Source organism: Streptomyces niger (assembly GCF_000718305.1).
Lineage (GTDB): Bacteria > Actinomycetota > Actinomycetes > Streptomycetales > Streptomycetaceae > Streptomyces > Streptomyces niger.
Genome location: NZ_JOFQ01000008.1, coordinates 227159 through 282996 on the forward strand (window position 1 = coordinate 227159; position 55838 = coordinate 282996).

Here is a 55838-nt window from a genome sequence, read left to right on the forward strand (position 1 = left end):
CCGAGGAAGCTGCACAGGAAGCCGACGAGGACGGCGTTCTGCGCGTACGGGAAGACGATCGGCGCGTCCAGCGAGGGCACCGCGCCGGGCACGACCTTCTTGGCGATGCCCTGGAACGCCGGGACCAGCTCGCCCAGGATCGTCCGCACACCGAAGAGGATGATCGCGACGGCGATGCCGAACTGCAGGCCCTGCATCACGGACTGCATCAGGTAGTTGCCGACGCCGGTGGCGGTGACGCCGCCGGCCGAGCCGAACGCCTTGAAGGCGGTCTCCCGGCCCGCCTCGGCCAGGAAGAGGATCGCCAGGACCACGTAGATCAGCACCATGGACAGCGCGGTGGCCACCATCGAGTCGCGCAGGAAACGCAGCCCCTCGGGCAGCTTCATGTCCTCCGTACTGCGGCTGCGCCTGCCGACCAGCTGCCCGGTCGCGCCGGCGGCGACGTACCCGGCCGTGCCGAAATGCCCGATGGCGATGGTGTTGTCACCGGTGATGCGCTTGGTCCACGGGTGCGCGAAGGCCGGCATCGAGACGAGCAGGATGCCCAGCAGCACGCCACCGGCCAGCACCACGACCGCGGAGGGCTGGCCGGCGGTGGCCAGCACCATGGTCAGCAGGGTCGCCATGAACAGCATGTGGTGACCGGTGAGGAAGACGTACCGCAGCGGCGTGAAGCGGGCCAGCAGCAGGCTGACGCCGAAGCCGACGATCATCAGCCAGGCGACCCGCGCACCGAACTGCTGCTGGGCGATGCCGACGATCGCCTCGTTGGTCGGGATGACGCCGTGCGCGCCGGTCGCGCCCTGGATCATCTGGCCCAGCGGGGCCAGGGCCGTGACGACCAGGTCGGCACCCGCCCCGATCAGCAGGAAGCCCAGCGTCGCCTTGATGGCGCCGCCGATGATCTGCCCGGCGGTCTTCTTCAGGGCGATCAGACCGGTGGCCGTGATCAGGCCGACCAGGTACGCCGGCTGACTGAGGACCTCGTTCACGAGGAACTTGGCGATCGATACGAGCCAGTCCATGGTGCTTTCCTTCGTTACTGGACGTCGTACGCGTTACCGGACGTCGTAGGTGTCGCGGAGGATGCGGTCGACCTCACCCGTACTGGTGAAGTTTTCGACGACCTTCACCGGGACGCCGACGTCGCCGAGCGTCCTGGCGATCTCGCCCGAGGTGAGGATGGCGACGGCCCCGCCGGCCTTGCCCTTCGCGGAGATGGTGTCGGTCGCCTCGACGGTGACGAACCGGGACCAGCCCCAGCGGTCGAGCACCTGCTCCAGGGTGTTCTTCAGGAAGAGGCTGGTGCCCAGGCCGTTGCCGCAGACGGTGAGGATCTTGTGCACGGCCCCGCCGCCGGCCGATTGCTGCTCCGGCGCGTCCCGGCCCGCCAGCACCGCGTGCACCGCTTCCGGCGTCCCGGCCTCGCGCAGCGCCCGCTCGCTCTCCGGGTCCGCCAGCAGTCGGGCCAGCGCGGCCATCGCGTCGGTGTGCGCACCGGAGTCCCGCGCCGCGAGCCCGACGACGAGGGTCACCGGGTCGTTGGCCTCGTGCCCGAACTCCACCGGCTCGGCCAGCCGCACCCACGACATGCCGGTCTTCAGGACCGCGGGCGAAGGGCGGGCGTGCGCGAAGGCGAAGCCGGGCGCCAGGACGATGTAGGGCCCGTTCTCCTCGACGTTCTCGATCATTTCCGTGGTGTACTCACCGGTGCTGGCACCCGTCGCGACCAGCAGGTCGCCGGCCACCCGTACGGCCTCCCGCCAGTCCCCCGCCGCCACGTCCAGCCGCACGGCTCCGGCGGGGATCAGTTCGCTCAGTGTCGGCATGCACGGGATCGTCGCACGAGAACGCTTGCCTGAATATGCGCGGCGGACCGTCGGAAGGGATCATCGATACATGAACGTGAGGATGCGGGTCGCACAGCAGGAGGAAGCCGACGAACTGCTCGGCCGCAGCCCGCTCGCCGCGCTGGTGGGCATGTTGCTGGACCAGCAGGTGCCGATGGAGTGGGCGTTCACCGGCCCGTACACCATCGCCCGGCGGATGAACGGCGACGACCTGGACGCGCACGCCATCGCCGCCCAGGACCCGGAGGCGTTCGAGGAGCTGCTGGCCCGCAAGCCGGCCGTGCACCGCTACCCCCGGTCCATGGCCAAGCGGGTGCAGCAGCTGTGCCAGTACCTCGTCGCGCACTACGACGGCGAGGCGGAAGCCGTCTGGCGGACCGCGGGCACCGGCGCCGAGCTGCTGAAACGCCTCAACGAGCTGCCCGGATTCGGCAAGCAGAAGGCCCAGATCTTCCTGGCGCTGCTCGGCAAGCAGTTCGGCGTGCGGCCCGAGGGCTGGCGCGAGGCCGCGGGCCCGTACGGCGAGGCGGACGCCCGCCGCTCGGTGGCCGACATCACCGGCCCCGACTCCCTCGCCGAGGTCCGCGCCTACAAGCAGGAGATGAAGCGGGCGGCGAAGAAGGCGGCAGCGGCCAAGTGAGCGAGGGCCGAGTAGGCGACGGCCGGGGCCGGGACACGGCCCCGGCCCCGGTACTTCCGCCCCGCGGGGCGGCTCAGCTCTCGGGGGCGGCCGCCGCCCGGGCCGTCCAGCGCTGCTCGATCCCGGAGAGCCGCCAGTAGGCGATCGCCGCCGCCCAGACGACGACGAAGAGGCCGACGATGAGGTAGCCGACGTTGTCCAGGTCCAGCCCGGAGACCCAGTCGGTGACCGCGTCCCGCAGCCCGAGCTTGTCGTGCAACACGCTCACCAGCTCGATCGTGCCGATGAAGAACGCCACCACGATCGACAGCCCGGTGATGGTGAGGTTGTAGTAGACCTTGCGCACCGGGTTGGAGAACGCCCACTGGTACGCGAAGTTCATGAACGTGCCGTCCAGCGTGTCGAACAGGCTCATGCCGGCCGCGAAGAGCAGCGGCAGGCACAGGATCGCGTACCAGGGCAGGCCGGCGGCGGCCCCGCTGCCGGCCATCACCATCAGCGTGACCTCGGTCGCGGTGTCGAAGCCGAGACCGAAGAGGAAGCCGAGCGGGTACATCTGGCCCGGGCGCGAGATCGACTTGGTGAAGCGGCCCAGGATGCGGTTCATGAAGCCGCGCGAGTCGAGCTGCTTCTCCAGCTCGTCCTCGTCGTACGTCCCGGCGCGCATGGCCCGGAAGACCCGCCAGATGCCGGCCAGCGCGACGAGGTTCAGGGCCGCGATGAGGTACAGGAACCCGCCGGAGACCGTGGTGCCGACCGTGCCGAGCACCTGGTGGGTGCGGGAACCGTCGTCCAGCAGCGCGCCCGCGATCGCCGCGCCGCCCACCACCAGCGCGGCCAGCACGACGACCACGCTGGAATGGCCCAGCGCGAACCAGAAGCCCACCGACACCGGCCGCTTCCCGTCGGCCATCAACTTGCGGGTGGTGTTGTCGATCGCGGCGATGTGGTCGGCGTCGAAGGCGTGCCGCATACCGAGGGTGTACGCGGTGACGCCGAGACCCACGCCGTAGACCTGGCTACCGATCGTGTAGTGGTGCGGGACCACCAGCAGGAAGAGCACGCCGAAGGCGACGACGTGCAGCCCGGCTATGACGGCCAGCAGGCCGGCCGTGCGGACGGTGTCCTGCCGCCGCCAGCGGAACGCCGACGGAACGGGGGACGTGGGGGTATGGGTGGGCACGGTCATCCGGCCGTCACGCTCCAGCACCTCGTGGATCAGTTCGTGAGATGCCGTGGCCGGTCTCCTGGCTTACGGGGAACCCCCGCACCCCGCTAAGGGGTCCGGGAGGGCGCGCCCGGCCCGGCCTTCCCGCCCGCACCCTGCGGACAGTGGCCCCCGCACGCACAGAGGAAGCCTGGCGCGCGGGAAGGGTCGGATACTCCCCGATCACAGTGGCGAGGGCCGCTCCGGACTCGGACCCGAAGGTCTGCACCGGTCTTCCCGAACACCACGGCCCGGCCACTCTATCCCCGCTGTCCTCTCGCTATCCCCGGCTGTCCTCTCGCTCGACGGTGTCCTTGCTCACCGGGGCGCGCTCGGCGGGGCCCTCCGCCGCCCAGCTGCCCAGGAGCCGCAGCGACTCGGCCGACGTCGAGCCGGGCTCCGCGTGGTACACGACCAGCTGCTGGTCCGGGTCGGCGGGCAGCCGCAGCGTCTCGTACGACAGGGTCAGCGGGCCGACCAGCGAGTGGTGCAGCCGCTTCACGCCGAAGCCCTTGTCCTGCACGTCGTGCGTGGCCCACAGCTGCCGGAACTCCTCGCTCTTGACCGACAGCTCCCCGATCAGCGAGGCGAGCTTGGGGTCGTCGGGATGGCAGCCCGCGTCCAGCCGCAGGTAGGACACGATGTCGGCGGCCTTGCGCTCCCAGTCGACGTAGAAGTCGCGGGACGCCGGGTCCAGGAAGACCTGCCAGGCGACGTTCCGCTGCTCCGGTGGCATCGCGGCGTAGTCACCGAGCAGCGCGCACGCCATGCGGTTCCACCCGATGACGTCCAGGCGGCGGCCCGCGACGTACGCCGGTATCCCCTCCATCGCGTCCAGCAGCTGCTGCAGCGCGGGCCGCACCTGCTGCGGGCGGCCGGCGCCGCGCGACCGCTTGGCCTTCGGCTTGACCAGGTGACTGAGGTGCGCCCGCTCCGCGGCGTTCAACCGGAGCGCGCCGGATATCGCGTCGAGGACGGCGGTGGAGACGTTCTGCCCGTGGCCCTGCTCCAGGCGGACGTAGTACGCCACGCTCACGCCGGCCAGCTGCGCCAGCTCCTCCCGCCGCAGCCCCGGCACCCTTCGCCGCCCGCCGTGCCGCGGCAGTCCGACGTCCTCGGGCTGCAGGCGGGCGCGGCGGGTGCGCAGAAATTCGCTCAACTCGGTGCGCTGGTCCATACGGCCAAGTATCCGCATCCTGACGACAACGCGCGGTGGCCTGTGGACAACTCTGCGAAGCCGCAGGTCACGGCGGTATGGCGAGGGTGTCACTGGCGTTGGTACCAACGGCGTTCGTACGTAAACGGGGGGCCTGGCTCCGCTTTCGCTCAGGACGCATCCTCGATGTCATGACACACACCTCTGTCACCGCGTATGCAGCACCCGCGCCCAAGGCACCCCTGGAGCGCACCACCATCCCGCGCCGCGAGCTCGGCGCGCACGACATCCTCATCGAGATCAAGTACGCGGGGATCTGCCACTCCGACATCCACCAGGTCGACAACGGCTGGGGCGAGGGCATCTTCCCGATGGTCCCGGGCCACGAGATTGCCGGCGTGGTCGCCGCAGTGGGCTCCGAGGTCACCCGCCACCAGGTGGGCGACCGGGTCGGCGTCGGCTGCATGGTCGACTCCTGCCGGGAGTGCGACAACTGCAAGGCCGGATTCGAGCAGCACTGCACCGGCACCGGCCCCGTGATGACGTACAACGCCACCGGCCGCGACGGCGAGCCCACCTACGGCGGCTACTCCACCCACATCGTGGTCACCGAGGACTTCGCCGTCCGCATCCCCGAGGGCATCGCGCTGGACGTGACCGCGCCGCTGCTGTGCGCCGGCATCACCGTCTACTCGCCGCTCGCCCGCTGGGGCGCGGCCCCCGGCAAGAAGGTCGCGGTCGTCGGGCTCGGCGGCCTGGGCCACATGGCGGTGCAGATCGCCCGCGCCAAGGGCGCCGAGGTCACCGTCCTCAGCCAGTCGCTGCGCAAGAAGGAGGACGGCCTGAAGCTGGGCGCCTCCGACTACCGCGCCACCTCCGACCCGGCGACCTTCGAGGAGCTGGCCAACAGCTTCGACCTGATCATCAACACCGTCTCGGCCGACCTGGACCTGGGCGCGTACCTGGGCCTGCTCCGCACGAACGGCACGCTGGTCCAGGTCGGCGCGCCCGAGCAGCCGCTCCGCACGTCGCCCTTCGCGCTGATCCAGAACAACCGGGCGATGGCCGGTTCGTCCATCGGCGGCATTCCCGAGACCCAGGAGATGCTGGACTTCTGCGCGGCGCACGGCATCGGCGCGCAGATCGAGGTGATCCCCGCCGAGGAGATCAACGACGCCTACCGGCGGGTGCAGGCGAGCGACGTCCGCTACCGCTTCGTCATCGACGTCTCCACGATGTGATCCTCAGGTGATTCCCGAGTGATTCCCGAGGACCGGCCGCGGCCCGCACGGCTCGCGGCCGGTTCCCCGTACGGAGCCGGGTGGCCGTTCGACGGCCGCCCGGATTCGTTGCATTTGGGGGTGGATAGGCGGCGTTAGCCGGACGTTAGCGGACCAATAGCGTCCCCGGACAGAGTGGTTGTCGTGCCGGAGGGACCAGCCGGCTGCACCACCCACCAGTCATCGCAGTCACCACTCACGGGGGAACCCACCATGTCGAAGAAGACAGTCAAGGTCGCCGTCGCCTCCCTCATCGCCGCCGGCGCGCTGGCCGCGACCGCCGGCCCCGCGCTGGCGCAGGCCGCGCAGCCGGCCGCCTCCAAGATCGCGCCCTGCACGGCGTCGGCGCTGAAGTTCGAGGCCGGCACCGTCAGCCGCCCGATCAACCACGTCCTGATCAAGGCCACCAACACCTCGAAGAAGACCTGCGACTTCTCCGCCGAGACCTATCCGCTCCTGCGCCTCCACAAGGACCAGCAGGCGGTCACCCCGGTCGTCGACGGCTCCGAGCCGCAGGCCGTGGTCACCGTCGCCCCCGGCGAGTCGGCCTACGCAGGCCTGACGCTCTCCGCCGCCGACTCGTCGGAGAAGGGCTTCAAGACCGGCAAGATCGAGGTGGCCGTGGACCGCGACACCGCCCTGAAGTCCGTCACCGTCAAGGGCGGCCCGGTCTTCATCCAGCCCGGCGTCGCCAAGGTGACGTACTGGCAGGACAACCCGGCCGACGCCCTCCTTTGGTAACGCTCCCGGCCGACGCGCTTGCTCGGTAACACTCCCGGCCGAAGCGCTTCTCAGGTGACGCTCCCGGCCGACGCCCTTCGCCGGTGACACTCCCGGCCGGGGACCGGCCCCCGATCCCCGGCCGGGCCCCGTACCGCCCCGTACCGCCGCGTTCCGCCGGGCCCGCCCCGGCGGAACGCTCCGGCGTACTCGGGTGTCCCCGGGGGCATTGCTCCTCTTGCACCGGTTGCTCCCGCTTCCCACCCGTGCGACATGGCTGCGCCCGAGGCCGGGTGACCGGTAGGCTTTCCGTGTGATCTTCAAGCGCATCGGAAATGGGCGGCCGTACCCCGATCACGGCCGGGAGAGCACCCGCCAGTGGGCGGACGTGGCCCCGCGCCCGGTACGGCTTGACCAGTTGGTCACCACGAAGCAGCAACTCGACCTGGAGACGCTGCTCGCGGAGGACTCGACCTTCTACGGCGACCTGTTCGCACACGTCGTGAAGTGGCAGGGCGACCTGTACCTGGAGGACGGGCTGCACCGCGCGGTACGGGCGGCGCTCCAGCAACGCCAGGTACTGCACGCCCGCGTCCTCGAACTGGACTGACGCGCGCCGGAACTCGGGGCCACGCTTGGCCCCGAGCTTCACGGAAAGTAGCCGTGGCGCCCGGTATTGGCCCTTTCGGGTCGGGTCTCGCGCCACGCACAGATCATTTAATAGGCAGAGCGCCATGACCGCACTACGCTGCGGACATGAGCATGCTGACACCCCCCGGCATGGGCGGTAAGAAGTCCGGCATGGGCGGTAAGAAGTACCGCATCACGGGCGACAGGTATCCGCGGATGCGTCGCCCCCGCCGTGACCGCAGGATCGCCGTGGCAGTCGTGGCCTCCGCCTGCGTGCTGGCCGTCGGCGCCTGGGGCGCCGTTCAGCTCATCGACGTCTTCACCGGCCGGAGCGGCACCGCGCAGGCCGCCCAGGAGAAACCGAAGTGCCCCCCGGGCCAGGACGGCGGCAAGCCGCGCGGCACGGCCGAGCCGCTGCCCGAGCCCAAGGCCATCAAGGTCAACGTGCTCAACGCGACCACCCGCAGCGGACTCGCCAAGGACACCGCCGACGCGCTCAAGAAGCGCGGCTTCACGATCGGCGAGGTGGGCAACGCGCCGGCCGCCTACGACAAGAAGACCAAGAGCGTCGGGCTGCTGCTCGGCGCGCCGGCCGCGGCGGACGGCTCCTTCAAGGTGCTGGCCACGCAGCTGGACGGCGTCCAGCGGAAGGCCGACGGCCGCAAGGGCGGCGAGGTCGACCTGATCATCGGCGACAAGTTCAAGGCCCTGACGAAGGAGAAGGACGCCAAGGCCGCGCTCGCCGCGCTGACCGCCCCGCCGAAGGAGAAGCCGGGCACGCCGAGCTGCTGAGCACCTCTGCGGCGCCGAGTCTCCGACGTACGCGTCCAGCCTCCGACACGCCCGTCCGGCCTCCGACATTCTCGTCCAGCCTGTCCGCCCCGTCGACCTGGCCGACCGTCCGCCCCGTTCGTCCTGCCCGGGTCGGGCCTACGCCCGGCCGGAACCCGGCCTCAGCCGGCCGTCCCGTACATGCGGTCGCCCGCGTCGCCCAGGCCCGGGACGATGTAGCGGTCCTCGTTCAGCCGCTCGTCGACCGCGGCCGTGACCAGCGTCACCGGCGTACCGGCCAGTTCCTGCTCCATGACCTTCACGCCCTCGGGCGCGGCGAGCAGGCAGAGCGCGGTCACGTCGTCGGCCCCGCGCTGGATCAGTTCCTTGATCGCCGCGACCAGCGTGCCGCCGGTGGCGAGCATCGGGTCCACGACGTAGATCTGCCGGCCGGAGAGGTCCTCCGGCATACGGGTGGCGTACGTCTGCGCCTCGTACGTCTCCTCGTTGCGGACCATGCCCATGAAGCCGACCTCGGCCGTGGGCAGCAGCCGCACCATGCCGTCCAGCATGCCCAGACCGGCCCGCAGGATCGGTACGACCATCGGGCGGGGGTGGGAGAGCCGGACGCCGGTGGTCGCCGTCACCGGGGTCTCGATGTCGACCTGTTCGGTGCGCACATCGCGGGTCGCCTCGTAGGCGAGCAGGGTGACCAGCTCGTCGGCGAGACGCCGGAACGTGGGGGAATCGGTGCGCTTGTCGCGCAGAGTGGTGAGTTTGTGCGCCACCAGCGGGTGGTCGACGACGTGGATCCGCATGACATCGACAGTAACCGAGGCCGGGCCCCCGAGCGCCCGCCGGTGGCCGTAGCCGGTGGCCGTACGGAGACCGGCCACCCCGCGCGGTCCCTCGGCCAACGTCAATCGATTCGCATCAACCCCGCACTTCGGGGGAAAGTGGGCACAGACGCCCGGACCGCCGGCCGGCCTCCGGGTGAGGACCTCGGCCCGAGGCGGTGTCGCTCATGCCCGACCAGAAGAACCGTCAGGACGCACGACAGAACCGTCAGGACACACGGCAGAGCCGCCAGGACACGCGGCAGAGCCGTCAGACTCGCCAGAACCACCAAGGGCGTACGACTGCTCAAGGCCTCACGAACGCTCAAGGTCGTACGAATGCTCAAGGCCGTACGGCCGCCGCGCGCGGTGCGGCACGGGGCGAGGACGGCACCACCAGACCCGATCGCCCGGCGGAGCGGGCCAGAAGCGGCCGGGAGGCCGGGCCGCCCGGTGGGACGACGGACCCGGCGGACACTTCGACGCCGCGCCCCGAGGACACGGCACAGAAGGTGGCCATGGACGCGCGGGCGGCCGGCGGGGACGCCGAGCCGGACGCGGCCCGCCGCCGGCGCCGGGCGCAGTTCCTCCGTGAGCTGAACGAGGCCAAGGAGCTGCGCGACCGCGTCCAGCCCCGGCGCGCCCGCGCCGCCCGGATGCGGCAGGCGATGCGCATGCGCACGTTCCGCTGGTAGCGCAACGGCGCGGGGCCGCGCCGCCCGGGCCGCCGCGCCGGCACCCCGTACGCGTCACGACAAGGCCCCGCGCACGACACCGCAGCGCCCCCTACGCGCCACATATGGGCCGTTTACCCGCCACCATTCGGGCGCCGTGTGCGTCACCCCGAAGACGGCCCCACTCGGCCGTCAGGGGGCGGATTCGGCCCCGGTACGGCACCCATCCGGCCCCCGTACGGACCGGATCTCGCAGAACCCGGGCACGACGCAGCGTCGAAGACCCCGCGCGAACGCGTTGTTTCTGCCACGATTCCGATGGGGCGGGGACTCCGGGCGCATGCGCGTCCGCCTCGTCCGGCCCGGATACGCCTCTGACCAGTGGGAGAGTCACGGTGTACTTCGCCGCACTGCTCGCGCGCACCGAAGACGGGTGGGAAGCGAGCGATACAGAGCTCGACAATGTGGAGACGCTTGCCGACCTGGCCGACCTGGCCCGGCAGGCGGCGGTCGACGACGACACGGTGGTGGCGTTCATCGAGCAGGAGGGCGCGTGGTTCGGCGTCGTCCGGGTGGACGGCGAGGACGACCCGCGCGTCTTCGTGTCGGACGCCACCGCCGCTTCCCGCAGCTCGTACGGCGCGATGCTGACCGACGAGCTGATCGGCCGCGAAGAGGAAGCCTCGGAGGACCTCGACGATCTGACCAATCTGGACGGTACGGAAGACGGTGAGCCCGAGGGCGCCGTGGACGAGACGGAGGCCGAGGCCGACGACCGGTTGCCGGCCGGGCCGCTCGGCGACGTCGACCTCCTCGACGACCTCGGCGTCACCGGCAAGGATCTGCTGACCTTCGACAGCAACGGAGACGCGTTGGGCGAGATCGCCGACGCGCTGGGCTGCACGGACGTACTGGAGGCGGTGCGGTGACGGACGGGGAGCGGCGCACCCGGCCGCTCCCCGTCCGCCCGCCGCAGGGCCGCCTCAGCCGGTCTCCAGGTACCGCTGCGTCGCCGACACTGTTGGCATGACCGACGCACAGCCCGCTCCGGCCCCGGCGGCCCCCGTACCCGATCCGTTGCGCGACCCGTGGGCCGCGCCCATGCGGCAGGCCCTGGCGGAGGCCGCGCTCGCCCCCGGGACTGGAGACGTCCCGGTGGGCGCCGTTGTGCTGCTCCCGAACGGGCGAGTGATCGGTACGGGTCACAACGCCCGGGAGGCCACCGGCGACCCGACTGCCCACGCCGAGGTGCTCGCCCTCAGGGCGGCGGCCCGCACGCTCCAGGAGGAGGCGCAGGCGGCCGCTGCGAGGGAGGACGGCGGGACCGGGGAGGAAGACGGGGCAAGGAAGGACGACGGCGCGGGGAAGGGCGACGGGGCCGTACGCCGGGCCACCGACTGGCGGCTGACCGGCTGCACCCTCGTGGTCACGCTCGAACCCTGCACGATGTGCGCGGGCGCGATCGTGCTGTCCCGGGTCGACCGGGTGGTCTACGGCGCCCGCGACGAGAAGGCGGGCGCGGCCGGCTCCCTCTGGGACGTCGTACGTGACCGACGCCTCAACCACCGCCCTGAAGTGATCACCGACGTCCTGGCCGAGGACTGCGCGGCGCTCCTGACGGACTTCTTCCGCGCCCGCTGAGGTCACCGGCCGTGTCCTGTCGACCGCGATATCCCGGGGCTGCGCCCTCACCTCCCGGAACCGATTTCGGTGCACGGCCCCTCATGGGCTAGGCTCTGCCTCGGTAGCGTGTCCGAGCGGCCGAAGGAGCGCGCCTCGAAAGCGCGTGAGGGGGCAACTCCTCCGTGGGTTCAAATCCCACCGCTACCGCTCGCACGAAGGGCCCGACTCAGCCGAGTCGGGCCCTTCGTCGTATCCGGGCCTCATGGCCCGCACCGCAGCCGGGAGGAGCACGGTGCGGACCCCGCAGAGGGGCCCGGCCCCGCCCGCGGACTCCTGCCAGATCCGTCGGGCGCACCATCCAGCCTGCGGCCGCGCCCCGGCCGGACGGCCCGCCGAACGGCCCCGATCACAGGGACTTTCGTCCCCGGGGCCGTCGCCCCTGAGCGGTTCCGGTGGAGCCGGGGCGGGCGGAGCACGGCTGTCTCCATGGGGCCGGTGTGAACGAAGCACGGCTGCTTCCACGGGGCCGGTGTGGTTAAACTCGCCCGACCGCACCGGGCGGGAGCCCGTCAAGGCCGTAGGGGAGACAGGGACGAATGGTGGAAACGAAGAAGATCGCGCTCTATGTGGTCGTCGTCTTCGTCCTGTACACGATCGTCACGTCCCCCACCCGGGCCGCCGATCTCGTCCAGATAGGGTTCGAGGGCATTTCGGACGCCGCCCAGGGCGTCGGCCAGTTCATGACCTCGCTGATCCAGTAGCCGCCCGGCAGAGCCCCTCGGGCCGTCCCGTCCGCCCGTAGCCCCGGGCGCCCGTCCGCCAGGCCGGCAGAAACGATCCAGCGGGCCCGCACGCCCGTACGTATGCACTCACGGAGGCCCGCCCATGATCCGCCACCTGGTCCTGTTCAAGCTCAACGAGGGCGTCGAGCGCGACGAGCCGCGCGTCGCGGCCGGCGTGAAGGCGTTCCAGGAGCTCGGTGACCTCATCCCCGACCTGGAGTTCTGGGAGTGCGGCTGGAACGTCACCGACCGCCCGATCGCGTACGACTTCGCGATCAACTCGGCCGTCGCCGACAAGGAAGCCCTGACGCGCTACCTGGAGCACCCCGCCCACCAGGCGGGCGTCCGCCAGTGGGCGGAGTTCGCCACCTGGGTGATCGCCGACTACGAGATCTGAGCCACCGGTCCGGCCCCGTCCGGACCGCGGTGCCGCCGGGCCGTGCCCCGGTCGCGCCGCCCCGGCCCGCCGCGGGCCGACAGCGCCCCTCGCCCCCACCGGCGAGGGGTTTCTTCATGTCCCGCCCCTTCCCGCGCCCCCGGAAAGCCGCTCCCCGGCGCCGCCGTACCGCCCGCCGCCGGCCCCCGCGGCCCGCTCCCCGCCGCCCCCACCTGCGCCGCGCCGCATCAACTGCCGCTCAACACGGCGTTATGCGGTGCTTGCACACACTGCACATGTCTTGTGATGCTATGACCGCTTTGGTCGAATAAGTCCGCTTCGACAGAACCCAGTCCGACACAAAGCCCAGTCCTGTGAAGGGGAGGCGTGAATCGTGACGGCCCGTACTGCGCCGAAGGCGCCATCCCGCCAGAGCAGGAGTGCGGACACCCGGGCGCTCACGCAAGTCCTCTTCGCCGAGCTCGCCGGCCTGGAGCCGGGCACACCCGAGCACGCCCGGGTGCGGGACGCGCTGATCGAGGCGAACCTCCCCCTGGTCCGTTACGCGGCCGCGCGCTTCCGCAGCCGCAACGAACCCATGGAGGACGTGGTCCAGGTCGGCACGATCGGCCTCATCAACGCGATCGACCGCTTCGACCCGGACCGCGGCGTACAGTTCCCCACCTTCGCCATGCCGACCGTCGTCGGCGAGATCAAGCGGTACTTCCGGGACAACGTCCGCACCGTCCACGTACCGCGCCGCCTGCACGAGCTGTGGGTACAGGTGAACGGCGCCACCGAGGACCTGACCGTGCTGCACGGCAGGTCCCCCACCACCGCGGAGATCGCCGAGCGCCTGAAGATCGGCGAGGAGGAGGTACTGGCGTGCCTGGAGGCCGGCCGCTCGTACCACGCCACGTCCCTCGAAGCCGCGCAGGAAGGCGACGGCCTGCCGGGCCTGCTGGACCGCCTCGGCTACGAGGACCCGGAGCTGGCCGGCGTCGAACACCGCGACCTGGTCCGCCACCTCCTCGTACAGTTGCCCGAACGCGAGCAGCGCATCCTCCTGCTGCGCTACTACAGCAACCTGACGCAGTCCCAGATCAGCGCGGAGCTGGGCGTTTCCCAGATGCACGTCTCCCGGCTGCTCTCCCGGAGTTTCGCCCGCCTGAGATCCGCAAACAGGATCGACGCCTAATCAGGTCGAGGTACGGGCACCCCGGCAGCACCACTCCTTCCTGCAGGGATATGTCGACTTGGCGCTACAGCGTGTTGCCGACATGTGACATTCTGCAGGAACCGCGTTTGCCGTGGCGCCGCCTCCGGTATTCAGGTGGAGGCTGAACTCTTCGCTCCGTATGGGGCGCAGGAGACGCACCGGCGACCCGACCGCGACCTCAAGGGGGTGGCATGTCCGTAGAACTGGGCAGCTCCAAGGTGCTCCCCGCACCAGCACCGCATGTGCACGACGACGACGTGCATGACGACGCCCTCAACACCCGTACGCTCTCCCGCTCCCTCTTCCTGCGGCTGGCCACGCTCGACAAGGACAGCGTGGAGCGTACGTACGTCCGCGACACACTCATCGAGCTGAACCTCCCGCTGGTGCGTTACGCCGCTGCCCGCTTCCGCAGCCGCAACGAACCGATGGAGGACATCGTCCAGGTCGGCACGATCGGCCTGATCAAGGCGATCGACCGGTTCGACTGCGAACGCGGCGTCGAATTCCCGACGTTCGCCATGCCCACCGTCGTCGGCGAGATCAAGCGCTTCTTCCGCGACACGTCCTGGTCGGTGCGGGTCCCGCGCCGCCTCCAGGAGCTGCGGCTGGCCCTCACGAAGGCCAGCGACGAGCTGGCCCAGAAGCTCGACCGCTCCCCCACCGTCGCCGAGTTGGCCGCCTGCCTGGGCGTCACCGAGGAGGACGTGGTCGACGGCCTCGCGGTCGGCAACGCCTACACGGCCTCGTCCCTCGACTCCCCCTCCCCCGAGGACGACGGCACCGAGGGCTCCCTCGCGGACCGCCTCGGCTACGAGGACAGCGCACTGGAGGGCGTCGAGTACCGCGAGTCCCTGAAGCCGCTGCTGGCCAAACTCCCCCCGCGGGAGCGCCAGATCATCATGCTCCGCTTCTTCGCGAACATGACCCAGTCGCAGATCGGCGAAGAGGTCGGCATCTCCCAGATGCACGTCTCCCGCCTCCTCACCCGCACCCTCGCCCAACTCCGTGACGGCCTGACCACGGACTGACGACGCGAAGCCCCCCGGGCAGCAGGGACCCGCCCCGGCCCGGGGCATCGGCACGCCCGCGTACGCGCCCACGCACGCATTCCGGCGCGTACACCTGCGTGCCGCCACCTTCACACCTGACGGCCCGTCAGCCACACTGGCGCCATGCGACGGACGACAGTTGGCGCGTCAACGGGTGTGTTGCTGTTACTGGGCGCTGCCCTCCTGGCGGCCCCGGACGGCGAGACCGACCAGGGCTACGTCGCAACGGGCCCGGCAGGCGACCGGTCCCCCGTGAAGCCGGCGCCCCCCACGGCGGACGTCACCCTGACCCCGCTGGACGGCCACGGCCATGAACCCGGCCCAGGCACCTCGCACCCCGGCAAGCCGTCCCCTGGCGGCGCCAACCGGCCCCCGTCCGCCGGAGACACCGGTCCCGACGGCACCAAGGGGCCGGGCGGTCCCGACGGCAGCAACCGGCCGGGCGGGCCCGACGGCACAAGTACGTCCGACGCCTCGGAGAGCCCCCAGCAGCCCCCCGCCGGCCACGCCGACGACCCCGACGACTCCGGCTCCCCGGCGGACCACAACGCCCCGCCCGACAACGGCCCCCCGAGCGACGACCCCACCCCCTCGGACCCGCCGCCGTCCTCCCCCGCCGTGCTCCACCTCTCGCCCCCCGACCTGGCCGACACCGACACCCGCTGGTGCGAGAAGGTCACCCTCGACCTCCGCAACACCGGCGGCCGACCGGTACGCGAAGGCACCCTCACCTTCCACACCCACATCATCGGCGGCCTCGGCATCGACTGGTCCACCCGAAAATCCACCCGCGCCCTACCGACACCGATCCCCGCGGGCGAAACGAAGACCCGCACCTGGAAGATCTGCGTAGCCGCCTGGCGCGTACCGCTCGGCATGCACATCGACACGAAGACGGTGGACGCCGAGTGGACGTGACGGCCGATCCGCCTCAGAGAGGTGGGGTTTCAGCCGTATCAGGTGATGTTGCAGATGTAGATGCACTCGTGACGGGGTACGGCGAGGAAGCTGATGAAACCTCGGCCGCCGAGGATGTCGAATTCCCGCAGGCCGCCCTCGCGGTCGATGGGTCTGCCTTTGCTCGGGTTGTAGTCCCACGTTCAGTCGCCGTGGGTCACAGCCCGGCCTCTTTCTCCGCCGCCTCGCGGATCCGCTGAATCTCGGCGATGGCCTCTGTGGGGTCCTGGTCCCCCACATCGATGATCCGCTCCAGTTGATGGAGACGGGCGGTCCGTTCGGGGTACCGCTCGATCGCGATGAAGACGGCCCAGGAGTGGACGAAGGCGCGGAGAGGGGCGAGGCTCTGCGTCTGCTGAGCGTTTGTCGTCGCCTCGAAGAGGTGCTGGGTAAGGGCAGGTACCCGACTGGGAGCGATGCGGGACACGGCGGCCCGCAGGTCGTCGGGCGTGAGGTCAGGCATCGGGATCAGCGGTCCGTGCGGGCCGTCGGGCTGCGCGCTCACGGTGTCCTCCAGTGCGGCGGGTGCGTCCATACGTTCGCGGTCGGGCCGACGGCCCGGGCCCGGACTGGAACACCGACGAGCCGAGGCGCGCACGGCTTGTGCATCGGACGGTGCGCTGGCGCAGTGGAAGGGAAGCCTCTCAGGCCGCGCCGATCACTCGGTCGCCGTATTCGATGGACAGCGTGATCCGAGCGCCCAATGCCGCAGCGTATGTGCGCATCGTCTCCAGATTGTGGATCTCTCCTCGTTCGATCTGGGACACCCGCGCCTGGGAAACGCCGACCGCCGCCGCGACCTGGGCCTGGGTGCGTCCCTGTTCTTCCCTGATCATGCGCAGGTGATAGCCCAGAACATGTGCCTCGGTCGCCGTCCGCGCCGCCTGCTTGCGGGCTTCCCACTCGGCATCGGTGACCTCGGGATGGGCTTCGCGCATCTCGCGCTTCACCTTTGCCCAACTGCTGTAACCGTTCATCAGGCGTCCCCGTCCTCTCCTGCGCGGTGGGCGCTCGTCAAGTACGCGCTGTAGCGGGCCTCGGCGAGTGGAATCGCTTCTTCGTACCACTGGCTCCAACGGCCCACCTTGTCACCTGCCACGAGGAGAACCGCCTCTCGTACCGGATCGAAGACGAACAGGATCCGTACCTCGGTCCTGCCGGCGCTTCCCGGCCGCAACTCCTTGAGGTTGTGCACCCGGCTCCCGGCGATCCGGTCGACCAGCGGCCTGCCCAGAATCGGGCTCTAGAAGGCAATCCTTATACCGTCATCCCAACGGGTTACATAAAGCAGGTAGTCGCTGGAATGGCCGCGAGTCGCGCTGGGCAGCACGGCACTCGGCGTCGCCGGCGGGTGCGGCCCGATCGAGCTGCGGTCAGGCGTCCGGGGGCGCGCCCGTGAGGTCTTCCGGGGACTGCGGTGGGACGAAGGAGCCCGTGCCGTGTTGGGTGTGAATGAGGCCTTCGGCGCGTAGGCCTCGGTGCACCTTCGGGGGTGTGGAGTTGGCTATGCCGAACTCCGCCGGGACGGCCAGGACGGATGGCACGCGCGTCCCGGGCGCATACGTGCCGTCCGTGACGCGGCGGCGGATCACGTCAGCGACGTTGCCGACCGTCTGATCACATCTGAACCGCGAGTCGGTTCCGCTTGCGCGCCGGTTGCGGCACCGCTCACGCGTCCGCAACCTCACCTGCGGAGTCTTGCGGGTGTTGCTTCGAGACGAATGAACCCATGCCCGGGGTCGTGACGATGAGGCCCTCGGCGCGGAGGGCGGCGGTGACCTTGCGGATGGTCACGCGGGCGACGTCGAACTCCTGCTCCATTCGGACCTCGGAAATACGGTGTTGAGGCGGGTACTCCCCGCTCGCGATTCGTCTGCGGATCACCTCGGCGATCTGTACCCACTTGGGCCGCGTCGGATCGAACTCGGGTGGGGGCGACATGGTCATGCGTCGGCCTGTGGGACGAAGGAGCCCGTGCCGTGTCGGGTGTGGATCAGGCCTTCGGCGCGTAAGCCTCGGTGGACCTTCTGGGCGGTGGACGTGGCGATGCCGAACTCTGCCGAGAGGGCCAGGACGGACGGTACGCGCGCGCCGGGGGCGTAGGTGCCGTCCGTGATGCGGCGGCGGATCACGTCAGCGACCTGCCGCCAGCGAGGGCGGTCCAAGGCGAAGTCCATCACAGCCGGACGGTACTTCTCCTGAGTACACAGAAGCGTTTCTGCGGAACGCCCTTCACCCGTCCTGGGGACTCTCGGCGAGCTTCTCCCTCGCGCTCTTCGTCACGAAGGAGCCCATACCGACCTGGGTCTGGATCAGGCCCTCTGCACGCAGGCCTCGGTGAACCTTCTGGCCGGTGGACGTGGCGATGCCGAATTCCTCCAGCATCTCGGCCACGGACGGCACGCGCGTGCCAGGTGGGTAAGTGCCGTCTTCTATGCGTGTGCGGATGATCCTCGCCACTTGGCGCCATCGCGGCTCGTCCGGTGCAAACTCCATCACCGCACCAAGGTAAGCAGCCCATGCCATACCACGCGAGACGTAGCTACGGTGCCTAGGCAACCTAGGGGTAGCAGACTGCACTAGAGCTGAGCATCCGAGACCCCGGCAGTCGCGGCAACGACCCCGGGGTGTGGTCAACGCAAGCCCTGAAGAAGGAGCGTCGACATGCGTCACCGTATCGTCCGGGCCATGGCATGGCTGGGAGGTCTGTTCTCCCAGCCAGTCACGACGGCCAGCCACTCCCATACGGCTTCCAGTAGCGGAGGAACAACCAGTCCCCCTCTCCGCCGCTCACGATCCCCCCGCTCGCTCGAAGTGCCCATCGACGGGGACGCCTCCCGACTCGTACGGCCGTACCTCGTCGCCTGCGAGCAGCACGCCCGGGAGCGGGCTGCTCGGCTCTTCGAGTCCGGCGGCAGCCACTCGGTGTACGCGGCGTGTGCCGCATGAGCGAGCCGGAGCGGCTTCGGCTGCTGCCCTGGGCCGGGAGTGACGGGCGGCGGTGTTATCTGTCGACGGATGCGGACGGGAGCGGATACGTCGCGCGGCTCGCGGATGAGGTGGAGGCCGTGCAGCTCGCCATGGGGGCTCGGTTGGTCGAGCGGGCGAGTGAGGTGCTCGGCGCTTCGGGGCGGGAGCGGCGAGCGCGCCCCAATGAGCTGCGGTGTCTCGCGTACGGGCTGGTCGAGGCGTTGCGGGACGCGCTTCGGGTCGCGGAGAGCCGGGGCGGGCGGGGGGACCGTCCGTAGGCGCAATGGCCGAAGGGCCTGCCGATTGGCCCACGGAGCGGTGCGCACGCCCGCGGCGCGGGTGAGGGTGAGCCCAAGGAACAGGGGTCGCGAGAGGAGACCGTGATGGGTCCTGCGAAGGACGAGCTGTACGCCTTGGATGTGGCGGACGTCCGGTGGCGAAAGAGCAGCAAGAGTTTGTCCGCAGGGGACTGCGTGCAAGTCGCGGAGCTGGCGGGCGGAGCCGTGGCGCTGCGGGACTCGCGTCATCCGGAGCGTGGCGATCTTCGGTTTACGGCGCAGGAGTGGACCGCGTTCTGCGCCGGGGTGCAGGGCGGAGAGTTCGACTGAGCGGGCCGGTATGTACGTGACGTACGTACCCGGTACGTACGTACCGAGTTCGGCCGCACATACGTGAGGGCTTCTCCCGGGGCTGGTGATCAGCGTCCGGGGGAAGCCCTGGGTCGTACGGGAGCGGAGTGGGGGACGGGGGACGTACGGGGCGGCGCGCCTCGCGCCCGCCCGGGGGCTTCGCGCGCGAGCCCGAGAAGGGGGCTCAGCCCAAAGCCAGCCAAGCCGCCGCGGCGACGATCACGATGGCGACGACGACGCCGATGATGATGCCCGCGCGGGGGCCCGAGGAGGTCTGCTGGGTGGCCGCGGCGGCGCGGGGGGACTGGGGGGCGCCTTCGTCGACGAAGGCGCGGAACATCTGCGTGCTGCCGGCCGGGTCGTAGTTGCCGTCGGGCGTCTGCGGGTTGTTCGCCATAGGCCGAGACCCTAGCGAACCGGCGGGTAGGGGGACACCCCCGGAGGCCTTTCCCCGCCTGTGTCGGCGAGGGGCGCGGAGGCGGTCAGAGCGCCGCGAAGTGGCAGAGGGAGCGTGAGGGGTAGGCGTATGCCCCCGCCGCTACTCCCGCACACCACCTTGACCTGCTGTTTTACGGCTTGCGGCTGGATCTTTGACTCGTGCAGGGTACATCTTTTTAGCTTCCTTTACCTTGCGAACCCCGGATTCGTTTGCCTGTGGCAACCAAATGGTTCTATGGTTGCCTCAAGCAACAAAAGATGTGTGGAGGTGCCCATGGCAGCGCAGGGTCAGTACCAGGAGCTGGCCAGGCAACTCACCGCCATCGGCGCTGTGAAACGCGAACTTGGGCGCATCCTGCCCCACGACTGCCCGCCCGCCTCGGTAGGCGTGCTCACCATCCTCGACCGGTACGGCGAGATGCGGATGAGCAAGCTGGCCGAGCTGTTGATGATCGACATGTCGGTGACCAGCCGGCACGTCGCCCACATCGCGGAGCGCGGCTGGATCGAGCGGGAGCCCGACCCCCTGGACAAGCGCTCCAGGCTGCTGCGACTGACACCCCGTGGACGGGAACTCCTCGCCGAGCTGGCCGTCCGCTACACAGACTCCCTCGCCCGGTACCTCGACGACTGGTCCGACGACGACGTCGGCCGGCTGAACGAACTGCTCGCGAAGTTGCACGAGAGCTTCGGCGACTGCCGCACCCGGGCGAGCCACGACCACACCACCCGTACATCAGCAGGACGATAAGGAATTACATGGCTACAACCACACCAGCCGGTGTGCGGGGCGGCCACGCCAAGCACGGAGGCGCGGACGCCTCCGCCGGAGCCCCCATGACGCACCGTCAGATCATGGAGGCGCTGTCCGGGCTGCTGCTCGGTATGTTCGTCGCCATTCTTTCTTCGACCATCGTGTCGAACGCGCTGCCGGAGATCATTCACGATCTGAACGGCGGACAGAGCGCCTACACGTGGGTCGTGACGGCCTCGCTGCTGGCGATGACCGCGACCACCCCGCTGTGGGGCAAGCTGTCCGACCTGTTCAGCAAGAAGCTGCTGGTGCAGCTCGCGCTGATCATCTACGTCGGTGGCTCGGTCGTCGCGGGTCTGTCCCAGAACAGCGGCATGCTGATCGCCTGCCGTGTCGTGCAGGGCATAGGCGTGGGCGGTCTCTCCGCCCTGGCCCAGATCGTCATGGCCGCGATGATCTCCCCGCGTGAGCGCGGGCGGTACAGCGGCTACCTCGGTGCCGTGTTCGCCGTTGCCACCGTCGGCGGTCCGCTGCTCGGCGGTGTCATCACCGACACCTCGTGGCTCGGCTGGCGCTGGTGCTTCTACGTCGGCGTGCCCTTTGCGGTGATCGCGCTGATCGTGCTGCAGAAGACCCTGAAGCTGCCCGTCGTCAAGCGCGAGGGCGTCAAGGTCGACTGGCTCGGCGCCTTCTTCATCAGCGCGGCGGTCTGCCTGCTGCTGGTGTGGGTCACCCTGGCCGGCGACAAGTACGACTGGCTGTCCTGGCAGACCGGTGCCATGGTCGGCGGCGCCGTCGTGCTCGCCCTGATCTTCGTCTTCGTGGAGACCAAGGCCGCCGAGCCGATCATCCCGCTGCGCCTGTTCCGCAACAAGACGATCTCCCTGGCCTCGCTGGCCTCGCTGTTCGTCGGTATCGCGATGTTCTCCGGCACCGTGTTCTTCAGCCAGTACTTCCAGCTGGCGCGCGGCAAGTCGCCGACGATGTCCGGCGTGATGACCATCCCGATGATCGCGGGCCTGTTCATCTCGTCGACCGTGTCGGGCCAGGTCATCACCAAGACCGGCAAGTGGAAGGCCTGGCTGGTCTCCGGTGGCGTGCTGCTGACCGCGGGTCTCGGCCTGCTGGGCACGATCCGGTACGACACCGAGTACTGGCACGTCGCGATCTTCATGGCCCTGATGGGTCTCGGCATCGGCATGATGATGCAGAACCTGGTCCTCTGCACGCAGAACCAGGTCGCCCCGCAGGACCTCGGCTCCGCCTCGTCCGTCGTCACCTTCTTCCGCTCCCTCGGCGGTGCGGTCGGTGTCTCGGCGCTCGGTGCGGTGCTGGCAACCCGAGTCACGCACTACGTCAAGGACGGCCTGGCCGACCTCGGACCGGCTGCCGCCAAGGCGGCGGGTCAGGCCGGCGGCGGTGGCGGGATCCCGGACCTGGACGCCCTCCCGGCGCCGCTCCGTACGATCATGGAGAGTGCCTACGGGCACGCAGTCGCCGACATCTTCCTGATCGCCGCCCCCTGCGCGCTCCTCGCCTTCCTTCTGACGCTTTTCATCAAGGAGGTCGCCTTGAAGACCAAGGGTGGACTGGCCCAGTCCTCCGACGACGGCTCGGACGCCACGGCGCCCGACGCCACCACGGACGCCGCTGCCGCGCCGGCCGCCGCCGCGGCCCCGGCCGCCGCTTCGGCCGCCTCGACCGAGGAGCTGGAGCCGGCCCTGGTCGGCGCCCCGTCCGTCGCTCCGGACGAGCACGCCCCGTCCTGGGCCCAGCCGCAGCCGGCCGCGGCCGCGCAGGGGCAGCGCCTGGCGGCGTACGCCTCCGCCGGCGACCCCGGCACCCCGGAGGGCCCGGCCATCACCGGCTTCGTCCGGAACGCCGACGGCCAGCCGGTGGCGCGCTCCGCGGTCACGCTGATCTCCCTCAGCGGCCGCCAGCTGGGTCGCTCGGTGGCCCAGGCCAACGGCTCGTACGTGCTCAACGCCCCCGGCGCCGGCTCGTACGTCCTGATCGCGGCCGCCGACGGCCACCAGCCGCAGGCGTCCACGGTCGTCGTCGGCGACCAGCCGATCGGCTACGACATCCTGCTCAGCGGCACCAGCGGCCTGCGCGGCCAGGTCCGCAGCGTGGTCACCGGCGAGCCGGTGGACGGCGCAATGGTCGTGGTCACGGACGTCCGCGGTGAGGTGCTGGCGACCGGCAAGACCGGCGCCGAGGGTGCCTTCTCCTTCGACGAGCTGGCCGCCGGTACGTACACCGTCGCGGTGAACGCCACCGACTTCCGGCCGACCGCACAGCCGGTCGAGGTCAGCGGTCAGGGCATCACCCGCGTCGAGATCGCGCTGCAGTCCGGCGCCCGCGTCCAGGGCGTCGTCCGGGCCGGTGCGGACCGTCGTCCCCTGCCGGACGCACGGGTCACGCTGGTCGACGCGGCCGGCAACGTGGTCGCCACCTCCACAACCGGTGAGGACGGCGCGTACGCCTTCACCGACCTGGACACCGGCGACTACACGGTGATCGCCAGCGGATACCCGCCGGTGGCCAACGCGCTGTCGGTGGACGCGAGCGGGGTCGACGGACACAACGTCGAACTCGCCCACCCGGGCGACTGACACCGTCCAGGCGATAGAGCCAACGGGGGCCGGGGCATCTCGCCCCGTGAGCACAGCCCCGGTCGGGGGCACGCATTGAGCGGAGACGCGCCCCGGACCGGACCACAGGGCCCCGGCGGCGGCGGGCATCAAAGGCAGGGGACGGCCTGCTCGCCGCCGGCCGGGGCCCACATGTACCAAGCACGACATCGGGAGTGGGTATGAGTTCGACTGGCGCGGGCGTTCGGGCACAGGTCCGGACACGCGACGGCTGGGCGGTCAAGCACGCGGTGCTGACCGTCACGGACATGACGGGCACGCAGGTCCTGCGGGCCACGGCGGACGAGGACGGCCTCGTACGCGACACGACGCCGCTGCAGCCCGGCCCGTACACGGTGATCGTGACGGCCGTGGGCTACGCGCCGGTCGCCTCGACCTCGATCGTGACGGCGAGCGGCCGGATGGACGTCGGCAACCTGACGCTCTCCCGGCAGGGCGGCGCCGAGCTGCCCCCGCCCGGACCGTGGACGATCGACCCGGTGCATTCGTCGGTGGCCGCGTCCGCGCAGCACCTGGGCATCTCCAGCGTGCGCGGCCGGTTCACGGAGTTCGCGGGCCGGATCGACATCGCCGAGGACGTCACGAAGTCGCGCGTCGAGGCGGTCATCAAGGCCTCGTCGATCGACACCGGCAACGGGATGCGCGACGGCCACCTGCGCAACTCCGACTTCCTGGACGTGGAGACCTACCCGGAGCTGACCTACCGGTCGACCGGTCTCACGGAAGCCGGCCCGGACCGCTGGATCGTCCACGGCAACCTCTCGCTGCACGGCGTGGAGCGCGAGGTGGACCTGAACCTCTCGTACCTGGGTACCGGCCCTGACCCGTGGGGCGGCACCCGGGCGGCGTTCAGCGCCACCGCCGAGCTGCGCCGCGAGGACTTCAAGATGAACTACAACCAGGTCGTCGCCGCGGGCATCGCCGCCATCGGCACCACCCTGCGGGTGGAGCTGGACATCCAGGCGGTCCAGGGGGACTCACTGCCGATGGCGGGCTGAGCCCCCGTCGGCCGATCACTCCCGACGGCCGCCGGTCACCCGGCAGCGACATGAGGGCGGTGGCTGTCCCTTCGCGGACAGCCACCGCCCTTTTCCGTGCGGTCGGAGTGGCCCACCGTACGTAGGCCGTCAGGGCATGCGGCCCCGGTCGCGCATCGCCTCGATGCCGGCGATCTGCACGTCCAGCGCGAAGGCGAAGTCGCGCTCGCGCATCTCCCGGACGCCGATGCCCTGCCGCAGCTCCAGGGTCCTGGCGGACATCTCCATCGTCTCGGCGAACTCCGGGCGGTCCTGCACGGCCCCGATGACCTCGTCGAACTGCTCGTCCAGCGTCTTGCCGGTCTCCTGGGAGCGCTGCTCGTGCAGCCCCTCGACCGTGCTGAAGCCGTAGACGAACTGGAAGATCGAGCCCAGCGCGCCGGAGACCTGCTCGGGGCTCAGCCCGCTGTCCCGCATGATCCGCAGCGTCGCGTTGGAGAACGCGATCGCGTGCGGGCCCACGTTCAGGTACTCCCCCAGCAGCCGCGGCGCCCAGCGGTGGGTGACCAGGACCTTGCGGTACTCGGCGGCGAGGTGCCGCAGGTGGTCCCGCCAGTCCTTCGCCGGATCGTCCTCGGCCGGCAGCTCGATCTCGCCGGCCACCGCGTCGATGGCCAGCTCCAGCAGGTCGTCCTTGGTGTCGACGTACCAGTAGACCGACATCGCCGTGACGCCGAGCGCGGCGGCCAGCCGCCGCATCGAGAACTTTGCCAGCCCGTCCGCGTCCAACAGCCGGACCGTCGTCTCCACGATCTTGTCCAGGTCCAACCCGGCCGGCTGGTCCGTCTTCCGCTTCGGCGGAGGACGTTCGGTCAGCCAGACACTCTTCCGCGGCTTGCCGGCGCGGCTGCCCGTCGCTGCCATGGCGCGCCCTCCCTCATCGCTGAACTGGTCGTACGCGGTCCTGCCGCCTCGATGCTATTCCGCTTCGGCACGGGAGCGCCCCGCTCGTCCGCCCGCCTCCGCAGCCGGTACGGCGGTCTCCCCGGCCACCGGGGCGGGCGTGGCGTCCGGGGCCACCGCCTCCGTCGTGGCGGCCCGTTCGGCGCGCTCGGCGCGGCCGAGCAGGACGCCGGCGACCACACCGCCGGCGAACACCGCGGCGGCCCCGACCAGTTGGCTGGTCTGGATGCCGGCCGCGAAGGCGTCGCGTACGGCGGCCCGGTCGGCGTCCGTACGGGCCGCCGCGAGCGCGGCGGGCAGCGAGCCGGCGCCGGCCGCGACCGCCGGGATCAGCGCGGCGAACCGGGAGTTGAGCACCGCGCCGAGGACGGCGACGCCCAGGCCCTGGCCGCACTCCATGAGCGTGCCGTTGACGCCGGCGCCGACGCCCGCCTTGGCGGGCGGGATCGCGGACATGATGGCGTTGGCCATGGCCGGCATCGACAGCGCGACGCCGACGCCCATGACGATCAGGCCGGCGAGCATGCCGCTGTAGGAGCCGGCGCCCGAGAGCGAGATGGCCGCGAGGCCGCCCGCGAGCAGGGTCATGCCGACGGCTATGGTCCGCGGCGTACCGAGCTTGACCATCAGCCGGCCGGCGAGGCCGGAGAAGTTCAGGACGACGGCGGTCAGGGCGAGCGGCGCGATGCGCAGCCCCGCCTCCAGCGGCTCGTAACCGAGCACCAGCTGCAGGTGCTGGGTGAGCAGGAACATCGAGCCGCCCATGCCGAACGCCACGAGGATGCCGCCCGCGACGGCGCCGACGAACTTGCGGTCGCGGAAGAAGTGCATGTCCAGCATGGGGTGCGGGGTGTGCAGCTCCCAGCGGGCGAAGGCGGCGAGCGCGAGGAGGCCGATGACGGCGGAGCCCAGGACGCGGGCGGAGAGCCAGCCGTGGTCGGGCCCGGAGATGATCGCGAAGACCACGCAGACCATGCCGATCATGGACAGCAGGGCGCCGGGCAGGTCGGGCCGTTCCCCGGAGGGATTTTTGGACTCCGGCACCAGCTTCAGCACGGCGATCAGGGCGAGCACCGCGACCGGGAGGTTGATCAGGAAGATCGAGCCCCACCAGAAGTGGTCGAGCAGCGTACCGCCGATGAGCGGCCCGGCGGCGAAGCCGAGGGAGTTGACCGCGCCCCAGATGCCGATCGCCTTGGGGCGCTCCTCGTTGTCGAAGATCTGGACGACGACGGCGAGGGTGGTGGTCATCAGCAGCGCGCCGCCGATGCCCATGCCGGCCCGGGCGGCGATCAGTTGGCCGGCGGACTGCGCGAAGCCGGCGCACACCGAGCCGATGCCGAACAGCACCAGGCCGCCGGCCAGCATCTTCTTACGGCCGTAGCGGTCGGCGGCGTTGCCGGCCGTGAGCAGCAGGCCGGACTGGACCAGCGAATAGGCGTTGATCATCCACTGGATGTCGGCGGTGGACGCGCCCAACTCCTTGTTCAGGGAGGGGACGGCGACGTTGAGGATGGTGTTGTCCAGAAGGACGGTGAGCTGCGCGAGGCAGATGACGCCGAGGATGATCCAGCGCGTGGGATGGCGCGGTGGGCTCTCGGCGGAGACGGCAGCGGAGGCCACGGGGGACATGCAGGCTCCCTGTACGGATGTGAGCGGATCACTTACACCGTACAGGGAGTCTTATACGCCGTACATTTTGTTTTCGGCCGCTGCCCGTCCTAGCCCTTCGGGCTGGTCAGGTCGTACAGCGTGGTGCTGCCGACGGTGACCTTCGCGTAGTTCTTCGCCACCCAGGAGGTGATCTTCGAGGAGGTGCCCGAGTTGCCGCCCGGACCGCCCATGGAGCCGCCCAGGAAGTAGTGGATCTTCCCTGCCTTCACGTACTGCTGGAACCGCTTCAGCGTCGGCGACGGATCGCTGCCGTTGAAGCCGCCGACGGCCATGACGGGCTTCTCGGTCGCGAGCTGGTAGCTCGCCGCGTTCTGCGAGCCGATGGACGCGGCGACCCAGGTGTACTCGTCGGCGTCGGCCAGCAGCTTCGCCTTCACCTCGGCGCTGACCTGCGCGCCGTTGAGCAGGCCGCCCATGCCGCCGCCCCCGCGCCTGCCGCCGCGCTCGCCGCCGCCCATGGCCCCGCGGCTGGCCTGCTGGTTCTTGCCCACGCCGGGCGGCGTACCCGGGCGGAAGCCGCCGCCCAGTTGCCCACCGGGCTGAGCGTTGCCGAGCCGGCCCTTACTCGTCCCACCGGGGCCGCCTCGCATGCCCGGCGGGCCGCCCTGGCCGCCGGGCGGTCGCATGCCGCCGGGGCCGCCCATGCCGCCCGAGACCGACGGGCCGGCCGTGATGATCGAGCCGGTGTGCGGGGTCGTCACCGTGTTCAGCGTGTACGCGACCGGCCCGGCCAGTGACGTCGCGAGGCCCAGCCCCGCGGCGCCGACCGCCAGCCGCCGGCCGGCCCCCGCCGTCCCGCGGCCGAACACCGCCAGCGCCACCGCCGCGAACAGCCCGCCGACCAGGACGGTCCAGCGCAGCCACGGCAGCCACGTGGCCGACCGGTCGAGCAGCACGTACGACCAGACCGCCGTGGCCGCGACCGTCAGCGCGAGCACCGCCGTGGCGACGGTCGCGGCCCCGGCAGGACGGGCGTGCCGCCGCTGCCACAGCAGCGTCGCGCCCATGCCGACCAGCGCCGCGATGTAGGGGGCCAGGGCGATGTTGTAGTACTGGTGGAAGATCCCGGACATGAAGCTGAACGTCGCGAAGGTCATCAGCAGGGCGCCGCCCCAGACCCAGAACGCGTTCCGCTGCTGTGCGGCGAGCGCGTCCGTCGCCCGGCGGGCCCGCCACAGCACGGCCAGCCCGGCGATCAGCAGCACGAAGGCCGCGGGCAGCAGCCAGGAGATCTGGCCGCCCATGTCGGAGGAGAAGAGCCGGGTGATGCCGGTCTCGCCCCAGCCGCCACCGCCGCCGCCGCCGGGGCCGCCGCCCCCGCCGACGCTGCCGGTCTCGTTGCCGTTGATCCGGCCCAGGCCGTTGTAGCCGAACGTCAGCTCCAGGAAGCTGTTGTTCTGCGAACCGCCGATGTACGGGCGCGAGGACGCCGGCCACAGCTCGACGATCGCCACCCACCAGCCGGCCGACACCACCAGCGCGAGCCCCGCGAGCAGCGTCTGGCCGATGCGTCTGCGCACCGTGGTGGGCGCGCAGAGCAGGTACACCAGCGCCAGCGGCGGCAGGATCAGCCACGCCTGAAGCGTCTTGACCAGGAAGGCGAAGCCGAAGCAGAGCCCGGCCAGCACCAGCCACTTGGTGCGCGCGTCCTCCAAGGCGCGCAGCACGCAGGCGATCGCGCAGACCATCAGCAGGCAGAGCAGCGCGTCGGGGTTGTTGAAGCGGAACATCAGCGCGGCGACCGGGGTCACCGCCAGTACGGCGCCCGCGAGCAGGCCGGCACCCGCACCGAAGCGCCGGCGCACCGCGGCGTACAGCACGCCGACAGTCGCCACACCCATCAGCGCCTGGGGCACCAGGATCTGCCAGGCGCCGAGCCCGAAGAGCCGCACCGACAGGCCCATCGGCCACAGGGCGGCCGGCGGCTTGTCGACGGTGATGGAGTTCGCGGCGTCCGAGGAGCCGAAGAAGAACGCCTTCCAGCTCTCGCTGCCGGCCTGGACGGCCGCCGAGTAGAAGGAGTTGGCGTATCCGGAGGCGCCCAGGTCCCAGAGGTACAGCACGGCGGTGACCGCCAGCAGGAGCAGCAGCCCGGGGCGGGCCCAGCGCGGATCGCCGGGGCGCTCCGGGGTACGCGGCTCGGGCGGCGCCTCGGCGCGCGGAGCCTCGTACAGGGGTGGCGCGGTCATCGGGAGCTCCTGGAATCGCCGGTGCCCTGCCGGGCGGGGGTGGTGCCCGGGAAGACCCAGGCGCGGAAGAGGAGGAAGCGGAGCACGGTCGCGGCGAGGTTCGCGGCGATCAGTACGGCCAGTTCGGTGCCGTGCGAGGCGTCGCCGGCCGCCGCGTTCAGGGCCGCCAGCGAACCGCTGGTCAGCGCGAGGCCGATGGCGAAGACGACCAGGCCCTGGGCCTGATGGCGGACCGCGCGGTCCCGGCCCCGCACCCCGAAGGTCAGACGGCGGTTCGCTGCGGTGTTGCCCAGCGCGCAGAGCAACTGGGCCAGCGCGTTGGCGGCCTGCGGCCCGATGCCGAGCCGGAAGAGCGAATACAGCAGCAGGTAGGCGACCGTGCTGAGCGCGCCGATCGCACAGAAGCCGACGAGCTGGCGGGCGAGTCCGCCCGGTACGCCGGGCAGCTGCCGGTCACGCGGGTCGTCGCCGAAGGGCCGGGCCAGCCGGTCCAGCGGCAGCGCGCCGGTGGCCAGCGCCCGGCCCACCCGCCAGACCCCCTTGAGGTCGTCGGTGGCGGTCTTCACGATGTGGACGGTGCTGTCGGGGTCGTCGACCCAGTCCACCGGCACCTCGTGGATCCGCAGCCCGGCCCGCTCGGCGAGGACCAGCATCTCGGTGTCGAAGAACCAGCCGGTGTCCTCGACCATCGGCAGCAGCCGCTGCGCCACGTCACCGCGGATCGCCTTGAAGCCGCACTGCGCGTCGCTGAACCGCGCGGCCAGCGAACCGCGCAGGATCACGTTGTAGCTGCGCGAGATGAACTCCCGCTTCGGGCCGCGGACCACCCGCGAGCTGCGGGCCAGCCGGGAGCCGATCGCCAGGTCGGAGTGGCCGGAGATCAGCGGCGCCACCAACGGCAGCAGCGCGTTCAGGTCGGTGGACAGGTCCACGTCCATGTACGCCAGGACGGGCGCGTCGGACCTCGACCAGACGGTACGCAGCGCCCGGCCGCGCCCCTTCTGCTCCAGCCGTACCGCCGTGACCTCGGCGATCTCGTCGTCCAGCCGGGCCGAGACCTCCGGTGTGGTGTCGGTGCTCGCGTTGTCCGCGACGGTGATCCGGAAGCCGTACGGGAACGTGTGGGTCAGGTACTCGTGGAGCCGCCGCACGCACGGTTCGAGGTCGCGCTCCTCGTTGTAGACCGGGATCACCACGTCCAGGACGGTCGTGGTCCGGCCGGGGCGCAGGTGCTCGCGCGGCGGCAGGGAGCCCAGCGGGACGGGGGCCGATGCCGGTTCCGGCGCGTGAGCCTGGGAGTGGCCCGGGGCCGGAGTGGGGCCCGGGGCCGGCTGTGTCGTCGTCATGCCCCCGACGTTCGTCGGCCCCGCTGTCACCCCCGTGTGGTGAGCCTGTGCCCTGCCTGTGAGTCCGCAGCGGGCTCCGTCGCAGGCGTCACGAACGGCTCGTCACCGGGCGCCGCGGCGGGCAGCCGGACCGTGAAGACGGTCCGTCCGGGCACGCTGTCCACGCCCACCTCGCCGCCGTGCGCGGCCACCACGGCGCGGACGATGGCCAGGCCGAGGCCGGTGCTCCCGGCCGCCCGCGACCGCGAGGCGTCGCCGCGCGCGAACCGCTCGAAGACGCGCGGCAGCGTCGCCGCCGGGATGCCGGGACCGTCGTCCTCGACCTGGAGCAGCACGGACGGGCCGTACCGGACCACCCGCGCGGTGACCGTCGTGCCCTCGGGGGTGTGCGTACGGGCGTTGGCGAGCAGGTTGACCAGCACCTGGTGCAGGCGCGCCGCGTCCGCCCGGACGAGCGCGGGGGCCTCGGGGAGTCCGAGGCGCCAGCGGTGGCCGGAGCCGGCCGCGCGGGCGTCGCTGACCGCGTCCACGACCAACGGGGAGAGGTCGGTGACCGCGTAGGACAGCGGGCGGCCCGCGTCCAGCCGGGCGAGCAGCAGCAGGTCCTCCACCAGTCCCGTCATCCGGGTCGCCTCGGACTCGATGCGGCCCAGCGCGTGCCGGGTGTCGGGGCCCGGCTCCTCGCGGCCGCGCCGGGTCAGTTCGGCGTAACCGCGGATGGAGGCGAGCGGCGTCCGCAGCTCGTGGCTGGCGTCGGCGACGAACTGCCGTACCCGCGTCTCGCTCTCCTGCCGCACGGCCAGCGCCGAACCGACGTGCCCCAGCATGCGGTTGAGCGCCGCGCCGACCTGCCCGACCTCGGTACGCGGATCGGCCTCGGCGGCGGGGACCCGCTCGTGGAGCGCCACCTCGCCCTGGTGAAGGGGGAGTTCGGAGACGCGGGTGGCGGTGGCGGCGACCCTGCGCAGCGGCCGCAGCGCGATGCCCACCATCGAGGCGCCCGCGATGCCCGCCGCGACCAGCCCGGCGGCCGTCACGCAGACCTCGACCAGCACGAGGGTGCCGACGGTGTCCGCCACCTGGTTCAGCGGGAGCCCGATGACCACCGAGCCGTCCTTGGTGGACTGGACGCGGTAGTCGCCCAGGCCGGGCAGGGTGGCGGTGTGCGGAGCGCCGTCCCGGGGGACGTCGGCCAGCGCCTGACGCTGGGCCGGGTTCAGCGGGTCGAGGTGATCGGCCGGGTCGCGGCTCTTGACGTCGTTGTTCTTCGCGCCCCGGACGATCTCGCCGTCGGGCGAGACCCGGCCGCCGACGGTCCCGGTCGGCTGGCCCGGCATCGCGACGAAGTCCAGGCTCTGCCCGAACGGATCGTGCGCCGCTATCGGTCCCTGGGTGCGCCAGACGGCGTCCTTCAACTGGTCGTCGAGCTGCGTCTGGAGGTAGGAGTGCAACGCGATCGTCGTGACCGTGCCGATGACGGTGGCGACCACGGCGATCAGCGTGACCGCGGCCACCACCAGCCGGGTACGCAGCGACCACGGGCGCCGGCCGGAACGGCCGCCGGGGCTACGGGACATGAGCGTCGGACCGCCTACTCGCCCGGCTTGATCAGATAACCCGCGCCGCGCCGGGTGTGGATCATCGGGCTGCGGCCGGCGTCGATCTTCCGCCGCAGGTAGGAGATGTACAGCTCGACGACGTTGGCCTGGCCGCCGAAGTCGTAGCTCCACACCCGGTCCAGGATCTGGGTCTTGCTGAGCACCCGGCGCGGATTGCGCATGAGGTACCGAAGCAGCTCGAACTCCGTCGCCGTGAGGTGGATGTCCACCCCGCCGCGCGAGACCTCGTGGCTGTCCTCGTCCAGCACCAGGTCGCCCACCGTCAGCACCGACTCCGCGCGCACGGCGGCGGCCCCGGCCCGGCGCAGCAGTCCGCGCAACCGGGCGACCACCTCCTCCAGGCTGAACGGCTTGGTGACGTAGTCGTCGCCGCCCGCGGTCAGCCCCGCGATGCGGTCCTCCACGGCGTCCTTTGCCGTCAGGAAGAGCACCGGCACGTCGGGCAGGTCACGGCGGAGCCGGCCCAGTACGGTCAGGCCGTCCATGTCGGGCAGCATGACGTCCAGGAGCACCGCGTCCGGCCGCCACTCGCGCGCGGCCCGCAGCGCGCTCGCGCCGTCCCCGGCGGAGCGGATGTCCCAGCCTTCGTACCGCAGCGCCATCGAGAGCAGGTCGGTGAGCGACGCCTCGTCGTCGACGACGAGCACGCGCACCGGGCTCCCGTCGGGGCGCAGCAGTTCCGGTTGCTTCTTCACGGAGGGCGGCGAGCCGGCAGTGGCAGTCATACCGGCAAGCCTGGCGGGGCCTTCTGAGAACCCCCTTTCCCGTTTCTGTGAATTCCCTGAGAAATGCGGGTGGGTGCGGTGGATGAGCGTCCGACCGGCTGGGCCGCCCCCCGCGCGGTCCAGCCGGTCCCACTGAGAGAAGCATGGCAGGCACCACTGACAATCGGCCTCGCGCGCGGGCGGGCCGCGGCCGGGCTCAGCGGCCCAGCAGCCGGGCCGCGTTGCCGTGACAGACCCCGCGCAGCCAGTCGTCCCCCAGCTCCAGCCGGGTCAGCGACTCCAGCGCGTGCGCGTAGCCGTAGGGGATGTTCGGGAAGTCGCTGCCGAAGAGAATCCGGTCGCCGAGGCCGGCCAGCCGCCCGCGCTCCCGGCGCGGGAACGGCGCGGTCCGCTCGGCGAAGTCGGTGAAGGCCATCGTCGTGTCCAGGTGGACGTGCTCGTACCGCTCCGCCAGGTCCAGGAAGTCGGTGTACTCCGGCATGCCCAGGTGCGCGACGACCAGCCGCAGCCGCGGGTGCCGGGCCAGCACCCGGGCGATCGGCTCGGGCCCGGTGTGCTTGCCGGGCGCGGGCCCCGACCCGCAGTGCGTGACCGCCGGTACGCCCGCGTCCTCGATCGGCCCCCACACCTCGTCGAGCCGCTCGTCCGCCGGGTCGTACCCGCCCACCTGCACATGTGCCTTGAAGATCCGTGCCCCGCCGGCCAGTTCGTCCCGGACGTACGCCGCGGCGCCGTCCTCGGGGAAGAAGGTCGCGGTCCGCAGGCAGTCCGGCGTGCGCGCGGCGAAGTCGGCCGCCCAGCCGTTCAGCCACCGCGCCATGCCGGCCTTGTGCGGGTAGATCATCGAGGTGAACGCGCGGACGCCGAAGCCGCGCAGCACGGCGATGCGGTCCTCCTCCTCGTACCGGTACGTGATCGGCCACTCCCGGCCCACGAGCGGGCCCGCGGCGTCGAAGTACGCCCAGACCTTCGCCATGACGCGCTCGGGCATGAAGTGCGTGTGCACATCGATCAGCCCCGGGAGCCCCAGCTCCCGCCAGAACGCCCCGACCCGCTCGTCCCCTTCGGCCGCCACCCCGCGCGGCCTCTCCGACGCCGTCAGAACAACCCCTCCTGCCGTCCCTCGTCCGTACCGCTCTCCGCACGGACCACGTCCGCCGTCGTCACCTTCCCGGCCGCGGCGCGCAGCACCCATCCGGACAGCAGCCGGGCGTCCACGACGACCACCGGCACCGCGTCCCCGCCCCGCGCCGGCTGCCTCAGGTACAGGTCGGAGCCGGCCGCCGCCAGCACCTCCCCGACGATCTCGGACCCCGCGCGCAGCGCCCCGACCTCCCCCACGGCCGCCGGATCCGCCGGGATCCGGCCCAGCCCGAACACCTCGAAGTGGTCCGCGTACGCGTACGGAGCGGCCTGGAGCGCCTCCGGCCAGCCCGGCAGCGCCTGCGCCTCGCGGTGCAGCGCGGCCAGCACTGCGGCCCGTTCGGCGACCGGTGGCAGCGACCGTCGCGCCGCCCGCTTCGCCGCCTTCCCGAACCGGTCCCGGACCGCCAGCGCGCTCCCCAGCAGCGCCTCCGCCCGCCGCGCCGCCATCAGCGGCCCCTGCCCGAGCCAGGAGTACCCGACCGCGCCCTGCTCCAGCAGCCGCGCCGCACCCCGCTCGGCGGCGGTGATCCCCACCTTCAGCAGTTCGGGCCCGAAGTACGCCAGGTAGACGCCGTACGGGCGCGGGTCGTCCGCCATCGTGTCCGCGGCGACCGACCGCGAACGGTCCAGCCGCGCGCAGTCCGGGCACTGGTCGCGCGCGCCGGCGCCGTCGAGCACCGCCGCGTGCGGACAGACGATCCGCCGACCGGCCCGCCACACGCCCAGGCAGCGCCGCTCACCCTCGACGGCGAACGCCAGCGGCTTGCCGGCCGGCAGGACGCTCCGCCGCTCCTCGCCCCGCTCCGGGTGGTACCAGCCGAGCCCGAAGGCGCCGCCCGACCACCGCGGCCCCGTGCACCGCCACATCGTCCCGCCCCTCTCAGACCGCGACCGCGGCCTCTTCCGCGCGCTCCGGGACCGCCTGCGGCCCCCGGAACGTGCTGCGGTACTGGCTCGGCGAGACGCCCAGCGCCGCCTGGAGGTGCTGCCGCAGCGAAGCGGCCGTGCCGAACCCGGCGTCGGCCGCCACCCGGTCCACCGGCAGGTCCGTCTCCTCCAGCAGGTGCCGGGCCCGCTCGACGCGCTGCTGCGTGAGCCACTGCAGCGGCGAGAGCCCGGACTCCTCCCGGAAGCGCCGGGTGAAGGTCCGTACGCTCATCGACTCGCGCGCGGCCAGCTCGCGCAGGGTCAGCGGGCGGTGCAGGTTCTCCAGCGCCCAGGCGCGTGCCGCGCCCGTCGTGGCGAACTGCCGGTCGGGGACGGGGCGCTGGATGTACTGGGCCTGGCCGCCCTCCCGGTGCGGCGGGACGACCGTGCTCCGCGCCACCTCGTTGGCGACGCCCGAGCCGAAGTCGCTGCGCACCATGTGCAGGCACAGGTCCACCCCGGAGGCCACGCCCGCCGAGGTCAGCACGTGGCCGTCCTCGGTGTAGAGCACCTCCGGGTCCAGGCACACGGCCGGGAAGAGCCGCCGGAAGTCCTCCGTCGACCGCCAGTGGGTGGTGGCCCGCCGCCCGTCCAGCAGGCCCGCGGCGGCCAGCACGAAGGCGCCCGTGCAGATCGAGGCGACCCTGGTGCCGGGGCGGATGCGGGCCAGAGCGGCCGCGAGCGGCGCGTCGAGCCGCCCCTCCTCCGGCGTGTAGTCCTCGTGCGCGGCGGGCACGACCACGGTCTGCGCCTCGGCCAGCGCCTCGGGGCCGTGCGCCACGTTGATCGTGAAATCCGCCTCGGTGCGCACCACGCCGGGCTCGACGGCGCAGGTCACCACCTCGTACAGCGGCTCGCCCGCGGCCGACCTCGCCTGTCCGAAGACGCGGTGGACGATGCCCAGCTCCATCGGCAGCATGCCGTGCCGTACCAGTACGGCGACCCGGTGCCGCCCGCTCTCCTCGAAAGCCGTCATGGCCCGATCCTTGCACACCCTGGCCATCAGGCCACTCGTTTCGGGCCGCCCGCCCCCGCACGATCGTTTCCATGAAGGTTTTCTGGCTTTACGCCCACCCCGAATCCCGCTCCCTCAACGGCGCCCTGAAGGACGAGGGCATCCGCACGCTGGAGGCCGCGGGCCATGAGGTGCGCGTCTCCGACCTGTACGCGATGAAGTGGAACCCGGTCGTGGACGCCGACGACTACGGCCACGACCGCACCGAGCGGCTCGACGTCGCCCGCGCCTCCCAGGAGGCGTACGAGACCGGCCAGCTGGCCCCCGACGTCGTCGCCGAGCAGGAGAAGATCGACTGGGCGGACGCGGTGATCGTCCAGTTCCCGCTGTGGTGGTACGGGATGCCCGCCATCCTCAAGGGCTGGTTCGACCGCGTCTTCGTGAAGGGCTTCGGCTACGGCGTGCAGGACGCGGACGGCCGCACCCTGCGCTACGGAGAGGGCCGGCTGGCCGGCAAGCGCGCCATGGTCGTCCTCACCGCCGGCGCCTTCGAGCCCTCCCTCGGGCCCCGCGGCATCAACGGCAGCCTGGAGTCCGTCCTGTACCCCCTCCAGCACGGCACGTTCTGGTACACCGGCATGTCCGTGCTGCCCCCGCTCCTGGTCCCCGCGGCCAACCGCGTCTCCCCCGAGCAGTACGCCGAGGCCGCCGCCCGCCTCCGCGACCGCCTCGACACCCTCGCCACCACCCCGCCGCTCGCCTACCGCACCCAGAACGGCGGCGACTACGACGAGGACCTGGTCCTCCGCCCCCACCTGGCCCCGGACCGCACGGACCTCGCCATTCACCGCCGCTCCTGACCACGGCGGCACGGAAACGCCGGAGGCCCCGTCGATCTCTCGACGGGGCCTCCGGCTGCTGTGCGCTCGGCAGGATTCGAACCTGCAACCTTCTGATCCGTAGTCAGATGCTCTATCCGTTAAGCTACGAGCGCTCGGCTCCCCGGTGGGGTTGTCCACCGGTCGGCGTTGCGGAACCACTTTACATGACCTGCGAGGGAGCTCGCTCCAGGCCCCTCGGGGCCTTCGCCGACGCATGCGGCGGCCGACCACGAGAAAACCCCCGTCCGGACGAACCGGCGGGGGCTTTGTCATGCTGTGCGCTCGGCAGGATTCGAACCTGCAACCTTCTGATCCGTAGTCAGATGCTCTATCCGTTAAGCTACGAGCGCTCGGCTCTCCGGCGGCGTTCCCCACCGGTCGGCGTTGCGGGAACAACATTACATGACCTGCGCCGGTGCGCGAAATCCATTGCCCGGACCCCGCCTGAGCTGCGAAAACGAGCGAAGCCCCGACCTTGCGGCCGGGGCTTCGTCCCTTCTGCGGAGGCGGAGGGATTTGAACCCTCGATGGGCTTTAAGACCCAAACCGCATTAGCAGTGCGGCGCCATAGACCGGACTAGGCGACGCCTCCACGCAACGCCACCCCGCGCGACCGCGAAGTGGTGTGTGCAGATGATGGCACAGCTCAGCGTGCTGTCACCAATCGAGGCCTACGGTACTAGGCCCGCGGCCCGCTGAGCAAAGCACTTCCGACGGGAAACGCCGCGCAGCAGCCATGGCGGGACACGGCGGTACGCAGCGAAGTCGTGCGGTTGCGCAACGTACGGAGGAGTGGAGCGTTAAGAGGGGATGGGGAGCCGTCCCGGTCCCCCGCCGTCCCCGGTCCCACCCCACGCCTGGAGAGTCCGATGGCGCTGCGCCGTATCGCCGTTCTCGCCCTGTCCGCCGCCACCTGCGCCCTCGCGCCGGCCCTCGCCGCACCGACGGCCGGCGCCGCCACCCCCGCGCAGCAGGTCCGGCAGGCACCGATCCCGCTGTCCAAGGGCGGCGACCAGCTCAAGGTCACCGTCACCGGGTCCGGCGGCGCCGGGCTGGACGGCACCCACGTACTGAAGTGCCACCCCACCGGCGGCGACCACCCCGAGGCGGCGGAGGCGTGCCGGGCGCTGGACAAGGTGACGCGGTGGGGCAAGGACCCGTTCGCGCCGGTGGCGCCCGGTTCGGCCTGCACGATGCAGTACGGCGGCCCCGCCACCGCGCACGTCACCGGCCGCTGGGCCGGGCGGCCGGTCGACGCCACCTTCAAGCGCGACAACGGCTGTGAGATCGACCGCTGGAACAAGCTCACCCCCCTCCTCCCCACGGCCTCCTCATAAGGAGCCCCACAAGGAGCCTCGTCGAGAAGGCCGGAAGACGACGTGAGAGGCGGGAAGCGGAGCCGGGAGCGCCGGAAGAGCGGTGTCCGCTTCCCGCGAAGGCCGGCCGGGATTCGTGACCAAGTGGGGCGCCAGATCAGGACGCGGGGCACATGTCGGGCGTGCGCCGAGTCGCACGGGGCCGTGGCATTACCTCCCCGTCATCCGCCTCCGCGTCCCCGGCCGGTGCCCGTAGACTCCCTTCCAGTGACACGCCACAGTGGGTTTCAGTCACCCGCCGCGGTGGGGTGTCGGCAAGATGCGGTCATCAGGGAGGAAGCGTCGTCGTGAGCAGCAGGCCATCCCGAGGCGCTGCTCGCCTCGCAGCCATACTCGACGCCTTGCCCGACGCGTTGTTGCTCGTCAACTGCAACGGCACGGTCGTCAACGCCAACACCATCGCCCTGGAGACGTTCGAGGCGCCGGGCACGGCCCTCGTGGGCCGCGGTCTGCTGGACCTGCTCCCGACGTTCGACTCCAAGCGCATCCCCGGCTCCATGCGGCGCCCCGACGATCCCGCGCAGGCGGGCGGGCGGCAGAAGCCGACCCGGATGGTCGCGCGGCGCACGGACGGCACGGAGATGCTGGTCGAGGTGACCAGCGCCAACCTGGAGGACGGCCGTACCCCGTACGAGTCGTCGTTCGAGGCGGCGTACGCGGACCACCGCACGAGCTACACCGGCGACGAACTGCTGATGCTCGTCGTCCGCGACCTCTCCGGGCAGCTGGACATCGAGAGCGAACTCGCCCGCCAGCAGCGCCAGACCGAGATGATCCTGCGCGCGGCCGCCGAGGGCGTCGTGGGCGTGGACGCCGAGGGCAAGGTCGTCCTCGTCAACCCCTCCGCCGCGCAGATCCTCGGCTACCGCGCCAGCGAGCTGGGCGGCAAGGAACTGCACCCGCTCATCCACCACTCGCGCGCCGACGGCACCCCGCTGCCCTGGGCGGAGACCCCGCTCGCCGACACCCTCAAGTCCGGCCGCAAGCACCGGGTGCGCGCACAGGTGCTGTGGGCCAAGGACGGGCGCGCGGTCTCCGTCGACCTGACGACCGCGCCGGTACGCGACGGCGACCAGCTCGTCGGGGCCGTCATGACCTTCACCGACCGGCGCCCGATGGACGCTCTGGCGGCCCGCCAGAGCCAGCTGCTCGCCGTACTGGACCGGTCGCTGCGCGGCCCGCTGGAGGAGCTCCGCAGCGAGCTGGGCACCCTGGCGTCCGACCCGGCCGGCCAGCTCTGGCCGGAGGCCAACCAGGTCCTGCACCACCTCTCGGCCGGGTACAGCCGGATGACGGCGCTGGTGGACAACGTCCTGAGCTACCAGCAGCTCGACGCGGGCACGGACAAGCTCCGGCGGGCCGAGGTCTCGCTGGACGCGGTGGTCGCCGCCGGCGTCGAGGGCGCGATCGAGCTGATCGGGCCGGGCCGCGCGCAGTTCGCGGTGCACGCCCCGCCGATCGAGGCCGAGGTGGACGCGGCGCGGCTGGCGCAGGCGCTCTCGCACCTGATCGCCGACGTCGCGGGCGTGGACTCCACCGGCAACACCCCCGCGGGCGTCGCGCCGGCCGGGGACTCCACGATCGTGGTCGCGGCGGCCAAGCGCGGCTCCGTCGTCCGGATCGAGGTGCGCGGCCCGTACAGCGGCGGCGACCCGGTGCACGGCCCGATCGTGCGCGGCATCGTCCGGCTGCACGGCGGCGTGCTGCAGACGCACGACGTGCCGGGCGGCGCGGGCGGCAGCGCGTACGTGCTGGAGGTACCTGTCAAGGCCGACGGCTCGCCCGTACCGGCCGGACAGCAGGCGGGCGCCGACGGGACGGGGCAGACCCCCGCGGCCGGCTCCGGGACCGCGACGCCGGCCGGCGGTACGGCCGGGGGCGGCCGCCGGCGGGCCCGTGGCGGCACGAACGGCGCCGACGCGACGGCCGGCGCAGCCGCGCAGCAGGCCGAACAGACTGCCGGGGGCCAGGGCCCGAACGCCCCGGCCGACGGCGCTCCGGGTACCGGTACGGACGGCCGGGGCGCGGGCGACAGCACCGGCGGTACGCCGGTCGACGCCCGGGCCCACGCGGGCATGCCGGGCGCGGAGGCCGTGCCGCCGGGCGGCCGGCGGCGGGGCCGCCCCGAGGCGGAGTCCGCGGGCGGCGGACTGCCCGCGCTGCCGGCCGCGGCCGGCGCCGCCGGGGAGCAGCCGGGTCAGGCACCGGCCCGGCAGCCGGGCGGCCGCCGGGCGCGCCGCGCGCTCTCCGACACCGCCGGACGCGCCCTCCCCGACCAGGCACCGCCGCAGGCCGCCGGCCAGGCCCCGGGCGCCCCGCAGGGCGCCGAGCAGCAGCCGTCACGGTCCGCCGCGAGCGCGCTCACCCCGGCCGCGGGCCCGGGCAGCGCCGGCCAGGCACCGAGCGCCCAGGGCGGCCGGAACAACGGGCAGGGACAGCCGGGTGGCCAGGGGCCCGCCGGGCTCAGCCCCGCGCGCGCCGGCGGCGCACCGGCGGCGCCCGCCGCGCAGCAAGGCCCGCGTACGCCCTTCGCACTGCCGCCCGCCGCCGCGGACCAGCACGCGCAGCCCCCGGCCCAGCCGCAGCCCGGCGCGCAACAGCCACGCCCCGCACTGCCGGCCCCGGGCGCGCTGCCGGCTTCTCAGGCGCAGGGGCCGGGTGCGCAAGGGGGTGTGCAAGGCGGAGCGCAAGGGGGTGCGCAAGCGAACGGCGTGCAGGCAGCTGGTGGGCAGGCGCCCGGCGTGCAGGCAGCCGGTGGACAGGTGCCCGGTGTCCAGGCAGCTGGTGGGCAGGTGCCCGGTGTCCAAGCAGCTGGTGGCCAGGCTTCCGGCGTGCAGGCAGCCGGTGGCCAGGCGGCTGCTGGTCGGGCTGCCGACCAGCAGGTGGCCGGGGAGCGGGTGCCCGGTGCGCAGGTGCCCGGTGCGCAGGTGCCCGGTGCGCAGCTTCCCGCGCAGGCGGGTCCGGCCGGGCCCGGGAGCGCGGTGCCCGCGGGGACCGGCCGGCGCCGAGCCCGTCGCGCCCCCGAGGACACCCCCGACAGCGCACCCGACGCGCTGCCCGCGACGCGCGGTGCCGGGGCCGGACCGGCCACCGGTGGCGAGTGGGACGCACCGACCGGCCGACGCCGGGCGCGCCGCGCCGCCGCCGAGGAGCGGGCCGCCGCCGCGATGGCCGACTCCGAGTCCAGCGGTACGTTCGTCGTGGGCGCCGAAGGCCAGGTCACGCACCCCGAGGACACCCCGGCGGCCCCCGCGCCGACGGGCCGCCGCCGCGGCCGTCCCAGCCCCGCCGAGACCGCCGGACCGCCCGCCCAGGAGGCGCGCGCAGCGGAGACGCCCGGTCAGGAGGCGCCCGGCCGGCAGGCGCAGCACGGGCGCCCGGCCGAGGGCGGGCCCCAGGGCGAGGCCGACCGGGGCCGGACCGACGGCCAGGGCCGGCCGCAGGGCGCCGGCCCGCACGCCGCCTCCGTACCCGGGCCGCGTCAGTCGGCGCCGGGCGAGCAGCTGCCCGGTCAGCCGGGTACGGCGCGCCGCCCGCTGCCCGCTCCGGAGGAGGAGGGCGGCCCGGCGGCCGGGCAGTCGCACGGCCGCGCGTTCAGCGTGCGCACGCTGGGGCAGGGCGTGCCCTTCGCCCAGCAGATCGCCGACCAGCACCAGCCGAACGGCCAGCCGGGGCAGCCGGGGCAGCCGGGGCAGCCGGGCCGCCACGGTCAGCCCGCCGCCGGTGGGCCGTCGACCGCGGGTGGCCGGCCGGCCGCCGGTGCCGGCGACCCGAACGCCACCAGCGGGGGCAACGGCACCCTCGGCGGCGCCGGCAGTGCCGGTTCCGGCCGCCGCCGGAAGCTCGCCGCACCGCCGCAGGAGAGCGAACGCGGTACGGGCTCGGACATGGTGCCCGCCGCCCGCGCCCAGCAGGGCGCGCAGGGTACGCAGCCGCAGCCGCCCCTGATGGAGTCCACGGAGGGCCGCGCGTTCGCGATCTCCGCGCCGGACGAGGGCCAGGAGGGCCCGGAGCCGCTGGACGGCCCGAACGGCGCCATAGAGGTCGTCGACCACCAGCCGCCGCCCATGGACGACGAGCTGCCGCCCGAGCCGCTGGACAATCCGCGCCGGCTGCTGGTGTGGCCCGCGCCGGACGCCTCGACCCAGCAGGCGCTGAGCGACCGCGGCTACCGCCCGGTGATCGTCAACTCCCGTGAGGAGGTGGACGCGCAGATCGCGGCGTACCCGGCCGCGCTCTTCGTCGACCCGCTGACCGGGCCGATCACCCGCAAGGCGCTGCAGTCGCTGCGGCAGGCGGCGGGCGCCGCCGAGGTGCCCGTCCTGGTGACGGCAGGCCTGGCCCAGGCGACCCGGGAGGCGGCGTACGGCGCCGACCCGGCCGTCCTGCTCAAGGCGCTCGCGCCGCGCGACAGCGAGCAGCATCCGCCGCGGGTGCTGCTGATCGAGGAGAACGACGCCGTGGCGGGCGCGCTCACCGCCTCGCTGGAACGGCGCGGCATGCAGGTCGCACGGGCCGCGACGGACGCGGACGCGGTCAGCCTGGCGACCCAGGTCGCGCCCAACCTCGTGGTGATGGACCTGATGCAGGTACGCCGCCGGCGGGCCGGGATCGTGGACTGGCTGCGCGCCAACGGGCTGCTGAACCACACCCCGCTGGTCGTCTACACCGCCGCCAGCACGGACCCGGCACAGCTGCCCCGGCTGGTCTCGGGTGAGACGGTGCTGTTCCTCGCGGAGCGGTCCACCAGCCCGGACGTACAGGACCGCATCGTCGACCTCCTGGCCAAGATCGGCACGAACTGACGCGAGCGGATCGACACGAACCGACGGGGACGGATCGTAACGAACCGACGCGGACAGCTCGGCCGAACCGACGCGGGCGGATCGCGGTACACCCGGGAGCGGATCGCGGTACACCCGGGAGCGGATCGCGGTACACCCGGGAGCGGATCGCGGTACACCCGGGAGCGGATTTCCCCACGCTCGTCTTCGGGACGGCCGGGATGACCGCCCAGCGCTCGGGGACCTGCCAGCGGGCGATGCGGCCGGCGAGGAAGTCCTTCAGCTCCTCGTAGCCGGTCGTGGCGCCCTCCTTCAGGACGACCGTGGCCAGCGGGCGCTCGCCCCACTTGTCGTCCGGGACGGCGACCACGGCCGCCTCGGCGACGTCCGGGTGGGCCATCAGGTGGTTCTCCAGCTCGACGGAGGAGATCCACTCGCCGCCCGACTTGATGACGTCCTTGGCACGGTCGGTGAGCGTGAGGTAGCCGTCCGGCGTGATCGTGCCGACGTCGCCGGTGCGCAGCCAGCCGTCCGGGCTGAACTTGTCCTCGGGACGGAAGCGTTCACCGTCCGCGCCCCCGTAGTACGCGCCCGCGATCCAGGGCCCGCGGACCTCCAGTTCGCCGGCCGACTCGCCGTCCCACGGCAGGTACTCGCCGCCGGGACCGGCCAGCCGCGCCTCGACGGAGGCCGGGAAGCGGCCCTGCGTACAGCGGTAGCGCCACTCCTCGTCGCCGGTCACGCCGGCCGGCGGGTGCGCGACGCTGCCCAGCGGCGAGGTCTCGGTCATGCCCCAGGCGTGCACGACGCGGATACCGTGCCGGTCCTCGAAGGCCTTCATCAGGGTGGGCGGGCAGGCCGAACCGCCGATGATCACCGTGGCCAGGCTGGACGCCCCCTCGATGGCGCCCGCTTCCTTTCTGGTGTCCAGTTCGGCGAGGAGGCCCTGCCAGATGGTGGGCACGGCGGCGCCGATGGTGGGCCGTACGGCCTCGATCATCTCGGCGAGCGGGCCCGGCTGGAGGAAACGGTCGGGCATCAGCAGCGAGGTGCCCGCCATGAAGGCGGCGTGCGGCAGGCCCCAGGCGTTGACGTGGAACATCGGGACGACCGGAAGCGCGATGTCGCGGCCGGTCAGGGCGAACGCCTCGGCGGTGTTGACGTGCATCGAGTGCAGGTAGAGCGAGCGGTGGCTGTAGACCACGCCCTTGGGGTCGCCGGTGGTGCCGGAGGTGTAGCAGAGCGCCGCGGCCTGCCGCTCGTCGGTCTCGGGCCAGTCGTACGTCTCCGGGCGGCCGGCCAGCAGCTCCTCGTAGTCGTGGACCTGCGCGGTGGTGCCCGCCAGGACGGAGCGGTCGCCCGGGCCCGCGACGACGATGTGCTCCAGGATGGGCAGCTGCGGGAGGAGCGGGGCGAGCAGCGGCAGCAGCGAGCCGTTGACGAGCACGACCCGGTCGGCGGCGTGCTGGATGATCCAGGCCAGCTGCTCGGCGGGCAGGCGGAGGTTCAGGGTGTGGAGGACCGCGCCCATGGCGGGGATCGCGAGGTACGCCTCCAAGTGGACACTGTTGTTCCACATGAGGGTCGCCACGCGGGCGTCACCCCGTACGCCCAGTTCGTCGTGGAGGGCGTTGGCCAGCTGCGCCGCGCGCAGGCCGGTCTCCCGGAAGGTCTGGCGGTGCGGCTCGCCCTCCCCGGTCCAGGTGATCACCTCGGCCTTGCCGTGCACGGTGGTCCCGTGGGCAAGGATGCGGGTCACTGTCAGCGGTACGTCCTGCATCGTGCTCAGCACCGGGGCCTCCCGAAAACCGGTTACGGGCGAGTAGATTTCCGCTGATTGTGCTGCCGTACCGGGCGGTATGTCACTACCGCGCGGGAAAAACAGGCGTGTCACCCGTCACGGTGCTGTACGCCTGACGTGCGAAATCGACCGCCCGACCGAGCCCGGCTCGCCCGAGCACCGGGTCGAGGACCACCCCGAGGACCGGGTCGAGGACCGAGCCGAAAACCGCCCCGCAGACCGCCCCGAGGACCGCCCCGCAGACCGCCCCGAGGACCGAGCCGCAGACCGTTCCGAGGACCAAGCCTGAGGATCGAGCCGAGGACCGTCCCGGAAACCGGGCCGACTTCAGGCCGCGCGCGCCAGGTCCGGGTCCTCCCGCAGCTTGGCCAGCGCGCGGGAGACGGCGCTCTTGACCGTGCCGACGGACACGTCCATCACCTCGGCGGTCTGCGCCTCGCTCAGGTCCTCGTAGTAGCGCAGGACGACCATGGCGCGCTGGCGGTCGGGCAGCCTGAGCACCGCGCGCCACATCGCGTCCCGCAGCACCTGCAACTCCGCGGGGTCGGAGGACGGCACGAGCACCGGCTCGGGCAGCTCGTCGCAGGCGTACTCCTCTATCTTCCGCTTGCGCCACTGCGAGGTACGGGTGTTCACCAGCGCCCGCCGCACGTAACCGTCCAGCGCCCGGTGGTCCTCGATCCGCTCCCAGGCCACGAAGGTCTTGGCCAGCGCGGTCTGCAGAAGGTCTTCCGCGTCGTTGGGGTTGGCACTGAGCGAGCGGGCGGCACGCAGCAGCGCCGGCCCCCGGTCCCGTACGTACGCCGCGAAGGACGGGAACGACGGGCGGGAAGGGCGCGACGAGGGCGTCGGGAGCGGCGACGACGGCGGGGCCACCGCGGCGGTCGAAGCGCCCTTGCACACTGGCGTGGTCATGTCTTCCACGCTAGAAGCGCGGGCCCGGCCGGGGATCGGTCCCAGGTGCCGAAGCCGCCTCCGCCTCAGGTTGTACGCACGGGGCCGGCTCCACCTCCTCAGGACGGAGCGCGGCAGCGCCCCGGTCAGGGTCCGCGCGCCCGGGCTCTGCCCGCCGGCGCACCCCGTCGGCGTGGACGGTCACCGGATCACCGCGACCGGAGCGTCCACCCAGTTGCGGTCGATCCGCAGCTTGCGGCCGCCGTGCGTCTCCAGCACGTGGCCCGCGTACTGGTGGATCCGGCGGTTCGGGTGCCAGGCCTTCTCCGGCAGCCACTTCTCCCCGTACACCGACGGCGGGACGTGCCAGCGCGCGAACCACATGACCGACGGCAGGTCGGTGAGGCCCTTCGCGCGCGCCGACGCCAGGTGCCGCACGCCGGAGTTCGCGCTGCTGTAGAAGCCCGCGATGTAGCCGAAGCGGCTGACCTCGCGGCTCCAGGAGCGGATGAAGCGCAGCGTGACGTCCTTGCAGGACTGGTTGGTCAGGCCGTACGCCTCGACGTCCAGGTAGATCGGGCTGCGCGGCATGATCCCGTAGTACTCGGCACGCTGCACCGCCACCCTGGCCTCCATCACGCCCTGCTGATCGGGATCGCCCTTGAGGGCGTAGCGCCGCTTGTGCTTGTTCTTCACGCACGGTGCCTGCGAGCCGAGATAGACGGGCAGCACCCGCCAGCCGGCCGCCTTCGCGCCCTGGAACCACTGGGGGCTGAGATTGTGCTGCTTGGGGCAGGCGCGCCCGTGGCCCGCGAAGTAGACGCCGATGGCCCGGTACCGCGTGCTGTTCCAGGCGCGCAGCGAACTGACCGCCGGAGCCTCACAGGTGTCGAGCCCGAATCCCTTGTAGAGGTACGGGCCGGTCGCCGGAGCCTCGGCGGCGGCCGGCGGAGCCAGCCGGCGGCGGGACGCGGCGGCATCGTCGGCGGCGGCCGGAGCGGCCTCGGCCTCCGCCCGGCCGGGCCCGGGGGCCGCCACCGGACGGCCGTCGCCGGACGACGAGGGCCGGTCCAGCCAGGACGGGAGCAGTGCCGCGAGGGCGACGACCAGCCCGACGGCCGGTACCAGAGCCAGCAAAGCGATATGTTTTGCGGATTTTGTCCATCTCATACGGCGAGTGAAAAGGGCCTGCAGCGACACTCCGTGACGGACACGCCCGCCGCACCGCCGGTTCAGCCGGATGCCGGGCCCGGCGTGCGCCCTGCGCCAATCGGTGCGAGGCCGCGCCCGCCGTCCCACCGCCCCGCTGCGCCAATCGGTGCGAGGCCGCGCCCGCCGTCCCACCGCCCCGCTGCGCCAATCGGTGCGAGGCCGCGCCCGCCGCCCCGCCGCCCCGCCGCCCCGCTGTCCCGCTAAGGTCCAGCCCGCGTTCCAATGTCTCGCTGTCCCGCCGCCCCGCTCAGGTCCCGACCGCGCCGAGCACCAGGCCCGAGGTGGGCACCCCCGTACCGGCCGTGACCAGGACACGGGACGCGCCCGGCACCTGGTTCACGGACGTGCCGCGGACCTGCCGGACCCCCTCCGCGATGCCGTTCATGCCGTGCAGGTACGCCTCGCCGAGCTGCCCGCCGTGCGTATTGAGGGGCAGCGCGTCCGCCGCGACGAACCCGGCCGCCTCCCCCGGCGCGCAGAACCCGAACTCCTCCAGCTGCATCAGCACGAACGGAGTGAAGTGGTCGTACAGGATCCCCACGTCGATCTCGCCCGGCGCCAGCCCGCTGCTCCGCCACAACTGCCGGGCCACCACCCCCATTTCCGGCAACCCGGTCAGGTCGTCCCGGTAGTAGCTCGTCATCTGCTCCTGCGCCCGGCCCGCGCCCTGCGCCGCCGCGGTGATCACTGCGGGCGGACACCGCAGGTCACGGGCGCGCTCCGCGGAGGTCACCACGATCGCCTGCCCGCCGTCGGTCTCCTGGCAGCAGTCCAGCAGCCGCAGCGGCTCGACGATCCAGCGCGAGGCGGCATGGTCGGCGAGCGTGATCGGCTTGCCGTGGAAGTACGCCGCGGGGTTGCGGGCCGCGTGCCGCCGACCGGCGACCGCCACGTGCCCGAACGCCTCCGGCGTCAGCCCGTACGCGTGCAGGTACCGCTGCGCCGCCATGGCCACCCAGGAAGCCGGGGTGAGCAGCCCGAACGGCAGGTTCCAGCCCAGCGCCGCGCCCTCCGCCGACGGCTCGCGCTGCTGTACGCCCGCCCCGAAGCGGCGGCCGGAGCGCTCGTTGAACGCGCGGTAGCAGACCACCACCTCCGCAACGCCCGTCGCCACCGCCATCGCGGCCTGCTGCACCGTGGCGCACGCCGCGCCGCCCCCGTAGTGCACGCGCGAGAAGAACGACAGGTCACCGATGCCCGCCGCCTGCGCGACGGTGATCTCCGGGCTGGTGTCCATCGTGAACGTGACCAGCCCGTCCACGTCCGCCGGCGCCAGCCCGGCGTCGTCCAGCGCGGCCCGCACCGCCTCGACCGCCAGCTTCAGCTCGCTGCGCCCGGAGTCCTTGGAGAACTCCGTGGCGCCGATCCCGACGATCGCGGCCCGACCACCGAGCCGATCCGCGCTCCGTAGGCTCATGCGGTGGCCCCGCCGTCCAACGCGGTGGCCCCGCCGTCCAACGTGACGGCCCCACCGACCACCGCGGTGGGCCCGCCCTCCACCGCGGTGGGCCCGCCCTCCACCGCGGTGGCCCCGCCGTCCCACGCGACGGTGACCGTGCCGGTGACGTGGTGCCCCAGCCCGTTCTCGCCGGTCACCCGTACGACGGCGGTACCGTCCGACACCTCGTCGACCGTGCCGCGCAACACCATCGTGTCGCCCGGGTAGTTGGGCACACCCAGCCGGATCGCCACCTTCCGGAGCGCGCAGCGCGGCCCGAAGTGATCGGTGATGTACCGGCCGACCAGCCCGTTGGTGGTGAGGATGTTCATGAAGATGTCCGGCGAGCCCTTCTCCCTGGCCGCCTGGGCATCGTGGTGCACGTCCTGGTAATCCCGCGAGGCGATGGCCCCGGCGACGATGAGGGTGCGGGTGACGGGAATGGTGAGCGGCGGGAGCTCGACACCGGGACGTATATCGGGGCGTATATCGGGGTGTATGTCGGGAGGCTCGGTTCCCGGACATACGCGAGGCCCTGTGCGCGGCCTGCCTTCCGCCTGTTCTTCGTCATTCGTCTGTTCTTCGTCGTCCGCATGTTTTTTGTCGTCCGCATGTTTTTCTTCGTCCGTGCGTTCTTCTTCATCCGTGTGCTGCTCGCTCATGAGCACCCCGCTTTCGAATCCGTGAGCAACCGCCCCAGCTCATCGAGGAGTTCGGCGCCGCCGCCGAGCTGGGCGGCCAGCTGCCGGCCCCACAGGAAATGGCGGTGCACCGGGTGGTCGAGATCGGCGCCGGTGCCGCCGTGCAGATGCTGACCCGCGTGCACGACCCGCCGGCCCGCCTCGGCGGCCCACCACGCGGCGGTCAGCGCGTGCGGGCGCGCCTCCAGCCCCTCGTCCCACCGCCAGGCCGCTTCGTACGCGGTGACGCGGATCGCCTCGGTGTCCATGTGCGCGTCGGCGGCCCGCAACATGACGCCCTGGTGGGTCGAGAGCGGCCGACCGAACTGTTCACGGGTGTTGGTGTGCGCCACCGCCCGCGCGAGCGACCCGGCGCACACGCCAGCTTGCAGCCCCGCGAACGCGGTACGCGCACATCCGAGCACGTCCTCGTAGGCGGACAATCCCGGGCCGGGGGGCTCCCCGTACGCGTCCGGGGCCGGGGTCGGAACCGGGGCCGGTCCACCGAGGGGCTCGCCCGGCGCGTCCGTCAGCGTGAGCCGCCCGGCCGACCAAGGCGCGGTGGTCTCCACCGCCTCCCGTACGGCACCCGGGCCCGCCGTCTCGACCAGCCACAACCGCCACCGACCGGCTTCCGTCGGGTAACCGGGTGGTGCGTATTCGGGATGCGCGGACGCGGACGGTGCGGGCCCAGCCGGTACAGACCCGGACGGCGCGGGCCCGGACGGCGCGGGCCCGGACGGCGCGGGCCCGGACGGCGCGGGCCCGGACGGCTCATACACAGGCACCAACACATGCGTGGCATCGCGCAGCCAAGGCACCACCGGCAGCACCCCGCGCAACCGCCCCTCGGAGTCGGCGCGGACCCGACCGCGGCCGCGCGCAGGGAACGCCCCGGTGGCGACGGCCGTACCCGCCGCGAGCGCGGGCAGCAGCCGTTCGCGCTGCGCCGCGCTCCCGTGCGCCGCGACCGGCAGCAGCCCGTACGCCGCGGTCGCGGCCAGCGGCACCTGCGCCGTCCGCCGCCCCTGCTCCTCCAGCAGCAGGACGAGCCCGAGCAGCCCGGTCTCGACGACGGCGCCCACCAACCCAGCCGCGCACAACGCGGCCCACAGCTCGGTGTCCGTCGCACCGTCCAGCGCGTTCATCCGCTCGTGGGTCGCCAGGTCGTCGAAGATCTCCGCGGCCAGCCCGGCGGCGGCCCGCTGCTCCTCCGTGGGCGTGAAGTCCATGTCAGCCCGCCGCCACCCCGGGGGCCTGCCCGGCTTCGGCTCTCGGGCCCGTATCCGGCGGCCCCGGCTCCGTGGCCCGGAACACCGGCAGCACAAGCTCCTCATCGACCCGCTGGAACTCCAGCTGTACAGGCATCCCGACCCGGACCTCGTCGTGCCCCACGCCCACCACGTCGCTCACCATCCGCACCCCCTCCGCCAGTTCGACCACGGCGACCGCATACGGCGGGTCGAAGGCGGGGAACGGCGGATGGTGCATCACCACGTACGAGAAGACGGTGCCGGCGCCGCTCGCTTCGACGGTGTCCCACTCCTGCCCGCCGCAGGCGTTGCACCCGGGCAGCCAGGGAAAACGCAGCCGGCCGCAGCCCCCGCACCGCTGGATCAGCAGCCGACGCTCCTCCACCCCGGCCCAGAAACCGGCGTTGTCCCGATTGATCACCGGCCGCGGACGCCGCGGAACAGCCCCCCTCGAAGCCTCCGAGTCCCCGGACTCGTTCGAGCCTTTCGACGCGGGCTTCCTCGCCGCCGGCGCCGCCGGCGCGTACTTCAAGATGCGGAAGCGATGCGTACCGGCGAGCTCGTCCCCCGCCCGGACGTCCATCCGCGTCGTGACGAAGTACCCGGCCCCCAGCTTCGTCGTCTTACGGTCCGACACGTCCTCGATCACCGAGTCGAAGGTGATCTCGTCGCCGGGGCGCAGCGGCCGCAGGTATTCCTGCTCGCAGTCGGTGGCGACCACGGCGGCGTACCCGGCACCGTCCAGCAGCGCGAACAGCTCGTCGTGCGCCCCGAACCTGCCCGTGTGCCCGGAGTACCCGCCCATGGTCCATGCCTGAAGCATGGTGGGCGGGGCGATGGCCGCGTCCCCGGTGTAGGCGGGGTTGGTGTCGCCAACCGCCTCGCACCAGTGCCGGATCATCGGCAGGTTGACCGGATCCTTGCCGACCCCCGCCGTCGCGGCGGTCCGCCCCACAAATGCCTTCAACCGCGCATCGAGCCCCGCCTCCCCACACGCCGCACCGCCGGTACTGCCGGCCGCCCCGCTCGCCGTGTCTTTGATCGCCCCGCCGGCCACCCCGCTCACCATGTCTTCGGTCACCCCGCTCACCATGTCTTCGGTCACCCCGCTCACCGACGTCCCCTCCACCCGCTCGCTGTGTCGGTCGACCCGCTCACCGGCGCCCCCTCCGCCCACTCACCGTGTCTTCGGCCGACCCGCTCACCGGCGCCCCCTCCGCCCGCTCACCGTCTCTTCGGCCGACCCGCTCACCGGCGCCCCCTCCGCATCCCCAGCCGCATCGTCGCCACGATCTCCCGCTGTACCTCACTGACCCCGCCGCCGAAGGTGTTGATCTGCGCGGCCCGGTTCATCCGCTCCAACTCGCCCTCCGCCGCCGTCCCGACCCCGAAAGCCCCCGGCGAACCGGCCCGTACGAGCCCCGCTTCGCCGACCGCCTCCTGGCACAGCCGGTAGACCTCCACCGCGCTCTCGGTACCGGCGAACTTCACGCCGCTCGCGTCCCCAGGGCTCAGCGTCCCCGCGCCGACATCGCCGACCAGCCGCCAGTTCAGCAGCCGCGTCGCCGCGAGCCGGGCGTACGCCTCGGCGAGCCGGGTCCGCACCCAGGGGTGGTCGGCCGGCCGCTCACCGGTGTCCGGGTCCGGCGTACGCGCGTACGCGAGCGCCGCCTCGTAACAGTCCTCGGCCTGCATGCCGATGGCGGCCAGCGCCACCCGCTCATGGTTGAGCTGGTTCGTGATCAGTCCCCAGCCGCCGTTCTCCTCGCCCACCAGACTCCCGGCCGGCACCCGCACGCCGTCGTAGTACGTGGCCGTCGTCACCAGCCCGCCCACCGTCCGGATCGGCGTCCACGAGAACCCCGGCGCGTCCGTCGGCACCAGCAGGATCGATATCCCCCGGTGCTTGGGCGCCGCCGGATCCGTACGGCAGGCCAGCCAGATCCAGTCGGCGTGCTGGGCGTTACTGGTGAAAACCTTCCCGCCGTCCACGACCCAGATGTCCCCCGCGGTGCCGCCCCTGACCGCACGGGTGCGTAGTGCGGCCAGATCCGTACCGGCCTCCGGCTCGCTGTACCCGATAGCGAAGACGATCTCCCCGCTCAGGATGCGCGGCAGGAAGAACGCCTTCTGCTCCGCGCTGCCGTACTTCATCAACGTCGGCCCGACGGTGTTCAGCGTGACCATCGAGACCGGCGCACCGGCCCGGTACGCCTCGTCGAAGAAGACGAACTGTTCGTCGGCGCCGCGCCCCTGGCCCCCGTACTCCTCCGGCCAGCCGAGTCCGAGCAATCCATCGGCGCCGATCCGCTTGAGTACCGCCCGCTGTTCCTGCGGGTCCTCGACCGCGCCGTCCGGAAGCAGCGCGCGGAAGTACTCCCGCAGCTGCGTCCGTAGCTGCCGCTGCCGCGGCGTAGGAGCAAGGTGCACGTCGACGGCCTCCATCAAAGACGGACGGACAACGGACGGCCACCGCCCGGACGGCAATGGCAACGGCAACGGCACACACGAACGAGCGGTTTCTGACTGTCCGTCAGAAGCCGCTCGCTGTCAAGGTACCTACGACGCGGGCGGCCGGCTCTCCCCAGGACCGGCCGCCCGCCACCTCAGGCCGCCCGCCAGGGCACCCGAGGGGTCATCGGAGTGCTCACCACAGGTTGGTGAAGCTCACCGTGGCATTGGACTGATCGATGTGTGTGAAGCCGGCCCCGTTCACGCTCGCGGTGTTGTCCTGGTTGGACGCCCCGTCGCCATTGGCGACCTGCTGGGTGCTGGTGGAGTTGCCGTTGTTGTCGTTCCCGACACCGGTGCCTTCCTGGCTCGACGACACCGCCCCCGACCCGCTCGACGCGAACGAACCGTTGTCGGCGTAGGCGACCCCGGCGAACAGGGCCGCCGCGAGCGGCAGAGCGGCAACGGCGGCGATGGTGCGAGCGGTACGGATGCTTGCCATGGTTTTCCTCCTGCGGAACCACTTGGAACGGGCAATCCTTGGGTGGTTGGCCGACCCCCCCGGGCTCTTTGCGTTGCGACGTCGCGACCCCAGAACTGCCCAAGCGGCGTAGCCCGAATCGGCTAAGCCCACCGATTCCCCCGCAAGCGTGAGCCCACCCCCTCAAACGTCCGCATTGGCCCACACCCAGTGGTGCACCCCCACCCACCCCCACGCCCCCACACCAACACCGCCGCCCCCAACACCCCGACCAAACCCCGGCCCCGCCACCCCGACACGACACACGACAGGAGTGCCCGATCCCTTCGGACACCCCTTCTGAGCTGCTGCTATGTAGCCTGCGGCGGAGGCTGTGGGATTTGACCCCAGGGCGAGGGGTTACCTCACGACAGTTTCAAGAGAAGGCTGCTTGAGGGACCCTCACGGCCATTGACCTGCCAAAAACGATTAGGCACCTCTGGGCGGCCCTCAGCTTGGCCCACACCTGGTCCACAGGCACCGCCGAGACCCGCTTTACAAGCTCGACCCGATCCGGTTCCGACCATTGCCGTCGACTGGAGTGACGGCCGGGCAGGGGTGCTGGTGAACGCCCCCAGCCTGCAGCGTGAATGTCAGCCGAGAAGTCAGATCGGCACTAGGTATCCGCCAACGGCGCGTATCTCCCGTGTTGGCCGTTCGCATTCATGCCGTCCGTCGTCGGGATAGCGGCCGGCTTGGTGGGCCCGTTCGGGTTCAGACGGCTGCCAGGTGACGGTGCAATGTGCTTGTCTCAACTGAGGCTGACATCAGCGCTACTCAACTCGCGCCACCTCGGATTGAGAGCAGTCACCCGTGTACTTAGAAAAGCCTGATAAGCCTGGCCGCCGCACGTCCGGCAAAATGAGCGAGGGTTAAGATTCCAATCACTAGAGGAATACCGGTCCAGGTGGGCCAGTGCTCAGCGGGCAGAAGCTGAATGATTCCCAGGAGGGCGATGGGCGCTATTACCGGCGCCCAGTTCTCGGCCCGGCGCTCTCGACTGTGTAATACCTCAGCCGACTCCACCTTCACATCTGTCAATCCCGTCCGGATGGAGAGTGCAGGATCGACTCCATTCACGAGAGCGGAGATCTTCACACTCTGCTTCTTCGCGATCAAGCTAGGACCGAGCAACAGGGACTGCCCGTCTACTGCAACGACTGGGGTTAGAGCGTGAGGAGGTTGCATCACAGTCTCCAGGACAGAAATCACTTGAGCCCCGAGATCGAGTCGAATTGGTATGCCGCGATCAAACGCACTGCTTGGAATGTCTCGCCACCCAGTGTTCGCCAACTCGACACTGAAAACATGTGGGTCTGTGAGAATGATCCCGCCTGCAGATACGGATACGTGTTCGCGTAGCGGCCCAGTTGCCGGGACGACAGGAGTGAGGGAGTGCACCTCGTAAGACAGCCGCCGTCGCGGATTAGTAGCACGCAGCGTTGCCCATGCGCCGATCCCAATCATCACCACGGCGGCGATCGCGCTAACTCCTGACCACAAGGAGGCATTGTCGTACCAAGGACTAGCTAGCGTCATAACCGTATTGAACTGGCTAAGTGTCACTCGCGCAGGAGGAGTTACGGCGTCCGCTAGGAGGATCCAGAGGAACCCTCCGAAGTGGCTGCCTGAAGCCACGGAGCCGATCGCCCCATCCACAGCCAGGCTGGCACGCCTCAGCAGGAAGAGTGCTTGCGCCTTCCGTGCGCACAGAAGGCGCAGCGCCAAACGAGAGCAGGGCAGGAAGCGAGCGGCGCCCCGGCTGTAAACCGCGCCGCGCGCGGTGAGCAGGGCCGCGCCCCGCCGCGATAGAGGGAGTTGTTGCTCAGTACACGCCTCGCAAGGCTGCAGTGATCGGGGCGACGGCAAGGCACAGGCCGACATGGAACCAGGACGGCGCTCGAATCCTTGGCCGCGGCCTGGCCGCACGGGCTGGTCGTGGGTGGGATACCGGCGAGTCTGGGTGAGACAGGCTCAACGTGTAAGGGGTGCCCGGTCGATGCGGGCACCCCTTGTGGCCTGGTGTTTTGTGGCCTGTGGCGGAGGCTGTGGGATTTGAACCCACGGTGACGTTGCCGCCACGACAGTTTTCAAGACTGTTCCCTTAGGCCGCTCGGGCAAGCCTCCCTGCGGCACCGGTCGGCGGGTGGCCGACGGTGACGCGGGGATCAGGGTAGCGCGTCCGCTGTTTCCGTGCGCTGTCAGAGCGGGTCAGCGCACGGACGGCGCACAGACGGCGCACGGAAACAGCGGGTGGGCCGGAACCCGGATCCCGGATTCCTGTTACCGGCTCCCGGCTCCCGGCTCCCTGCCCCCGGCCCTCGGGGGCCGGGGACGGGCCCGCGGGAGGCGGGCCCGCGGGAGGCGGGGGTGTCAGCTGTCGCCTACTCGTTGGCCGAGGGTTACTTCGGCGGTGTGCTCCTTGCCGTTGCGTTCGTAGGTGAGGGTGACCTTGTCGCCGGGGCGGTGCTGCCAGATCTCGCTGATCAGGGTCGGGCCGCTGTCGATGGACGTGTCGTCCAGCTTGGTGATCTTGTCGCCGGGCTTGAGGCCGGCCTTGTCGGCCGGGCCGTTCCGGGTGACGGCGTCCGTACCGTCGTTGCCGCGCCGGGCGATCGTCGCGCCGTCGCTGGTCTCCCGCATGCCGACCTGCACGCCGATCTGCGGGTAGACCGGCTTGCCGGTACGGATCAGGTCGTCGGCGACCCGCTTGGCCTGGTCGATCGGGATGGCGAAGCCCAGGCCGATGCTGCCGGACTGGGACTGACCGCCGCCGCCGAACGGGTCGTTGCCGCCGCCGCCCGCC

51 protein-coding genes, 5 tRNA genes, 3 pseudogenes and 1 riboswitch (2 of these 60 running past the window's edge) are annotated in these 55838 nt (G+C 71.9%); of the genes and pseudogenes, 23 read left to right on the forward strand and 36 right to left on the reverse strand.

Annotated elements, in window-relative coordinates; all coding sequences use genetic code 11:
* Window positions 1–1028, reverse strand: partial view of a PTS ascorbate transporter subunit IIC gene (locus IF20_RS17485; protein WP_052866120.1) — the 5' portion only. Its footprint begins 535 nt before the window's first position; the window shows 1028 of its 1563 coding nt (coding positions 1–1028); it begins with the start codon at window positions 1026–1028; its stop codon lies beyond the left edge, outside the window.
* 33 nt (window positions 1029–1061) lie between these two features.
* The gene (locus tag IF20_RS17490; RefSeq protein ID WP_052866121.1) at window positions 1062–1832 is read right to left on the reverse strand and encodes a PTS sugar transporter subunit IIA; all 771 of its coding nucleotides are present in this window, start codon (window positions 1830–1832) and stop codon (window positions 1062–1064) included.
* Window positions 1833–1902: 70 nt separating this feature from the next.
* On the opposite strand from IF20_RS17490, the gene IF20_RS17495 reads away from it, so the two are divergent.
* Window positions 1903–2493, forward strand: a complete 591-nt coding sequence (locus tag IF20_RS17495) for an HhH-GPD-type base excision DNA repair protein (protein ID WP_052866122.1) — start codon at window positions 1903–1905, stop codon at window positions 2491–2493.
* A 73-nt stretch (window positions 2494–2566) separates the two neighbouring features.
* Here the strand turns inward: IF20_RS17495 and nicT are convergent, their stop codons facing one another.
* Entirely contained in the window at window positions 2567–3682 is a 1116-nt protein-coding gene (gene nicT, locus IF20_RS17500; protein ID WP_052866434.1) for a Nickel transporter NicT, read from the reverse strand.
* Between the two features lie 31 nt (window positions 3683–3713).
* Window positions 3714–3964, reverse strand: a riboswitch (cobalamin riboswitch).
* 16 nt (window positions 3965–3980) lie between these two features.
* Window positions 3981–4877 carry a helix-turn-helix domain-containing protein gene (locus tag IF20_RS17505; RefSeq protein WP_110944261.1) on the reverse strand — a complete coding sequence of 299 codons (897 nt, stop codon included), beginning with the start codon at window positions 4875–4877 and terminating at the stop codon, window positions 3981–3983.
* A 170-nt stretch (window positions 4878–5047) separates the two neighbouring features.
* Between IF20_RS17505 and IF20_RS17510 the strand changes: the two genes are divergently transcribed.
* From IF20_RS17510 to IF20_RS17525, 4 genes are all read left to right on the forward strand, one after another.
* Window positions 5048–6097, forward strand: a complete 1050-nt coding sequence (locus IF20_RS17510; protein ID WP_052866124.1) for an NAD(P)-dependent alcohol dehydrogenase — start codon at window positions 5048–5050, stop codon at window positions 6095–6097.
* Between the two features lie 252 nt (window positions 6098–6349).
* Window positions 6350–6877 (forward strand): DUF4232 domain-containing protein, encoded by a 528-nt coding sequence (locus IF20_RS17515; protein WP_052866125.1) that lies wholly within the window; start codon window positions 6350–6352, stop codon window positions 6875–6877.
* Window positions 6878–7169: 292 nt separating this feature from the next.
* Complete coding sequence (locus IF20_RS17520) at window positions 7170–7466, forward strand: type II toxin-antitoxin system VapB family antitoxin (RefSeq protein WP_004943146.1); 297 nt, start codon at window positions 7170–7172, stop codon at window positions 7464–7466.
* 191 nt (window positions 7467–7657) lie between these two features.
* Window positions 7658–8278: a LytR C-terminal domain-containing protein gene (locus IF20_RS17525; RefSeq protein WP_052866435.1), complete on the forward strand. Its 621-nt coding sequence runs from the start codon at window positions 7658–7660 to the stop codon at window positions 8276–8278.
* 161 nt (window positions 8279–8439) lie between these two features.
* Here the strand turns inward: IF20_RS17525 and upp are convergent, their stop codons facing one another.
* Window positions 8440–9075, reverse strand: a complete 636-nt coding sequence (gene upp / locus IF20_RS17530; protein ID WP_052866436.1) for a uracil phosphoribosyltransferase — start codon at window positions 9073–9075, stop codon at window positions 8440–8442.
* A 536-nt stretch (window positions 9076–9611) separates the two neighbouring features.
* On the opposite strand from upp, the gene IF20_RS39230 reads away from it, so the two are divergent.
* From IF20_RS39230 to IF20_RS17565, 9 genes are all read left to right on the forward strand, one after another.
* Window positions 9612–9788: a hypothetical protein gene (locus tag IF20_RS39230; protein ID WP_199896658.1), complete on the forward strand. Its 177-nt coding sequence runs from the start codon at window positions 9612–9614 to the stop codon at window positions 9786–9788.
* A gap of 374 nt (window positions 9789–10162) precedes the next feature.
* Window positions 10163–10696 (forward strand): tRNA adenosine deaminase-associated protein, encoded by a 534-nt coding sequence (locus IF20_RS17535; RefSeq protein WP_052866126.1) that lies wholly within the window; start codon window positions 10163–10165, stop codon window positions 10694–10696.
* 97 nt (window positions 10697–10793) lie between these two features.
* Window positions 10794–11408, forward strand: coding sequence for a nucleoside deaminase (locus tag IF20_RS17540; RefSeq protein WP_234426700.1), 615 nt, complete (start codon window positions 10794–10796; stop codon window positions 11406–11408).
* 102 nt (window positions 11409–11510) lie between these two features.
* Window positions 11511–11597, forward strand: a tRNA-Ser gene (locus tag IF20_RS17545).
* Between the two features lie 389 nt (window positions 11598–11986).
* On the forward strand, window positions 11987–12151 hold the full coding sequence (locus IF20_RS39235) for a hypothetical protein (RefSeq protein WP_181138704.1): 165 nt from the start codon (window positions 11987–11989) through the stop codon (window positions 12149–12151).
* A 124-nt stretch (window positions 12152–12275) separates the two neighbouring features.
* Entirely contained in the window at window positions 12276–12569 is a 294-nt protein-coding gene (locus tag IF20_RS17550) for a Dabb family protein (RefSeq protein ID WP_052866127.1), read from the forward strand.
* Between the two features lie 373 nt (window positions 12570–12942).
* The gene (locus IF20_RS17555) at window positions 12943–13746 is read left to right on the forward strand and encodes an RNA polymerase sigma factor SigF (protein WP_030615628.1); all 804 of its coding nucleotides are present in this window, start codon (window positions 12943–12945) and stop codon (window positions 13744–13746) included.
* 212 nt (window positions 13747–13958) lie between these two features.
* Entirely contained in the window at window positions 13959–14798 is an 840-nt protein-coding gene (locus IF20_RS17560; RefSeq protein WP_052866128.1) for an RNA polymerase sigma factor SigF, read from the forward strand.
* Between the two features lie 144 nt (window positions 14799–14942).
* Window positions 14943–15737 carry a hypothetical protein gene (locus IF20_RS17565; RefSeq protein WP_052866129.1) on the forward strand — a complete coding sequence of 265 codons (795 nt, stop codon included), beginning with the start codon at window positions 14943–14945 and terminating at the stop codon, window positions 15735–15737.
* Between the two features lie 196 nt (window positions 15738–15933).
* Here IF20_RS17565 and IF20_RS17570 read toward each other — a convergent pair whose 3' ends face one another.
* The 7 genes and pseudogenes from IF20_RS17570 to IF20_RS17595 all read right to left on the reverse strand — a co-directional run bounded on the left by IF20_RS17570 (window position 15934) and on the right by IF20_RS17595 (window position 18272).
* On the reverse strand, window positions 15934–16311 hold the full coding sequence (locus IF20_RS17570) for a DUF6247 family protein (RefSeq protein ID WP_407702517.1): 378 nt from the start codon (window positions 16309–16311) through the stop codon (window positions 15934–15936).
* A gap of 109 nt (window positions 16312–16420) precedes the next feature.
* Window positions 16421–16753, reverse strand: coding sequence for a helix-turn-helix transcriptional regulator (locus IF20_RS17575; RefSeq protein ID WP_052866130.1), 333 nt, complete (start codon window positions 16751–16753; stop codon window positions 16421–16423).
* A pseudogene (locus tag IF20_RS17580) lies at window positions 16753–17016 on the reverse strand (type II toxin-antitoxin system RelE/ParE family toxin); the annotation flags it as partial. The gene IF20_RS17575 and the pseudogene IF20_RS17580, both read right to left, overlap by 1 nt.
* A gap of 133 nt (window positions 17017–17149) precedes the next feature.
* Window positions 17150–17464 (reverse strand): GntR family transcriptional regulator, encoded by a 315-nt coding sequence (locus IF20_RS37855; protein ID WP_324605575.1) that lies wholly within the window; start codon window positions 17462–17464, stop codon window positions 17150–17152.
* Entirely contained in the window at window positions 17445–17723 is a 279-nt protein-coding gene (locus IF20_RS17585; protein ID WP_234426701.1) for a GntR family transcriptional regulator, read from the reverse strand. Before IF20_RS17585 ends, IF20_RS37855 begins: the two co-directional genes overlap by 20 nt.
* Complete coding sequence (locus IF20_RS17590; protein WP_110944265.1) at window positions 17720–17953, reverse strand: GntR family transcriptional regulator; 234 nt, start codon at window positions 17951–17953, stop codon at window positions 17720–17722. The genes IF20_RS17585 and IF20_RS17590 overlap by 4 nt, the downstream gene beginning before the upstream one ends.
* A gap of 55 nt (window positions 17954–18008) precedes the next feature.
* Entirely contained in the window at window positions 18009–18272 is a 264-nt protein-coding gene (locus IF20_RS17595) for a GntR family transcriptional regulator (RefSeq protein ID WP_234426725.1), read from the reverse strand.
* A gap of 318 nt (window positions 18273–18590) precedes the next feature.
* On the opposite strand from IF20_RS17595, the gene IF20_RS40545 reads away from it, so the two are divergent.
* The 3 genes from IF20_RS40545 to IF20_RS17605 all read left to right on the forward strand — a co-directional run bounded on the left by IF20_RS40545 (window position 18591) and on the right by IF20_RS17605 (window position 19354).
* A complete protein-coding gene (locus tag IF20_RS40545; RefSeq protein ID WP_267881135.1) occupies window positions 18591–18725 on the forward strand; it encodes a hypothetical protein in 135 nt (44 codons plus the stop codon).
* Window positions 18722–19024 (forward strand): hypothetical protein, encoded by a 303-nt coding sequence (locus tag IF20_RS17600; RefSeq protein ID WP_052866441.1) that lies wholly within the window; start codon window positions 18722–18724, stop codon window positions 19022–19024. Before IF20_RS40545 ends, IF20_RS17600 begins: the two co-directional genes overlap by 4 nt.
* Window positions 19025–19129: 105 nt before the next feature.
* Complete coding sequence (locus IF20_RS17605) at window positions 19130–19354, forward strand: DUF397 domain-containing protein (RefSeq protein ID WP_052866132.1); 225 nt, start codon at window positions 19130–19132, stop codon at window positions 19352–19354.
* A gap of 205 nt (window positions 19355–19559) precedes the next feature.
* On the opposite strand, the gene IF20_RS17610 is transcribed toward IF20_RS17605, so the two are convergent.
* Window positions 19560–19772: a hypothetical protein gene (locus IF20_RS17610; RefSeq protein WP_052866133.1), complete on the reverse strand. Its 213-nt coding sequence runs from the start codon at window positions 19770–19772 to the stop codon at window positions 19560–19562.
* A gap of 315 nt (window positions 19773–20087) precedes the next feature.
* On the opposite strand from IF20_RS17610, the gene IF20_RS17615 reads away from it, so the two are divergent.
* The 3 genes from IF20_RS17615 (at window position 20088) to IF20_RS17625 (ending at window position 24219) form a co-directional block, all read left to right on the forward strand.
* A complete protein-coding gene (locus IF20_RS17615) occupies window positions 20088–20564 on the forward strand; it encodes a MarR family winged helix-turn-helix transcriptional regulator (protein WP_052866134.1) in 477 nt (158 codons plus the stop codon).
* 8 nt (window positions 20565–20572) lie between these two features.
* On the forward strand, window positions 20573–23182 hold the full coding sequence (locus IF20_RS17620; protein WP_110944267.1) for an MFS transporter: 2610 nt from the start codon (window positions 20573–20575) through the stop codon (window positions 23180–23182).
* 200 nt (window positions 23183–23382) lie between these two features.
* Window positions 23383–24219, forward strand: coding sequence for a YceI family protein (locus tag IF20_RS17625; protein WP_052866136.1), 837 nt, complete (start codon window positions 23383–23385; stop codon window positions 24217–24219).
* A gap of 129 nt (window positions 24220–24348) precedes the next feature.
* Here IF20_RS17625 and IF20_RS17630 read toward each other — a convergent pair whose 3' ends face one another.
* The 9 genes from IF20_RS17630 to IF20_RS17670 form a co-directional block, all read right to left on the reverse strand.
* The gene (locus tag IF20_RS17630) at window positions 24349–25122 is read right to left on the reverse strand and encodes a TetR/AcrR family transcriptional regulator C-terminal domain-containing protein (RefSeq protein WP_052866137.1); all 774 of its coding nucleotides are present in this window, start codon (window positions 25120–25122) and stop codon (window positions 24349–24351) included.
* 54 nt (window positions 25123–25176) lie between these two features.
* Window positions 25177–26793: an MFS transporter gene (locus IF20_RS17635; RefSeq protein WP_052866138.1), complete on the reverse strand. Its 1617-nt coding sequence runs from the start codon at window positions 26791–26793 to the stop codon at window positions 25177–25179.
* A gap of 89 nt (window positions 26794–26882) precedes the next feature.
* A complete protein-coding gene (locus IF20_RS17640; protein WP_199896639.1) occupies window positions 26883–29024 on the reverse strand; it encodes an ArnT family glycosyltransferase in 2142 nt (713 codons plus the stop codon).
* A complete protein-coding gene (locus IF20_RS17645; RefSeq protein ID WP_110944268.1) occupies window positions 29021–30370 on the reverse strand; it encodes a bifunctional glycosyltransferase family 2/GtrA family protein in 1350 nt (449 codons plus the stop codon). The genes IF20_RS17640 and IF20_RS17645 overlap by 4 nt, the downstream gene beginning before the upstream one ends.
* Before the next feature lie 26 nt (window positions 30371–30396).
* A complete protein-coding gene (locus IF20_RS17650) occupies window positions 30397–31947 on the reverse strand; it encodes a sensor histidine kinase (protein WP_052866139.1) in 1551 nt (516 codons plus the stop codon).
* A gap of 14 nt (window positions 31948–31961) precedes the next feature.
* Window positions 31962–32714: a response regulator transcription factor gene (locus tag IF20_RS17655; RefSeq protein ID WP_052866140.1), complete on the reverse strand. Its 753-nt coding sequence runs from the start codon at window positions 32712–32714 to the stop codon at window positions 31962–31964.
* Window positions 32715–32910: 196 nt separating this feature from the next.
* Window positions 32911–33789, reverse strand: a complete 879-nt coding sequence (locus IF20_RS17660; protein ID WP_234426702.1) for an amidohydrolase family protein — start codon at window positions 33787–33789, stop codon at window positions 32911–32913.
* A gap of 23 nt (window positions 33790–33812) precedes the next feature.
* Window positions 33813–34727, reverse strand: a complete 915-nt coding sequence (locus tag IF20_RS17665) for a DUF2797 domain-containing protein (protein WP_052866141.1) — start codon at window positions 34725–34727, stop codon at window positions 33813–33815.
* 13 nt (window positions 34728–34740) lie between these two features.
* Window positions 34741–35790 carry a GlxA family transcriptional regulator gene (locus IF20_RS17670; protein WP_052866142.1) on the reverse strand — a complete coding sequence of 350 codons (1050 nt, stop codon included), beginning with the start codon at window positions 35788–35790 and terminating at the stop codon, window positions 34741–34743.
* A gap of 44 nt (window positions 35791–35834) precedes the next feature.
* On the opposite strand from IF20_RS17670, the gene IF20_RS17675 reads away from it, so the two are divergent.
* On the forward strand, window positions 35835–36602 hold the full coding sequence (locus IF20_RS17675; protein WP_052866143.1) for an NAD(P)H-dependent oxidoreductase: 768 nt from the start codon (window positions 35835–35837) through the stop codon (window positions 36600–36602).
* Window positions 36603–36663: 61 nt separating this feature from the next.
* Here the strand turns inward: IF20_RS17675 and IF20_RS17680 are convergent.
* The 3 genes from IF20_RS17680 to IF20_RS17690 all read right to left on the reverse strand — a co-directional run bounded on the left by IF20_RS17680 (window position 36664) and on the right by IF20_RS17690 (window position 37215).
* Window positions 36664–36736 (reverse strand) — tRNA-Arg (locus IF20_RS17680).
* Window positions 36737–36900: 164 nt separating this feature from the next.
* Window positions 36901–36973 (reverse strand) — tRNA-Arg (locus tag IF20_RS17685).
* A 151-nt stretch (window positions 36974–37124) separates the two neighbouring features.
* A tRNA-Ser gene (locus IF20_RS17690) sits at window positions 37125–37215 on the reverse strand.
* A 277-nt stretch (window positions 37216–37492) separates the two neighbouring features.
* Here IF20_RS17690 and IF20_RS17695 point away from each other — a divergent pair.
* Complete coding sequence (locus IF20_RS17695; protein ID WP_052866144.1) at window positions 37493–37960, forward strand: SSI family serine proteinase inhibitor; 468 nt, start codon at window positions 37493–37495, stop codon at window positions 37958–37960.
* A 326-nt stretch (window positions 37961–38286) separates the two neighbouring features.
* On the forward strand, window positions 38287–42804 hold the full coding sequence (locus IF20_RS17700) for a response regulator (protein WP_199896640.1): 4518 nt from the start codon (window positions 38287–38289) through the stop codon (window positions 42802–42804).
* A 169-nt stretch (window positions 42805–42973) separates the two neighbouring features.
* Here IF20_RS17700 and IF20_RS37860 read toward each other — a convergent pair.
* The 11 genes and pseudogenes from IF20_RS37860 to IF20_RS17770 form a co-directional block, all read right to left on the reverse strand.
* Window positions 42974–44575, reverse strand: a pseudogene (locus IF20_RS37860) (long-chain fatty acid--CoA ligase); the annotation flags it as partial.
* 336 nt (window positions 44576–44911) lie between these two features.
* Window positions 44912–45499, reverse strand: a complete 588-nt coding sequence (locus tag IF20_RS17725; RefSeq protein ID WP_052866150.1) for a SigE family RNA polymerase sigma factor — start codon at window positions 45497–45499, stop codon at window positions 44912–44914.
* 180 nt (window positions 45500–45679) lie between these two features.
* On the reverse strand, window positions 45680–46615 hold the full coding sequence (locus IF20_RS17730) for a glycoside hydrolase domain-containing protein (RefSeq protein WP_234426704.1): 936 nt from the start codon (window positions 46613–46615) through the stop codon (window positions 45680–45682).
* Window positions 46616–46937: 322 nt separating this feature from the next.
* Window positions 46938–48107, reverse strand: coding sequence for a lipid-transfer protein (locus tag IF20_RS17735; RefSeq protein ID WP_052866151.1), 1170 nt, complete (start codon window positions 48105–48107; stop codon window positions 46938–46940).
* A 110-nt stretch (window positions 48108–48217) separates the two neighbouring features.
* Window positions 48218–48604, reverse strand: a pseudogene (locus IF20_RS17740) (MaoC family dehydratase); the annotation flags it as partial.
* A gap of 182 nt (window positions 48605–48786) precedes the next feature.
* Window positions 48787–50040, reverse strand: a complete 1254-nt coding sequence (locus tag IF20_RS17745) for an acyl-CoA dehydrogenase family protein (RefSeq protein WP_052866152.1) — start codon at window positions 50038–50040, stop codon at window positions 48787–48789.
* A 1-nt stretch (window position 50041) separates the two neighbouring features.
* Window positions 50042–51175, reverse strand: coding sequence for a bifunctional MaoC family dehydratase N-terminal/OB-fold nucleic acid binding domain-containing protein (locus IF20_RS17750; protein WP_234426705.1), 1134 nt, complete (start codon window positions 51173–51175; stop codon window positions 50042–50044).
* Between the two features lie 134 nt (window positions 51176–51309).
* Window positions 51310–52491: an acyl-CoA dehydrogenase family protein gene (locus IF20_RS17755; protein ID WP_052866447.1), complete on the reverse strand. Its 1182-nt coding sequence runs from the start codon at window positions 52489–52491 to the stop codon at window positions 51310–51312.
* Window positions 52492–52708: 217 nt separating this feature from the next.
* Window positions 52709–53014: a hypothetical protein gene (locus IF20_RS17760; RefSeq protein ID WP_052866153.1), complete on the reverse strand. Its 306-nt coding sequence runs from the start codon at window positions 53012–53014 to the stop codon at window positions 52709–52711.
* Between the two features lie 2055 nt (window positions 53015–55069).
* Window positions 55070–55159 (reverse strand) — tRNA-Ser (locus IF20_RS17765).
* Between the two features lie 246 nt (window positions 55160–55405).
* Window positions 55406–55838 carry the 3' portion of a S1C family serine protease gene (locus IF20_RS17770; protein ID WP_110944320.1) on the reverse strand. 1115 nt of this gene lie beyond the right edge of the window, so the window shows 433 of its 1548 coding nt (coding positions 1116–1548); its start codon lies beyond the right edge, outside the window — the gene reads right to left on this strand; its stop codon occupies window positions 55406–55408.

Bases quoted from the DNA above. Each gene is read 5' to 3' on its own strand.
- IF20_RS17570 (WP_407702517.1), bottom strand. From the start codon at position 16,311: ATGGACGCACCCGCCGCACTGGAGGACACCGTGAGCGCGCAGCCCGAC.
- IF20_RS17505 (WP_110944261.1), bottom strand. From the start codon at position 4,877: ATGGACCAGCGCACCGAGTTGAGCGAATTTCTGCGCACCCGCCGCGCC.
- IF20_RS17640 (WP_199896639.1), bottom strand. From the start codon at position 29,024: ATGACCGCGCCACCCCTGTACGAGGCTCCGCGCGCCGAGGCGCCGCCC.
- IF20_RS39230 (WP_199896658.1), top strand. From the start codon at position 9,612: ATGGACGCGCGGGCGGCCGGCGGGGACGCCGAGCCGGACGCGGCCCGC.
- IF20_RS17695 (WP_052866144.1), top strand. From the start codon at position 37,493: ATGGCGCTGCGCCGTATCGCCGTTCTCGCCCTGTCCGCCGCCACCTGC.
- IF20_RS17615 (WP_052866134.1), top strand. From the start codon at position 20,088: ATGGCAGCGCAGGGTCAGTACCAGGAGCTGGCCAGGCAACTCACCGCC.
- IF20_RS17760 (WP_052866153.1), bottom strand. From the start codon at position 53,014: ATGGCAAGCATCCGTACCGCTCGCACCATCGCCGCCGTTGCCGCTCTG.
- IF20_RS17550 (WP_052866127.1), top strand. From the start codon at position 12,276: ATGATCCGCCACCTGGTCCTGTTCAAGCTCAACGAGGGCGTCGAGCGC.
- IF20_RS17610 (WP_052866133.1), bottom strand. From the start codon at position 19,772: ATGGCGAACAACCCGCAGACGCCCGACGGCAACTACGACCCGGCCGGC.
- IF20_RS17515 (WP_052866125.1), top strand. From the start codon at position 6,350: ATGTCGAAGAAGACAGTCAAGGTCGCCGTCGCCTCCCTCATCGCCGCC.
- IF20_RS17630 (WP_052866137.1), bottom strand. From the start codon at position 25,122: ATGGCAGCGACGGGCAGCCGCGCCGGCAAGCCGCGGAAGAGTGTCTGG.
- IF20_RS17600 (WP_052866441.1), top strand. From the start codon at position 18,722: ATGAGCGAGCCGGAGCGGCTTCGGCTGCTGCCCTGGGCCGGGAGTGAC.
- nicT (WP_052866434.1), bottom strand. From the start codon at position 3,682: ATGACCGTGCCCACCCATACCCCCACGTCCCCCGTTCCGTCGGCGTTC.
- IF20_RS17735 (WP_052866151.1), bottom strand. From the start codon at position 48,107: ATGAGCCTACGGAGCGCGGATCGGCTCGGTGGTCGGGCCGCGATCGTC.
- IF20_RS17510 (WP_052866124.1), top strand. From the start codon at position 5,048: ATGACACACACCTCTGTCACCGCGTATGCAGCACCCGCGCCCAAGGCA.
- IF20_RS17675 (WP_052866143.1), top strand. From the start codon at position 35,835: ATGAAGGTTTTCTGGCTTTACGCCCACCCCGAATCCCGCTCCCTCAAC.
- IF20_RS17585 (WP_234426701.1), bottom strand. From the start codon at position 17,723: ATGACCATGTCGCCCCCACCCGAGTTCGATCCGACGCGGCCCAAGTGG.
- IF20_RS17645 (WP_110944268.1), bottom strand. From the start codon at position 30,370: ATGACGACGACACAGCCGGCCCCGGGCCCCACTCCGGCCCCGGGCCAC.
- IF20_RS17490 (WP_052866121.1), bottom strand. From the start codon at position 1,832: ATGCCGACACTGAGCGAACTGATCCCCGCCGGAGCCGTGCGGCTGGAC.
- IF20_RS17655 (WP_052866140.1), bottom strand. From the start codon at position 32,714: ATGACTGCCACTGCCGGCTCGCCGCCCTCCGTGAAGAAGCAACCGGAA.
- IF20_RS39235 (WP_181138704.1), top strand. From the start codon at position 11,987: ATGGTGGAAACGAAGAAGATCGCGCTCTATGTGGTCGTCGTCTTCGTC.
- IF20_RS17540 (WP_234426700.1), top strand. From the start codon at position 10,794: ATGACCGACGCACAGCCCGCTCCGGCCCCGGCGGCCCCCGTACCCGAT.
- IF20_RS17625 (WP_052866136.1), top strand. From the start codon at position 23,383: ATGAGTTCGACTGGCGCGGGCGTTCGGGCACAGGTCCGGACACGCGAC.
- IF20_RS17595 (WP_234426725.1), bottom strand. From the start codon at position 18,272: ATGGAGTTTGCACCGGACGAGCCGCGATGGCGCCAAGTGGCGAGGATC.
- IF20_RS17605 (WP_052866132.1), top strand. From the start codon at position 19,130: ATGGGTCCTGCGAAGGACGAGCTGTACGCCTTGGATGTGGCGGACGTC.
- IF20_RS17590 (WP_110944265.1), bottom strand. From the start codon at position 17,953: ATGGACTTCGCCTTGGACCGCCCTCGCTGGCGGCAGGTCGCTGACGTG.
- IF20_RS17565 (WP_052866129.1), top strand. From the start codon at position 14,943: ATGCGACGGACGACAGTTGGCGCGTCAACGGGTGTGTTGCTGTTACTG.
- IF20_RS17620 (WP_110944267.1), top strand. From the start codon at position 20,573: ATGGCTACAACCACACCAGCCGGTGTGCGGGGCGGCCACGCCAAGCAC.
- IF20_RS17495 (WP_052866122.1), top strand. From the start codon at position 1,903: ATGAACGTGAGGATGCGGGTCGCACAGCAGGAGGAAGCCGACGAACTG.
- IF20_RS17745 (WP_052866152.1), bottom strand. From the start codon at position 50,040: ATGGACTTCACGCCCACGGAGGAGCAGCGGGCCGCCGCCGGGCTGGCC.
- IF20_RS17725 (WP_052866150.1), bottom strand. From the start codon at position 45,499: ATGACCACGCCAGTGTGCAAGGGCGCTTCGACCGCCGCGGTGGCCCCG.
- IF20_RS17575 (WP_052866130.1), bottom strand. From the start codon at position 16,753: ATGAACGGTTACAGCAGTTGGGCAAAGGTGAAGCGCGAGATGCGCGAA.
- IF20_RS17665 (WP_052866141.1), bottom strand. From the start codon at position 34,727: ATGTGGCGGTGCACGGGGCCGCGGTGGTCGGGCGGCGCCTTCGGGCTC.
- IF20_RS17650 (WP_052866139.1), bottom strand. From the start codon at position 31,947: ATGTCCCGTAGCCCCGGCGGCCGTTCCGGCCGGCGCCCGTGGTCGCTG.
- IF20_RS17670 (WP_052866142.1), bottom strand. From the start codon at position 35,790: ATGGCCAGGGTGTGCAAGGATCGGGCCATGACGGCTTTCGAGGAGAGC.
- IF20_RS17525 (WP_052866435.1), top strand. From the start codon at position 7,658: ATGGGCGGTAAGAAGTACCGCATCACGGGCGACAGGTATCCGCGGATG.
- IF20_RS17635 (WP_052866138.1), bottom strand. From the start codon at position 26,793: ATGTCCCCCGTGGCCTCCGCTGCCGTCTCCGCCGAGAGCCCACCGCGC.
- upp (WP_052866436.1), bottom strand. From the start codon at position 9,075: ATGCGGATCCACGTCGTCGACCACCCGCTGGTGGCGCACAAACTCACC.
- IF20_RS17560 (WP_052866128.1), top strand. From the start codon at position 13,959: ATGTCCGTAGAACTGGGCAGCTCCAAGGTGCTCCCCGCACCAGCACCG.